The 55,215-nt window shown below is 43.8% G+C and carries 71 protein-coding genes (1 of these 71 only partly in view); 24 read left to right on the top strand and 47 right to left on the bottom strand.

The window, feature by feature from the left end:
* Positions 1–32, bottom strand: the beginning of a protein-coding gene (locus tag IX95_RS08445; protein ID WP_038158701.1) for an HD-GYP domain-containing protein. The gene continues 1,171 nt to the left of window position 1, outside the view; 32 of the gene's 1,203 nt are visible here — the first part of the coding sequence; it begins with the start codon at positions 30–32; its stop codon lies off the left edge, out of view.
* A 338-nt stretch (positions 33–370) separates the two neighbouring features.
* Here IX95_RS08445 and purT point away from each other — a divergent pair, with 338 nt between their 5' ends.
* Positions 371–1,546, top strand: coding sequence for a formate-dependent phosphoribosylglycinamide formyltransferase (purT, locus tag IX95_RS08440; RefSeq protein WP_038158698.1), 1,176 nt, complete (start codon positions 371–373; stop codon positions 1,544–1,546).
* Positions 1,547–1,583: 37 nt separating this feature from the next.
* On the opposite strand, the gene IX95_RS08435 is transcribed toward purT, so the two are convergent.
* Positions 1,584–2,231, bottom strand: a complete 648-nt coding sequence (locus tag IX95_RS08435; RefSeq protein WP_006962023.1) for a thiopurine S-methyltransferase — start codon at positions 2,229–2,231, stop codon at positions 1,584–1,586.
* 316 nt (positions 2,232–2,547) lie between these two features.
* Here IX95_RS08435 and IX95_RS08430 point away from each other — a divergent pair, with 316 nt between their 5' ends.
* The 3 genes from IX95_RS08430 to IX95_RS08420 all read left to right on the top strand — a co-directional run bounded on the left by IX95_RS08430 (position 2,548) and on the right by IX95_RS08420 (position 4,957).
* Positions 2,548–3,321, top strand: coding sequence for a phosphoribosylglycinamide formyltransferase (locus tag IX95_RS08430; RefSeq protein WP_038158695.1), 774 nt, complete (start codon positions 2,548–2,550; stop codon positions 3,319–3,321).
* 57 nt (positions 3,322–3,378) lie between these two features.
* Positions 3,379–3,846 (top strand): ASCH domain-containing protein, encoded by a 468-nt coding sequence (locus IX95_RS08425; RefSeq protein WP_038158692.1) that lies wholly within the window; start codon positions 3,379–3,381, stop codon positions 3,844–3,846.
* Positions 3,847–3,973: 127 nt separating this feature from the next.
* Positions 3,974–4,957 carry a DUF3187 family protein gene (locus tag IX95_RS08420; protein ID WP_038158689.1) on the top strand — a complete coding sequence of 328 codons (984 nt, stop codon included), beginning with the start codon at positions 3,974–3,976 and terminating at the stop codon, positions 4,955–4,957.
* On the opposite strand, the gene IX95_RS08415 is transcribed toward IX95_RS08420, so the two are convergent.
* Positions 4,954–5,697 carry a sporulation protein gene (locus tag IX95_RS08415; protein ID WP_019275635.1) on the bottom strand — a complete coding sequence of 248 codons (744 nt, stop codon included), beginning with the start codon at positions 5,695–5,697 and terminating at the stop codon, positions 4,954–4,956. The two genes, IX95_RS08420 and IX95_RS08415, sit on opposite strands and share 4 nt — an antisense overlap.
* A gap of 186 nt (positions 5,698–5,883) precedes the next feature.
* On the opposite strand from IX95_RS08415, the gene hutC reads away from it, so the two are divergent.
* From hutC to IX95_RS08385, 6 genes are all read left to right on the top strand, one after another.
* Positions 5,884–6,597 carry a histidine utilization repressor gene (gene hutC, locus IX95_RS08410; protein ID WP_029236085.1) on the top strand — a complete coding sequence of 238 codons (714 nt, stop codon included), beginning with the start codon at positions 5,884–5,886 and terminating at the stop codon, positions 6,595–6,597.
* 107 nt (positions 6,598–6,704) lie between these two features.
* Positions 6,705–7,943, top strand: coding sequence for an imidazolonepropionase (gene hutI, locus IX95_RS08405; protein ID WP_038158684.1), 1,239 nt, complete (start codon positions 6,705–6,707; stop codon positions 7,941–7,943).
* Entirely contained in the window at positions 7,936–8,934 is a 999-nt protein-coding gene (gene hutG / locus IX95_RS08400) for a formimidoylglutamase (protein WP_038158682.1), read from the top strand. The genes hutI and hutG overlap by 8 nt, the downstream gene beginning before the upstream one ends.
* 95 nt (positions 8,935–9,029) lie before the next feature.
* Positions 9,030–10,727 (top strand): urocanate hydratase, encoded by a 1,698-nt coding sequence (gene hutU / locus IX95_RS08395; protein WP_038158679.1) that lies wholly within the window; start codon positions 9,030–9,032, stop codon positions 10,725–10,727.
* 27 nt (positions 10,728–10,754) lie between these two features.
* Positions 10,755–12,287 (top strand): histidine ammonia-lyase, encoded by a 1,533-nt coding sequence (hutH, locus tag IX95_RS08390; protein ID WP_038158676.1) that lies wholly within the window; start codon positions 10,755–10,757, stop codon positions 12,285–12,287.
* A 137-nt stretch (positions 12,288–12,424) separates the two neighbouring features.
* Positions 12,425–13,150: a DUF3581 domain-containing protein gene (locus IX95_RS08385; protein WP_038158675.1), complete on the top strand. Its 726-nt coding sequence runs from the start codon at positions 12,425–12,427 to the stop codon at positions 13,148–13,150.
* 49 nt (positions 13,151–13,199) lie between these two features.
* On the opposite strand, the gene IX95_RS08380 is transcribed toward IX95_RS08385, so the two are convergent.
* Both IX95_RS08380 and ydiJ read right to left on the bottom strand, forming a co-directional pair.
* Positions 13,200–13,661: a methyltransferase family protein gene (locus IX95_RS08380; RefSeq protein WP_038158672.1), complete on the bottom strand. Its 462-nt coding sequence runs from the start codon at positions 13,659–13,661 to the stop codon at positions 13,200–13,202.
* A 66-nt stretch (positions 13,662–13,727) separates the two neighbouring features.
* A complete protein-coding gene (gene ydiJ / locus IX95_RS08375; protein WP_038158670.1) occupies positions 13,728–16,760 on the bottom strand; it encodes a D-2-hydroxyglutarate dehydrogenase YdiJ in 3,033 nt (1,010 codons plus the stop codon).
* A 205-nt stretch (positions 16,761–16,965) separates the two neighbouring features.
* Here ydiJ and IX95_RS08370 point away from each other — a divergent pair, with 205 nt between their 5' ends.
* From IX95_RS08370 to IX95_RS08350, 5 genes are all read left to right on the top strand, one after another.
* Entirely contained in the window at positions 16,966–17,649 is a 684-nt protein-coding gene (locus IX95_RS08370; RefSeq protein ID WP_019275643.1) for a DUF3334 family protein, read from the top strand.
* 169 nt (positions 17,650–17,818) lie between these two features.
* Complete coding sequence (locus tag IX95_RS08365; RefSeq protein WP_006962010.1) at positions 17,819–18,502, top strand: DUF2786 domain-containing protein; 684 nt, start codon at positions 17,819–17,821, stop codon at positions 18,500–18,502.
* 194 nt (positions 18,503–18,696) lie between these two features.
* Positions 18,697–19,365, top strand: a complete 669-nt coding sequence (locus IX95_RS08360; protein ID WP_038158668.1) for an OmpA family protein — start codon at positions 18,697–18,699, stop codon at positions 19,363–19,365.
* A gap of 114 nt (positions 19,366–19,479) precedes the next feature.
* Positions 19,480–20,514, top strand: a complete 1,035-nt coding sequence (locus IX95_RS08355; protein WP_038158664.1) for a tetratricopeptide repeat protein — start codon at positions 19,480–19,482, stop codon at positions 20,512–20,514.
* A gap of 170 nt (positions 20,515–20,684) precedes the next feature.
* Positions 20,685–20,864 (top strand): hypothetical protein, encoded by a 180-nt coding sequence (locus tag IX95_RS08350; protein ID WP_038158662.1) that lies wholly within the window; start codon positions 20,685–20,687, stop codon positions 20,862–20,864.
* A 77-nt stretch (positions 20,865–20,941) separates the two neighbouring features.
* On the opposite strand, the gene maiA is transcribed toward IX95_RS08350, so the two are convergent.
* The 4 genes from maiA to hppD are packed head-to-tail and all read right to left on the bottom strand — an operon-like array spanning position 20,942 to position 24,823.
* Positions 20,942–21,595 carry a maleylacetoacetate isomerase gene (gene maiA, locus IX95_RS08345; RefSeq protein WP_038158659.1) on the bottom strand — a complete coding sequence of 218 codons (654 nt, stop codon included), beginning with the start codon at positions 21,593–21,595 and terminating at the stop codon, positions 20,942–20,944.
* Positions 21,595–22,605 carry a fumarylacetoacetate hydrolase family protein gene (locus IX95_RS08340; RefSeq protein ID WP_038158656.1) on the bottom strand — a complete coding sequence of 337 codons (1,011 nt, stop codon included), beginning with the start codon at positions 22,603–22,605 and terminating at the stop codon, positions 21,595–21,597. Before IX95_RS08340 ends, maiA begins: the two co-directional genes overlap by 1 nt.
* A gap of 12 nt (positions 22,606–22,617) precedes the next feature.
* Entirely contained in the window at positions 22,618–23,757 is a 1,140-nt protein-coding gene (locus IX95_RS08335; RefSeq protein WP_038158654.1) for a homogentisate 1,2-dioxygenase, read from the bottom strand.
* On the bottom strand, positions 23,750–24,823 hold the full coding sequence (gene hppD / locus IX95_RS08330; protein ID WP_038158651.1) for a 4-hydroxyphenylpyruvate dioxygenase: 1,074 nt from the start codon (positions 24,821–24,823) through the stop codon (positions 23,750–23,752). Before hppD ends, IX95_RS08335 begins: the two co-directional genes overlap by 8 nt.
* Before the next feature lie 481 nt (positions 24,824–25,304).
* Here hppD and IX95_RS08325 point away from each other — a divergent pair, with 481 nt between their 5' ends.
* Together IX95_RS08325 and IX95_RS08320 are read left to right on the top strand one after the other, a co-directional pair.
* Positions 25,305–26,411 carry a M20/M25/M40 family metallo-hydrolase gene (locus tag IX95_RS08325; protein WP_038158650.1) on the top strand — a complete coding sequence of 369 codons (1,107 nt, stop codon included), beginning with the start codon at positions 25,305–25,307 and terminating at the stop codon, positions 26,409–26,411.
* 205 nt (positions 26,412–26,616) lie between these two features.
* Complete coding sequence (locus tag IX95_RS08320) at positions 26,617–27,138, top strand: hypothetical protein (RefSeq protein WP_038158647.1); 522 nt, start codon at positions 26,617–26,619, stop codon at positions 27,136–27,138.
* Positions 27,139–27,477: 339 nt separating this feature from the next.
* Here IX95_RS08320 and IX95_RS08315 read toward each other — a convergent pair whose 3' ends face one another.
* The 21 genes from IX95_RS08315 to IX95_RS08215 all read right to left on the bottom strand — a co-directional run bounded on the left by IX95_RS08315 (position 27,478) and on the right by IX95_RS08215 (position 38,588).
* Entirely contained in the window at positions 27,478–28,332 is an 855-nt protein-coding gene (locus IX95_RS08315; RefSeq protein ID WP_038158645.1) for a DMT family transporter, read from the bottom strand.
* A gap of 127 nt (positions 28,333–28,459) precedes the next feature.
* Entirely contained in the window at positions 28,460–29,089 is a 630-nt protein-coding gene (locus IX95_RS08310) for an HAD family hydrolase (RefSeq protein WP_019275654.1), read from the bottom strand.
* Between the two features lie 20 nt (positions 29,090–29,109).
* Positions 29,110–29,574, bottom strand: a complete 465-nt coding sequence (locus IX95_RS08305; protein ID WP_171354708.1) for an acyltransferase — start codon at positions 29,572–29,574, stop codon at positions 29,110–29,112.
* A 101-nt stretch (positions 29,575–29,675) separates the two neighbouring features.
* Positions 29,676–30,050: a nuclear transport factor 2 family protein gene (locus IX95_RS08300; RefSeq protein WP_038158641.1), complete on the bottom strand. Its 375-nt coding sequence runs from the start codon at positions 30,048–30,050 to the stop codon at positions 29,676–29,678.
* A 44-nt stretch (positions 30,051–30,094) separates the two neighbouring features.
* Positions 30,095–30,544, bottom strand: a complete 450-nt coding sequence (locus IX95_RS08295; protein WP_038158638.1) for a GNAT family N-acetyltransferase — start codon at positions 30,542–30,544, stop codon at positions 30,095–30,097.
* Positions 30,545–30,561: 17 nt separating this feature from the next.
* Positions 30,562–31,077, bottom strand: coding sequence for a GNAT family N-acetyltransferase (locus IX95_RS08290; RefSeq protein ID WP_038158636.1), 516 nt, complete (start codon positions 31,075–31,077; stop codon positions 30,562–30,564).
* A 5-nt stretch (positions 31,078–31,082) separates the two neighbouring features.
* Complete coding sequence (locus IX95_RS08285) at positions 31,083–31,592, bottom strand: GNAT family N-acetyltransferase (RefSeq protein WP_021456437.1); 510 nt, start codon at positions 31,590–31,592, stop codon at positions 31,083–31,085.
* Positions 31,593–31,615: 23 nt separating this feature from the next.
* Positions 31,616–31,840 (bottom strand): hypothetical protein, encoded by a 225-nt coding sequence (locus IX95_RS08280; protein WP_021456438.1) that lies wholly within the window; start codon positions 31,838–31,840, stop codon positions 31,616–31,618.
* A 1-nt stretch (position 31,841) separates the two neighbouring features.
* A complete protein-coding gene (locus IX95_RS08275) occupies positions 31,842–32,612 on the bottom strand; it encodes a nucleotidyltransferase domain-containing protein (protein ID WP_051912508.1) in 771 nt (256 codons plus the stop codon).
* Positions 32,605–33,159, bottom strand: a complete 555-nt coding sequence (locus IX95_RS08270) for a GNAT family N-acetyltransferase (RefSeq protein ID WP_038158628.1) — start codon at positions 33,157–33,159, stop codon at positions 32,605–32,607. Before IX95_RS08270 ends, IX95_RS08275 begins: the two co-directional genes overlap by 8 nt.
* 9 nt (positions 33,160–33,168) lie before the next feature.
* Positions 33,169–33,633: a GNAT family N-acetyltransferase gene (locus tag IX95_RS08265; protein WP_038158856.1), complete on the bottom strand. Its 465-nt coding sequence runs from the start codon at positions 33,631–33,633 to the stop codon at positions 33,169–33,171.
* A gap of 72 nt (positions 33,634–33,705) precedes the next feature.
* A complete protein-coding gene (locus IX95_RS08260; protein WP_038158624.1) occupies positions 33,706–34,128 on the bottom strand; it encodes a DUF6232 family protein in 423 nt (140 codons plus the stop codon).
* Positions 34,129–34,285: 157 nt separating this feature from the next.
* Positions 34,286–34,804: a flavodoxin family protein gene (locus IX95_RS08255; RefSeq protein WP_038158622.1), complete on the bottom strand. Its 519-nt coding sequence runs from the start codon at positions 34,802–34,804 to the stop codon at positions 34,286–34,288.
* 24 nt (positions 34,805–34,828) lie between these two features.
* Positions 34,829–35,230 carry a putative signal transducing protein gene (locus IX95_RS08250; RefSeq protein WP_038158619.1) on the bottom strand — a complete coding sequence of 134 codons (402 nt, stop codon included), beginning with the start codon at positions 35,228–35,230 and terminating at the stop codon, positions 34,829–34,831.
* Between the two features lie 23 nt (positions 35,231–35,253).
* Positions 35,254–35,817 carry a DUF6817 domain-containing protein gene (locus IX95_RS08245; RefSeq protein ID WP_038158616.1) on the bottom strand — a complete coding sequence of 188 codons (564 nt, stop codon included), beginning with the start codon at positions 35,815–35,817 and terminating at the stop codon, positions 35,254–35,256.
* Between the two features lie 18 nt (positions 35,818–35,835).
* Positions 35,836–36,312: a GNAT family N-acetyltransferase gene (locus IX95_RS08240; protein ID WP_038158612.1), complete on the bottom strand. Its 477-nt coding sequence runs from the start codon at positions 36,310–36,312 to the stop codon at positions 35,836–35,838.
* Positions 36,313–36,321: 9 nt separating this feature from the next.
* Positions 36,322–36,804 (bottom strand): GNAT family N-acetyltransferase, encoded by a 483-nt coding sequence (locus IX95_RS08235; protein ID WP_038158605.1) that lies wholly within the window; start codon positions 36,802–36,804, stop codon positions 36,322–36,324.
* Between the two features lie 2 nt (positions 36,805–36,806).
* The gene (locus IX95_RS08230; RefSeq protein ID WP_038158602.1) at positions 36,807–37,301 is read right to left on the bottom strand and encodes a GNAT family N-acetyltransferase; all 495 of its coding nucleotides are present in this window, start codon (positions 37,299–37,301) and stop codon (positions 36,807–36,809) included.
* Positions 37,301–37,822, bottom strand: a complete 522-nt coding sequence (locus tag IX95_RS08225; protein WP_038158599.1) for a GNAT family N-acetyltransferase — start codon at positions 37,820–37,822, stop codon at positions 37,301–37,303. Before IX95_RS08225 ends, IX95_RS08230 begins: the two co-directional genes overlap by 1 nt.
* A gap of 43 nt (positions 37,823–37,865) precedes the next feature.
* Positions 37,866–38,189 (bottom strand): ion tolerance protein CutA, encoded by a 324-nt coding sequence (locus IX95_RS08220; RefSeq protein ID WP_021456449.1) that lies wholly within the window; start codon positions 38,187–38,189, stop codon positions 37,866–37,868.
* Positions 38,190–38,201: 12 nt separating this feature from the next.
* On the bottom strand, positions 38,202–38,588 hold the full coding sequence (locus IX95_RS08215; protein ID WP_038158597.1) for a nuclear transport factor 2 family protein: 387 nt from the start codon (positions 38,586–38,588) through the stop codon (positions 38,202–38,204).
* Between the two features lie 172 nt (positions 38,589–38,760).
* Here IX95_RS08215 and IX95_RS08210 point away from each other — a divergent pair, with 172 nt between their 5' ends.
* Entirely contained in the window at positions 38,761–39,282 is a 522-nt protein-coding gene (locus IX95_RS08210; RefSeq protein WP_006961977.1) for a DUF2058 domain-containing protein, read from the top strand.
* A 54-nt stretch (positions 39,283–39,336) separates the two neighbouring features.
* Here IX95_RS08210 and IX95_RS08205 read toward each other — a convergent pair whose 3' ends face one another.
* The 8 genes from IX95_RS08205 to IX95_RS08170 form a co-directional block, all read right to left on the bottom strand.
* On the bottom strand, positions 39,337–40,365 hold the full coding sequence (locus tag IX95_RS08205; protein WP_038158595.1) for a S66 family peptidase: 1,029 nt from the start codon (positions 40,363–40,365) through the stop codon (positions 39,337–39,339).
* Between the two features lie 60 nt (positions 40,366–40,425).
* Positions 40,426–41,004: a pyridoxamine 5'-phosphate oxidase family protein gene (locus IX95_RS08200; RefSeq protein ID WP_038158593.1), complete on the bottom strand. Its 579-nt coding sequence runs from the start codon at positions 41,002–41,004 to the stop codon at positions 40,426–40,428.
* 231 nt (positions 41,005–41,235) lie between these two features.
* A complete protein-coding gene (locus IX95_RS08195) occupies positions 41,236–41,748 on the bottom strand; it encodes a lipocalin family protein (protein ID WP_038158591.1) in 513 nt (170 codons plus the stop codon).
* A gap of 636 nt (positions 41,749–42,384) precedes the next feature.
* Positions 42,385–42,594 (bottom strand): hypothetical protein, encoded by a 210-nt coding sequence (locus IX95_RS08185; RefSeq protein WP_038158588.1) that lies wholly within the window; start codon positions 42,592–42,594, stop codon positions 42,385–42,387.
* 22 nt (positions 42,595–42,616) lie between these two features.
* Positions 42,617–42,958, bottom strand: a complete 342-nt coding sequence (locus tag IX95_RS25825; protein WP_081885417.1) for a GFA family protein — start codon at positions 42,956–42,958, stop codon at positions 42,617–42,619.
* A 28-nt stretch (positions 42,959–42,986) separates the two neighbouring features.
* Positions 42,987–43,754, bottom strand: coding sequence for a hypothetical protein (locus tag IX95_RS08180; RefSeq protein WP_038158585.1), 768 nt, complete (start codon positions 43,752–43,754; stop codon positions 42,987–42,989).
* 244 nt (positions 43,755–43,998) lie between these two features.
* Positions 43,999–44,424 (bottom strand): GNAT family N-acetyltransferase, encoded by a 426-nt coding sequence (locus IX95_RS08175; RefSeq protein WP_081885416.1) that lies wholly within the window; start codon positions 44,422–44,424, stop codon positions 43,999–44,001.
* A 77-nt stretch (positions 44,425–44,501) separates the two neighbouring features.
* Entirely contained in the window at positions 44,502–44,927 is a 426-nt protein-coding gene (locus tag IX95_RS08170) for a hypothetical protein (RefSeq protein WP_038158583.1), read from the bottom strand.
* A gap of 187 nt (positions 44,928–45,114) precedes the next feature.
* Here IX95_RS08170 and IX95_RS08165 point away from each other — a divergent pair, with 187 nt between their 5' ends.
* Positions 45,115–45,561, top strand: a complete 447-nt coding sequence (locus tag IX95_RS08165) for a YkgB family protein (protein WP_038158581.1) — start codon at positions 45,115–45,117, stop codon at positions 45,559–45,561.
* Positions 45,562–45,631: 70 nt separating this feature from the next.
* Here IX95_RS08165 and IX95_RS08160 read toward each other — a convergent pair whose 3' ends face one another.
* The 5 genes from IX95_RS08160 to IX95_RS08140 all read right to left on the bottom strand — a co-directional run bounded on the left by IX95_RS08160 (position 45,632) and on the right by IX95_RS08140 (position 48,707).
* A complete protein-coding gene (locus IX95_RS08160) occupies positions 45,632–45,967 on the bottom strand; it encodes a zinc ribbon domain-containing protein YjdM (protein WP_006961967.1) in 336 nt (111 codons plus the stop codon).
* A gap of 102 nt (positions 45,968–46,069) precedes the next feature.
* Positions 46,070–46,474, bottom strand: a complete 405-nt coding sequence (locus IX95_RS08155) for a DUF1801 domain-containing protein (protein WP_038158579.1) — start codon at positions 46,472–46,474, stop codon at positions 46,070–46,072.
* Between the two features lie 70 nt (positions 46,475–46,544).
* Positions 46,545–47,285: an SDR family NAD(P)-dependent oxidoreductase gene (locus IX95_RS08150; protein WP_038158576.1), complete on the bottom strand. Its 741-nt coding sequence runs from the start codon at positions 47,283–47,285 to the stop codon at positions 46,545–46,547.
* Between the two features lie 110 nt (positions 47,286–47,395).
* The gene (locus IX95_RS08145) at positions 47,396–47,806 is read right to left on the bottom strand and encodes a GNAT family N-acetyltransferase (RefSeq protein ID WP_038158574.1); all 411 of its coding nucleotides are present in this window, start codon (positions 47,804–47,806) and stop codon (positions 47,396–47,398) included.
* A 91-nt stretch (positions 47,807–47,897) separates the two neighbouring features.
* Positions 47,898–48,707 carry a sulfite exporter TauE/SafE family protein gene (locus tag IX95_RS08140; RefSeq protein WP_038158573.1) on the bottom strand — a complete coding sequence of 270 codons (810 nt, stop codon included), beginning with the start codon at positions 48,705–48,707 and terminating at the stop codon, positions 47,898–47,900.
* 325 nt (positions 48,708–49,032) lie between these two features.
* On the opposite strand from IX95_RS08140, the gene IX95_RS08135 reads away from it, so the two are divergent.
* Together IX95_RS08135 and IX95_RS08130 are read left to right on the top strand one after the other, a co-directional pair.
* Positions 49,033–50,007: a DUF1852 domain-containing protein gene (locus IX95_RS08135; RefSeq protein ID WP_038158571.1), complete on the top strand. Its 975-nt coding sequence runs from the start codon at positions 49,033–49,035 to the stop codon at positions 50,005–50,007.
* Positions 50,008–50,035: 28 nt separating this feature from the next.
* On the top strand, positions 50,036–51,070 hold the full coding sequence (locus IX95_RS08130; protein WP_019276153.1) for a methionine synthase: 1,035 nt from the start codon (positions 50,036–50,038) through the stop codon (positions 51,068–51,070).
* Positions 51,071–51,206: 136 nt separating this feature from the next.
* Here IX95_RS08130 and IX95_RS08125 read toward each other — a convergent pair whose 3' ends face one another.
* The 4 genes from IX95_RS08125 to IX95_RS08110 form a co-directional block, all read right to left on the bottom strand.
* Positions 51,207–51,671, bottom strand: a complete 465-nt coding sequence (locus tag IX95_RS08125; protein WP_038158570.1) for a GNAT family N-acetyltransferase — start codon at positions 51,669–51,671, stop codon at positions 51,207–51,209.
* Positions 51,672–51,774: 103 nt separating this feature from the next.
* Positions 51,775–52,104, bottom strand: a complete 330-nt coding sequence (locus IX95_RS08120) for a hypothetical protein (RefSeq protein ID WP_038158568.1) — start codon at positions 52,102–52,104, stop codon at positions 51,775–51,777.
* Between the two features lie 133 nt (positions 52,105–52,237).
* Complete coding sequence (locus tag IX95_RS08115; protein WP_038158566.1) at positions 52,238–52,447, bottom strand: VF530 family DNA-binding protein; 210 nt, start codon at positions 52,445–52,447, stop codon at positions 52,238–52,240.
* Positions 52,448–52,776: 329 nt separating this feature from the next.
* Positions 52,777–53,274: a GNAT family N-acetyltransferase gene (locus IX95_RS08110; RefSeq protein ID WP_038158563.1), complete on the bottom strand. Its 498-nt coding sequence runs from the start codon at positions 53,272–53,274 to the stop codon at positions 52,777–52,779.
* Between the two features lie 180 nt (positions 53,275–53,454).
* On the opposite strand from IX95_RS08110, the gene IX95_RS08105 reads away from it, so the two are divergent.
* From IX95_RS08105 to IX95_RS08095, 3 genes are all read left to right on the top strand, one after another.
* Positions 53,455–54,375 (top strand): hypothetical protein, encoded by a 921-nt coding sequence (locus tag IX95_RS08105; RefSeq protein WP_152562018.1) that lies wholly within the window; start codon positions 53,455–53,457, stop codon positions 54,373–54,375.
* A 217-nt stretch (positions 54,376–54,592) separates the two neighbouring features.
* On the top strand, positions 54,593–54,835 hold the full coding sequence (locus IX95_RS08100) for a type II toxin-antitoxin system Phd/YefM family antitoxin (protein WP_005442033.1): 243 nt from the start codon (positions 54,593–54,595) through the stop codon (positions 54,833–54,835).
* 7 nt (positions 54,836–54,842) lie between these two features.
* Positions 54,843–55,142, top strand: coding sequence for a type II toxin-antitoxin system RelE/ParE family toxin (locus tag IX95_RS08095; protein WP_038158556.1), 300 nt, complete (start codon positions 54,843–54,845; stop codon positions 55,140–55,142).
* Positions 55,143–55,215 lie beyond the last annotated feature (73 nt).

The following is a 55,215-nucleotide window of genomic DNA, read 5'->3' as shown; positions in this document are numbered from 1 at the left end:
ACCTTTATTGAGTTGCTTGGATCGTACTTCATCTATTGACTATGGCTGCTATTGTTATTTCTATAGTTTTAATGAATTATAAGCTCAAACTCATCACTTTACTTAAGCATTTGCTCTATTGATACGTCACATATTTAAGAATTTTTATGATACGTGACAAGCAGGCTGTCTTAGATGCCCTTATTCCCTCAGTACACTCTTTAACAAAGACGAAATCATCGCTCCCAAAACTAATTGTCCAGATTGTGTACTAGAGCAAATTTTGAGTTGCTAGACCAAAAACACCCACCCAACGCAAACGTTTGCTTTTTGCATTTATATCCGTATGATTCGTGTCAATTTCATATCCGCTTATTTAAAAAGGTTATCTATGTTTGGTACTGCAACTTGTAAGAACGCGACCCGTGTTTTACTGCTCGGCTCAGGAGAACTAGGGAAAGAAGTCGCTATAGAATGTCAACGCCTAGGCTTGGAAGTCATCGCTTGCGACCGATATGAAAACGCACCAGCCATGCAGGTTGCACACCGAAGCTACACATTGGATATGCTTGATGGTGAAGCACTAGAGCAGATCATCGCCAAAGAACAACCTGATTACGTAGTGCCTGAAATCGAAGCCATCGCCACAGACAAGCTTGTTGAGCTTGAAGCTAATGGGCTCAATGTTGTGCCAACAGCCAATGCAACTCGCCTAACAATGAATCGCGAAGGCATTCGCCGGTTGGCTGCAGAAGAGCTTGACCTCACCACTTCACCCTACCATTTTGCAAGCACCTATCAAGAGTTCACTCAAGCCATTGAATCCGTTGGCATCCCGTGCGTATGTAAACCAATTATGAGCTCTTCTGGGAAAGGTCAAAGTGTTATTAAATCGGCAGAAGATGTAGAAACAGCGTGGCAGTACGCCCAAGAAGGTGGCCGCACTGGTGCTGGACGCGTCATTGTTGAAGGTTTCATCGATTTTGATTACGAAATTACCTTACTGACAGTCAAAGCTGTGGATGGTATCAACTTCTGCGCTCCGATTGGACATCGCCAAGAAGACGGTGATTATCGCGAGTCATGGCAACCTCAAGCGATGTCCGATGCGGCGCTATCTGCCGCCCAAGACGCCGCCGGCAAGGTTGTAAACGCATTGGGAGGCCGTGGTATCTTCGGCGTAGAACTATTCGTTAAGGGCGACACAGTTATTTTCAATGAAGTCTCCCCTCGCCCGCATGATACCGGATTGGTCACTCTTATGTCTCAAGACAGTTCTGAATTCGCACTTCATGTACGCGCATTCACTGGCCTACCTATTTCAAGTATCACCCAATATGGACCTACCGCTTCAGCTGTGATTTTAGGGCAAGGCCAATCCGATAACCTTCAGTTTGAAGGAATGGCAGATGCTCTCGCAGCACCACAAACTCAACTCCGATTGTTTGGAAAACCTGATATCAATGGACGCAGGCGCCTAGGAGTCAGCATTGCTCGTAGAGAGACCATTGAGCAAGCAATAGAAAGTGCCGTTACCAGCGCAGATAAGATAAAAATCGTTTATTAAAACAAAAGCCCCTGAGCTTATTCAGGGGCTTTCATCATTAACTTTCAATCAAATACACTTCTTCGGCGAAGCTGGATAAACCTTTCTTCGCTATCTTAGGATGATTTTCATCTGCGTCATCACGATACAGTTTTGAAATTTTATATTCTGAGAACAGCTGGCGAACTTCACTTTCGGTGACTGAGAACGGTGGGCCCGCCATTTCAGCTTGCGGATAATCTAGCGTAACTAACAGAATTCTTCCGCCCGGTTTCAACAGCGATTTAACGCGTTGGACGTAATCTGCGCGCATTTCTTCCGGTAAAGCGACCAGAGCGGCACGATCATACACAATCTCTACTGGCTGAACGGGCGCGGTAAAGATGTCGCCAGTGTAAATAGACAGCTCATCAAACTGATACAATTCATGCTGACCGTTTACAGGGATCACCGTAGGCGTATAAAAATGTTCAGAGAAAAATGAGCGCACCGCGATTTTGCTTAGCTCAACACCCTGAACGTCCTCGTGTTTGGTCGCTAGCCAAACAAGATCTTCTGTTTTGCCACATAGTGGGACAAACACTTTATCTTCTCTGCTTGGCTTGGTTTCGGACCAATACTCAACTAGCAGCGGGTTTACGTCTTCTAAGTGAAAACCAATTTGGTTTGATGCCCATTTACTGTGCCAAAATTCTGGATCTTTCATTTCAATTCCCTACCTGACGTGACTGCTTCATAGCCTATACGAAAGCGTTTCTTAGTGGTATCCCTCAAGCTGTATAAACCGTTCAGATTAGGTTCAGGTAAGGTGTTTATACTTATTTACAACTTGAGAATGAACCATAAGGAAATCGGGCACTCAAACAAATTGAGAGTTAGTTCAAACAATTACACCATAGGGTAATTCCTACATTGTAATTCGCCAGCTAGCCCCCATATAGATATTAGAGATTGGTACGTTTTGGTTGTTGAGCCTTTTCTTACACCGTTTACACAAGACGCTACGAATCTAAGGAGAGTGAATGAGCCTATTTTTGCGAACTACGGCCCTGATGCTTTTAATGCTCAGCCGCGCGCCAGCTTTCGCCGCTATTCCAACAGCACCCGGTAGTGAGGAAAATCGTTCGACTAACCAGAACGAAGTCTGTTCCAAAGCATTCAAACACAACCTGAGTGGCCTGTATGGCATCCAATCCACACCAACAACTCCACTTCAACCCTACTCTGACTTCGACATTCTATACAGCAAAGCACACCAAGCTCAGGCTGAGTTAGAAATGATCTGTAAAAGCACTGCAATGCTAACTTCAACAAATTCGCACTTTGCTGGTGTGAAATCTGCAGAACGAGCAAAGCAAAAAATCGCCTATGAACTTGATGGTGACGCTGAGCGTATTACTGACCTTGCCCGTGCGACGATTGTTGCCGATGACATCGAAGGCTTGATGTCAGCTTACGAAGTGTTGAATCGTGAAACCACTGTGGTAAAAGTAAAAAACCGCTTTAAGAAACCTGGTGCTTCAGGCTATCGTGACCTAAATCTATTGGTCCAGCTTCCAAAGACCAACTTGATTGCTGAAGTCCAGCTACACCTTAAAGCCATTGCTGATGTAAAAAGTGGTCCAGAGCATGACTTGTACGAACGAATTCAGAAAATCGAACGTCAAGCGGCTTCAGAAAGCCGAGATATCAGTGAGTTTGAATTCGCCCAGATTAAGTCAATGCGAGCTCAGTCGAAAGCGCTTTACCAAGAAGCATGGCAGCCTTATATTACTACCCATCTAAGTGCCGCCTAGGCCTAACTAAATGCTAACAGCCCCTTCTCATGAAGGGGTTGTTTTTCAAGGAAGATGATGACCCCACAGCAGCAAGCGTATCTAAACGAATACCTCACCACACTCACACCTCAACAGCGGGAATCAATACCAGACACCATCGCTGAATATTTTTGTGCTGACGAGTTTAATGCCAACGAATGTGCAAGGTTGATTAATCAAGGTACAAAGAGAGCGTCTTGCAGCCTTAAACAAGGCTACGACATTGAGCAAGAGCCTCTTCCTCAGGTAGGTCGCATTACAGTAGTGCTTAACTGGCAGCAAGAGCCGGTTTGTATCATTCGCCTAACAGAAGTTTCTATCTGCCCTTTCGATCAAGTAACTGAAGAGTTTGCCCGCTCAGAAGGAGAAGGTGACCTAAGCTATGAATGGTGGCGTGACGCGCACATTAAATTCTTTACTCAGTACGCTGGTGAGATTGGCGCCAAATTCGATTTACAGTCCGAATTGGTACTAGAACGATTCGAAAAAGTGTATCCACTGTAAAGCTTACCCAGCCCGACTGCTGAGGGTTAGCCAGACGTCCCTCAGCACATATCCGATCATAAATTCGGCACGCGATAAAATCATAAACTATCATTTTATCAGTGACATAAGAATAAGAAATGAATCTATGATCCTTTGCCGGCAGTTTTTCCTCTCTCTCATTCCTCTGATAATCGTTAACGCTGCGTGGGCACAAATCGACTACGGACCTGTACAAAGCTATACACAATCGCCTTTCCATACCAACAGTTTGTCACCTCAGCTCCGCTCTGGATTCTCAATGGATGAAGACGATATCGAGGTCTATGGTACGGGTACCATTTCAAGTATTTGGGCCGTCACTCCAGACTACGAGTTAGACTACTACCAAAATCAAATCGCCGTTGGTGGGAAATGGCAATTCTCTTCAGAATGGCAACTAGAGCTTAGCTATCGCTGGAATTACGCTGGTAATAACCACCTAGATCGATTAACCATTGCGTTTCACGATTGGGTTGGCATTGACCAAAATGGCCGAGAGGATGTGGACAACGACCGCTTTGTGATCAATATGCCTGACTACGGCATAGAGTTGGAAGACTTCCGCGGCGAAAGCCTAAGCCACGCGATCACCAGTTACATGCAATACCAATTTATCAATAAAGAGCATCACGGGCTTTCAGTAGGGGCATCTCTTTACTACAACGACACCAAACATGGCATTTTCAGTTCTTCAGAATTCGAACAAGGTATTCAGCTAAACTACGGCTATCGCCGCGATAAACACTCTCTAGACACCCTACTTGCTATCACTTTTCGCAATACACCAACAGTATTCAAAGATATGCCCTATCGCTCTAGCACCTGGACAGTTGGAGCTAGTTATCGCTACCAACTATTGGAAAGGCACCATCTTATTGGGCAAATCGCTTTTCATGAGGGCGTATCAGATGGGGAGGATGAATTTTCCAAGCCATCGACCGAATTCACCTTTGGCTATCGCTATCAAATGGAGAATTCAGCCATTGAATTGACCGCAGTGGAAAATATGTTTAACGCAGACAACAGCACCGATATCGCCTTTGGAATAGGATATCGGTACCGCTTTGGAGGTTCAGATAACCAAGCTTAAACTGAAAGCACTCGGCTAACCGCAGAGCTGATTTCAGCATCGCTGGCGTTAAGGCTCAGAGAGAAAGAAACGTACTGGTCACCTCGCATGCTAAGCGAACGGTCAACTTCTGCTAAACAATGCATAACACTGCCATCAAGTATGAATGACAACTCTATTTCTTTCTTGTTAATGAAACCATTGTTGCGAAATTCTATCTCCTGATAGCAACCAGATTTAGATGAGAAGTTGCTGCCTCGCAAATGCCCTTTTTCCACATCTGCTTTGACCATTCCAAAGCCCGCTTGCTCTATAGCTGAAATTACTTTGGAAGCGACAGGCAATGCTTTCACTTCAACGAAATCACGATCTTTAGGGTCAATCGCGAAATCGATGTCTAGCGTGGTTTCTACCCATACGTGGCACTGATTCTTCATTGCATTCAGTGCCGTAATTGGGGTCTCATCATCTAACTTTAATTCAAACGGAACCTGTTTATGTTCCTGAGGCTGAATGGTGAAAGGCTGAACCGCTTGAAGACTACCAATGGTGAAATTCTGATAGCTGGCACCGTTATCACTCTCCACTTTAACTTCAGTGCAAAGCTTGAGATTAATGGCATCGATTTGCTGCTCAACATCGCCACCCTGAATGTGAACCACGCCCTTCAGAGTTTCTCCCTGATACACAGACATACTCTCTAGAACCGTATCCACTTTTGCAGCTCCAATTCCCAGTGACGCCTTTAACTTACCAAACATAAGGTTTCCTTTTACTTTCTATGTCGTTATTGTTTCTGATTAACATGCGGCGTTATCGAGTCGCAAGACATTTATCTGAATAATGTGTAAACCATCGTTTAGACTGCTTAATCCGCAACCAGAGTTGCAATTTCATGACAAATGAACCACCATTTGTATAGTCAAATAAATAATTATTAAATCATCATGAGCCAATCGCCATTATATCTCCAAATAAAACAATATATTACTGACAAAATTGATTCTGGACATTGGCCTGTGGGCCATCGTATATCGACTGAACTGGAGCTAACAGAACAATTCAAGGTTAGCCGAATGACTGTCAATAAGGCGATTCGTGATTTGGTCGCCGAAGGAAAGCTTCAAAGACGACCTAGAGTAGGCACTTTTGTCTGCGCTCCCGATGATAAAGCGGAATCTCCATTACTGGATATCCAAAACATTGCTGAAGAAGTGAAATTACGGGGTAAAACATACTCTAGTAAGGTAATTAAACAAGCCTCGATGCTCGCCGATGAAACTGTAGCAATAAAGTTAGGGGTGATGTTGAACAGCCCGATTTTCTATAGTGAGATCATTCACTTTGAAGATAATTCTCCTATTCAATATGAACTTCGCTGGGTCAACAGTGCCTACGCGCCTGACTATCTTGAACAAGACTTTACCCAAATCACCCCAAATCAATATCTGTCTGAGAACTGCCCACTGAGTGCTATCGAACATACCGTTGAAGCCATCGTTGCAGATGATGAGGTGCGTACCGCCTTGAGACTCGGGGCTAACGAACCTTGCCTGCTACTGAACAGAAGGACATGGAGCCAAGATAAGCTCGTGAGTTCTGCATTGCTTTATCACCCGGGCACTCGCTACAAATTAAGCTCCAAAATATTACTCGGTTAAAGCATTTCATACTTTTTACTGATCACATTTTTGCAACAAGCCACTTGATCAATTGTTATACCTGAACAATTATTTGTATATACATTTAAACTTATGGACTCAATTACATGCTTGGAAGCGCTTCTTCATCCTTAAACATCGACAGCCAAGAATTGCTGCTAACCAATGCACGACTGGTCTCTATGGTCGCTGGATCGCAAGGGTATTCCGTTTCTAAGCCGAGTAGCCTTCTGATTAAGGGTGGAAAGATTGCACAAATCGGTGGCTCCGAGCTTTCTTGCACAAACTCTTATGATTGTAAAAACCAGCTGGTCACACCTGGATTTGTTGATTGCCACACTCACCTAGTATATGCAGGCAATCGCGCCAATGAGTTTGAAATGCGTCTTAATGGTGTCCCATACCCAGAGATTGCCAAGCAAGGCGGCGGAATTCTATCAACCGTTCGTGCAACGCGAGAAGCAACTGAAGAAGCTTTAATTAACCTCGCCCTGCCACGATTGGACGGTTTAATTCGAACTGGTGTCACATCGGTAGAAGTAAAGTCGGGTTACGGTCTGACTGTAAAAGACGAGATCAAAATGCTACGTGCAGCAAAAGCACTAGAAGATCACCGTAAGATTCGAATCTCCACAACGTTACTCGCCGCACATGCCCTTCCTCCAGAGTATGCGGGTAAAGCGGATGACTACATTAAACTGGTATGCGAAGAGATGATTCCTCTTGTCGCTGAGGAGAAGCTAGCCACCAGCGTCGATGTGTTCTGTGAATCGATTGGCTTCAACTTGGAACAAACCGAAAAAGTCTTCGCCGCAGCCAAGCAATACGGTCTGCATGTAAAAGGTCACACTGAGCAGCTTTCTAACTTAGGTGGCACAGCCCTAACCGCTCGCTACCAAGGGCTGTCAGCGGATCATATCGAATATCTCGATGAAGAAGGCGTAAAAGCACTAGCCCAATCTGGAACGGTTGCCACGCTGCTGCCTGGGGCGTTTTACTTCTTACGAGAAACCCAATTACCGCCTATTGAGCTACTTCGTCAACACAATATTCCAATGGCAATTGCAACGGATCTTAACCCAGGCACCTCGCCTTTCTCAGATTTGACTATGATGATGAATATGGGCTGTACACTTCTTGGCCTAACACCTGAGGAAACATTGCGTGGCGTGACTTGCAATGCTGCTCAAGCGCTAGGCTTCGGTGACAGCCGAGGGCAAATTCAGCCGGAATATGATGCTGATCTTGCTATTTGGGACGTGAGCCACCCTGCCGATTTCAGTTATCAGCAGGGTTTGTCACGCTTATCTGCTCGCGTGGTAAACGGAGAACTGGAATATGTCTAACCTACCAACGACTAACCAGGATTTTCACTGGCAAGGACGCCATGACGCTGAAGATGGTGCGATGGGCAAACGCGTCCATCACGTTATCAAACAGTTGCAAGTGCAGGGTCTTGAACCTTATCGAAATGCCGTGAGCATCTTGGGTTTTGCGTGCGATGCTGGTGTTGCGCGAAACAAAGGTCGCGTTGGCGCCAAAAAAGCGCCTGATTTGATTAGACGCGCACTTGCCAACATGGCTTGGCACAAAGAAAGCGCGCTTATCGATTTGGGTAATGTCGTCTGTGAAGATGATTTGCTGGAACAGTACCAATCAGAGTGTGCTGATGTCATCGCTGCAGCGCTTCGCTCTACTCCGGTTATCACGCTCGGCGGCGGTCATGAAGTGGCGTGGGCTTCCTTTCAAGGACTTGCGCGCTATTTCGAGTACTTAAACCCAGTAACGCCTCCTAAGATTGGTATCATCAATTTTGATGCTCACTTTGATTTACGTGCGTTTGAAAGCAGTAACGCTGATGTAAAACCCAGCTCTGGTACACCATTCAACCAAATTTATGATTACTGCCAAAAGCACGACTGGCCATTCCATTACGCCTGCCTAGGTGTCAGCAGAGCCAGTAACACGCAAGCCTTGTTTGAGCGAGCCAAAGAGCTCAACGTGTGGTTCGTTGAAGACAAAGATCTCGCACATCTAAACCACATCTATCATCTGACCCAGTTGCAGCATTTCATCGATAATTGCGATTACATCTACCTCACCATCGATCTTGATGTTTTCCCAGCTGCGACAGCTCCGGGCGTCAGCGCTCCTGCCGCCAGAGGCGTCAGTATGGATACGCTGGCACTCTTTTTGGACCGAATTTTACACTACAAACAGAAGTTGGTTATTGCCGACATCGCTGAGTACAACCCTACCTATGACGTTGACAGTCAGACGGCGCGGTTAGCTGCAAGGCTTTGTTGGGATATTGCTAACGCCTTTTCCGAAAAATAGAAAAAACAGAAAGGAAAGCGACTAGATTGCGTGAGAGCTTCGCTCTTGCGCAGACCGCTTTCAACCTGAAAACGTGAAATACAAGGAGTCTTACCATGACGGAACGCCAAGTAGAAGATATGCGTCTCGATACAACCCGCACTATTCGTGCCCCACATGGCACGGATCTGAGAGCAAAATCTTGGCTGACTGAAGCACCGCTTCGCATGTTAATGAACAATCTGGATCCTGACGTCGCAGAACACCCTCATTCGCTGGTTGTGTACGGTGGTATTGGCCGTGCAGCGCGCAATTGGGAATGTTTTGACAAGATTGTTGAAGTTTTAGAGCGTTTGGAAGACGACCAAACCTTGCTGGTTCAGTCTGGTAAACCTGTTGGTGTATTCCCAACACACAAAAATGCGCCACGTGTTCTTATCGCAAACTCAAACCTTGTGCCGCATTGGGCAAACTGGGAACACTTCAATGAGCTGGATAAAGAAGGGCTGATGATGTACGGCCAGATGACCGCCGGCAGCTGGATTTACATCGGTTCACAGGGCATTGTTCAAGGCACTTATGAAACGTTTGTTTCTGTTGCGAAGAAGCACTTTGATGGTAAAGCAAACGGACGTTGGATTCTAACCGGTGGCCTTGGCGGCATGGGCGGCGCTCAGCCTCTGGCTGGCACCATGGCGGGCTTCTCTATGATCGCGGTTGAGTGTGACGAGTCTCGTATCGATTACCGTCTACGTACAGGCTACGTTGACAAGAAAGCCACCAGCTTAGATGAAGCACTAGCAATCATTTATGAATCTGAAGAGCCTGTTTCTGTCGGCCTACTAGCAAACGCCGCAGATGTTTTCCCTCAGCTGGTTGAGCGCAACATCACTCCAGATGTAGTGACAGACCAAACGTCAGCACACGACCCACTCAACGGTTACCTTCCAATTGGTTGGTCGATGGAACACGCAGCCGACATGCGTAAGCAAGATGAAGCAGCTGTTGTCAAAGCAGCCAAAGAATCGATGGCGATTCAAGTTAAAGCGATGCTTGAGCTTCAAGAACGCGGTGCAGCGACACTGGATTACGGCAATAACATCCGCCAGATGGCCCTAGAAGAAGGCGTAGATAACGCGTTTGACTTTCCGGGTTTCGTTCCAGCTTATATTCGCCCACTCTTCTGTGAAGGTATTGGTCCATTCCGCTGGGCTGCACTATCCGGTGACCCAGAAGATATCTACAAAACCGATCAGAAAGTCAAAGAGTTAATCCCTGACAACCCACACTTGCACAACTGGCTAGACATGGCTCGCGAGCGTATTCAGTTCCAAGGCTTACCTGCTCGCATTTGTTGGGTTGGATTGAAAGATCGTGAGCGTCTAGGTCAAGCATTCAATGAAATGGTCAAAAATGGCGAACTTAAAGCGCCGGTTGTCATTGGCCGTGACCACCTAGATTCAGGTTCAGTAGCCAGCCCTAACCGTGAAACAGAAGGCATGATGGACGGTTCTGATGCCGTATCGGATTGGCCTCTGCTGAATGCTCTGCTAAACACAGCAGGCGGTGCTACTTGGGTTTCACTCCACCACGGTGGCGGTGTAGGAATGGGCTTCTCTCAGCACTCTGGTATGGTTATTTGTTGTGATGGCAGTGATGATGCGTCTGAGCGAATTGCTCGCGTTCTTCATAATGACCCAGGTACAGGCGTGATGCGTCACGCAGACGCTGGCTATGACATTGCCAAGCAGTGCGCAGCAGAACAAGGGCTCGACCTACCTCTGCTCAACGAAGAGCTGAAGAAGCTTAAGTAAGCACACCTGAAGAAAGGAAAGACAAAGATGTTAAATTTAACGCTAAAGCCGGGAAATATTAGCTTAAAAGAACTCCGTCAGGTGAGCCGCTCTCCTGCAAGATTGACTCTGGATCAGGAAGCCATTCCTGCTATCGATGAAAGCACTAAAGTGGTTGAACAAGTGATTGCCGAAGACCGCACTGTCTACGGCATCAACACAGGCTTTGGTCTGCTTGCTAACACTCGTATTGCCCCAGAAGATCTCGAAACGCTGCAAAAGAGTATCGTACTGTCGCACGCGGCCGGTATCGGCGAGTTCATGTCAGATGAAACGGTTCGTCTGATGATGGTACTCAAGATCAACAGCCTTGCTCGCGGTTTTTCCGGTATTCGCCTTAAAGTCATTCAAGCGCTGATCGACCTAGTGAACTCTCAGGTCTATCCATGTGTGCCACAAAAAGGCTCTGTCGGTGCTTCTGGCGACCTGGCGCCACTGGCGCACATGAGTACCGTATTACTCGGTGAAGGTCAGGCACGCCACAACGGTAAGATCATCTCAGGTCTGGAAGCGATGAAAATCGCTGGCCTTGAACCAATCACACTTGCCCCTAAAGAAGGCCTTGCACTGCTTAACGGCACTCAGGCATCGACTGCCTTTGCGCTTGAAGGCTTGTTTGCGGCTGAAGATCTGTTTGCTTCTGCGACCACCTGTGGCGCAATGTCTGTAGAAGCGGCACTGGGAAGCCGTCGCCCATTCGACCCTCGTATTCACCGCGTGCGTGGTCATCGAGGCCAGATGGACGCAGCACTGGCTTATCGCCACGTATTGGATGCCAATAGTGAAATCGGCGACTCACACACAGGTTGTGAGAAAGTTCAGGATCCATACTCTCTGCGTTGCCAACCTCAAGTTATGGGCGCGTGTTTACAACAAATCCGTAACGCCGCTGACATCCTAGAAGTGGAAGCCAACTCTGTCTCTGACAACCCACTGGTTTTTGCTGAAGATGGTGACATCATCTCTGGTGGTAACTTCCATGCTGAGCCTGTCGCCATGGCAGCGGATAACCTCGCCTTAGCTATTGCTGAGATCGGCAGTCTTTCTGAGCGTCGTATGGCACTGTTGATCGACAGCGCATTGAGTAAGCTACCACCTTTCTTAGTCGACAACGGCGGTGTTAACTCAGGCTTTATGATTGCTCAGGTCACTTCCGCTGCATTAGCAAGTGAAAATAAAACGCTGGCTCACCCTGCGTCTGTTGATAGCTTGCCAACATCGGCAAACCAAGAAGATCACGTCTCTATGGCAACGTTTGCTGGGCGCCGCCTTCGTGACATGGCGGAGAATACTCGTGGCATTTTGGCGGTTGAGTATCTTGCGGCCGCTCAGGGGATAGACTTCCGTGCTCCAAACAAGTCGTCTGTGAGAGTCGAAGAAGCAAAACAGATTCTGCGCGAGAAAGTACCGTTCTACGATAAAGACCGCTACTTTGCGCCGGACATCGAGCAAGCAAACAGTTTGCTTAAGCTTGCAGTGCACAATCATCTGATGCCAGACTCGATTCTACCTAGTATCTAAACACCAATATAAGGGCTCCGATTCGGAGCCCTTTCTTCTTCTCAATGTCATAATTCAGTAATAACTCCACTGGATGGACCATTCAAAAAGAATCGTCATATATAATCCATCTCAGTTTTGGCTATTTACCGTAAATTATGTTTTTAAAACCATATTTTTCTAACAACGACAAGCAGTTCCAGTTCACTCGTCAGCAAGCAAGCCATTTTGCAAAGATGGTTGCGGGCGACTTCAACCCAATTCACGATGAGGACAACAAGCGCTTCTGCGTTCCGGGCGACCTGCTTTTCGCTGTATTGCTACAGAAAGAAGGCGTTAGCCAGAAAATGCGTTTTGATTTCTCAGGTATGGTCAGTGACGGTGTTGCTCTGCACATTGAAAACAAGTGTGACAAAGAAGCAGCTGTTGTTGACGAAAGCGGTAAAGAATACCTACACATGAACCGCGAAGGCCAAGTGAATCGTGATGCCGCATTCATCGAGCATGTCGTAACAAATTACGTTCAGTTCTCAGGCATGAACTTTCCACACATCATGGTTCCACTAATGGAAGAGCAGCAGATGATGATCAACTGCCAGCGACCGTTAGTCATTTACGAGAGCATGGAAGTGGAATTCACTCGCTTAAACCTATCTCATCCAGAAGTCGAGTTTGCAGGCGCAACGTTTGATGTTGAAGGCAAACGTGGTGTTGTCACATTGAATTTCGACTTTAAAGAAGGTGACGAGGTTGTCGGTAAAGGCGTTAAGCGCATGGTTGCAAGTGGTTTGAAGCCATACAACCAAGAAGACATTGACGGCTTAGTAACTCGCTTTAACGAGCGCAAAGAGGAATTCTTAGCGCATTTCAACAAAGCGGCGTAACCTTACTCAGATTTCTAAAAAGAACCCCGCTCAAATGAGCGGGGTTCTTTTATATCCAGCGTCTGACACGTTGCTTGTAGTCTAAATAAGCGGCCCCAAAAAGTTCTTCAAGAGCGCGTTCTTCAGGACTAATTTGAAAACGATTCATGTACAGTACAAACACGAAAGCCAACGCAATGCACAACAAGTTCTGCTGCCAGTACGCAAACCCAAGCAACAGCAAAAACATCCCCAGATACATTGGGTTTCGCGAGTAGGCAAACACTCCACTATCCACCACTTGAGACGCATCCTTCACCTTAACTGGATTCACGGTTGTGTTCGCTTTGCGAAACTCGTAGACCCCAGCTACGCCAACAAAAACAGAAATCGCGAAGCACGCCAATAAAACTATCCAAGGTATCGGTAAACTAACCGAGAAAGTATGGAACTCGTGCCCCACATGGTTCATCACCACACCGAGAACAATAAACAGGGCAACAGGAGGAATTTTTCTTTCTAATTTTTCCATAGTGTTCAATAGCTTTGCTGACGTTACTAAAAAATAGCCCAGCTTTGAAAGCTGGGCTAGGTTTAATCACACAATTTGCAGTAGCGCCTGTAAAGGGTGTTTCACTTTGATGTCCTCAAAGCGCTTCACCTGACTTCGACAGGAATAGCCAGTGATCAAGCATCGCTCCTTCGGCAACTGCTCTAGTTGAGGTTTCCAGCTCAGCCCGTAAATGTCTCTCGACATCTGCAACTTATCGACTTCGTGACCGAACGTTCCTGCCATACCACAACAGCCCACAGGCACCGTATTCAGGCGGGAACCAAAGTGCGAGAATATTGCTCCCCACTCTTTCTCTGCGTTTGGCATTTTGGTTTTCTCTGTACAGTGAGCCAGAAGATACCAAGGTTCTTCTGCACTCGTACCAGAGGCCTCGAACTCACCCAACCTAGGTTGCAGCCATTCATGAACCGTCAGCACTTCGAAATCACCACGCTTGTCGCCAAGTACTTCGTTATACTCATCGCGATAACAGAGCACCAACGCCGGGTCGACGCCAACCATAGACACTTCTAGATCTGCCACTTGTTGTAAGAACATCGCTGTGCTCTTAGCACTTTTTGCAAAACGCTGTAAGAAACCTTTAACGTGCTGAGCCTTACCATTAGGTTTGAAAGGCAGCAAAACAGGCGTTTTACCAAGTTTAGTCAGCAGCTTAGCAAAGTCTTCCACCACTTCAGCATCGTAGTAGCTGGTAAATGGGTCTTGCACAATCACCACATGGTTCGCTTTATCTTCTTTAGACAAAGCCGCCAAGTATTGCAGATCGAAAGGTTGGTGATTCTGTAATCGCGACTTGAGTGTTGGCACTGACATGAATGGCGCATCGGTATAACCTACCGCAGAAGCCGTGAGATTTTGGACCCATTTTTGGTTGAGGACACCATTCACTAACTTAGGTGCTTTCGCCATGATCGGTAATACTGATTCTATATTCGCAACCAGATAGTCTTTTGCAGGACGCTGATAACGCGAGTAATAAATATTCAGGAACCTTGAACGGAAGCTTGGTACGTCTACCTTAATCGGGCATTGGCTAGCACAAGCTTTACAGGCTAGACAGCCATTCATCGCTTCGTAAACTTCATGAGAAAAGTCATACTCATGGCGCTTGTTTAAAGAATTACGCACTCTGTCAAGCATCGACTTGATGGATGACGTTTCTTCTAAAGCCTGCTTCTCCAAATCGAGAATATCCACACCCTGCTCTGTCAGCTGACGCAACCACTCACGAACTAAGCCAGCTCTACCTTTAGGAGAATGACGACGATCTGCCGTCACTTTCATCGAAGGACACATTGGTGAAGATGTATCGTAGTTAAAGCAAAGGCCGTTACCATTACATTCCATCGCCTGCTTAAAACTGTCTCGCACTTCAACGTCGATCTGGCGATCAAAGTAGCCGCGCTTTGTATCTGTGACTTTGACTAGTTCTTCTTGGCTTTCTAGTGGTGTGCAGATCTTACCTGGGTTCATCTTGTTATGAGGGTCAAACGCCGCTTTTACTCGTCTCAACTCAGTAAAAAGCTCTTCACCAAAGAACTCTGGTCCATATTCTGAACGGTAGCCTTTGCCATGCTCTCCCCACATCAAACCACCGTATTTGGCGACTAGCTTAACGACTTCGTCAGACACTTCATGCATCAAGGCCTCTTGCTTAGGATCGCACAAATCTAACGCGGGTCGAACATGAAGAACGCCTGCATCAACGTGACCAAACATACCGTAGCTGAGAGATTTGGAATCCAGTAGTTCTCGGAACTCAACAATAAAGTCAGCAAGGTTTTCAGGCGGGACACAAGTGTCTTCTGCGAATGCAACAGGCTTAGCTCTTCCTTTAGCTGCGCCAAGCAAACCAACCGCTTTCTTACGCATATTGTAGATTCGGCCAATGCTAGCCACATCACTGCACACCTGATAACCGATAATGCCCGCTTGCTCGGCTTCCATCATTTGATCCAAACGTTTGGTCAGCGCATCGACCTGCTGCTCGACTTCCTCAACATCTTGGCCTGCATACTCCACCATGTTGATGCCTTGCATATCTTTACCTGGAACGTCAGTCAGCAAATCACTGACGGTATGCCAGACAATATCCTGCTTAGCCAAATTGAGTACTTTTGAGTCGATGGTTTCTACTGAAAGCGCATTGGCTTCAACCATAAATGGGGCGTTACGCAGTGCGGAATCAAAGCTGTTGTATTTCACGTTCACTAACGTGCGAGCTTTAGGGATTGGAGTAAGGTTAAGCTTAGCCTCTGTAATAAATGCCAAAGAGCCTTCCGCGCCACATAAGACTCGAGTTAAATCGAAGCTCTGTGTCTCTTCATCAATTGCATTCTTTAAGTCATAACCCGTTAGAAAGCGATTGAGAGGGGGAAATTTCGCGTTGATTTGCTCACGCTTGCTACGACAAACTTGCTCTGTAACCTGTAATGCTTGGTATGCGTACTCGCCATCCTTGGGTTCCCCTTGAGACATATCCGACTCAAGCACCGAGCCATCAGCGAAAACCGTTTGCAAAGACAATACGTGATCAGACGTTTTTCCGTATTTCAGAGAGCCTTGTCCGGAAGCATCGGTATTGATCATACCGCCCAGAGTCGCACGGTTGCTGGTCGAAAGATCAGGCGAGAAGAAATAGCCATAAGGCCTGATAGCATCGTTTAACTGGTCCTTCACCACACCAGTCTGAACACGAACCCAGCCTTCATCTTCGTTGATTTCCAGCACCTTGTTCATATGGCGTGACAAATCAACCACGATACCCTTAGTCAGCGACTGACCGTTGGTCCCTGTACCACCTCCGCGCGGGGAAAAAGTGATACGTTCATATTGAGGTTGGATACTGAGTTTGCCGATTAAAGCAACGTCTTGAGTGGATTTAGGGTGGACAACCGACTGGGGTAATTGCTGATAAACACTGTTGTCAGTGGCAACAGCCAGACGGCTTGAGTATTGGCTTTCGATGTCTCCGGAAAATCCCGATTGTCGGAGTTCTTCCAGAAAACTGAGCACGACGTGATCCACATCAGATTGAGAGTGTAATCTTGGTAACATTTGCTTCCTGCCCCTACTACGCTGATCCTATTCAGCATTGGGTTCAATACAATAAGTAATATTTTTTTGATTTTCGTCACTTTACAACATTTGAAAGGGTGAATAAAACAGAATTGCAATGTCAGAATGGCACTAATCGCAATTCTTACCCACACTTAGTAATTATACCTAGATTAGTAAGTGCCTTTTTATGAGCGAATCATCAATGAAAAAAAATAAAATTATCACCACAGAAGATATTCTATTAAAGCTTTGCCAATCTGTGTCTGGCGTTCTGACTTCAGCAACAAGCTCTGATATTAGCTATTCAGCGATGGTGCAAAAAATCACTAAGACCAGCCTGAAACCGGACTTTGGCTGCTTTGTATTGTTTGACGGTGGCTTTTCAGGATTGGTTGTTATCAACTTCACATCAAAAGCAGCTTTAGAGATTTATACGAACTACATGCGTAATATGGGCATGCCAGAAGAGGAATTAGCTGTCCTACACACTTCAGATGAGGTGGGTGATGTTCTTGGTGAGCTAATGAACCAGCTAGTTGGTGACTTTACCAACCAAGTGAGAAAAGATCTTCAAACGCACATCACTCAGAATCAGCCGAAGATGTTAACGCTGAACAAACAAGTGATCTTGTCGGTAGACACCAACTTAGATCGCCCACAGGCGCGTCGAGTTACCTTCTCAACAGAAAATGGCAATATTTTCTACCTTGAGCTAGCAATGGACAAAACTGAGTTTATTCAGTTAGAGGAATTCGAATCACACGAAGATGAGAGCCCAGATTCAATTCTTGAACAAGCTCAGAAAAAGCTGACGTCAAAGAAAGAAGCACCTAAAGAAGAAGCGGATCCAAATGGCAGCGATCTACTCGATGAACTAGGTATCTAAGCCAGTTCTCTTCCTTCAATAAGCCGCTGAAAAACAGCGGCTTTTTTACTTTTATTAATGGTTTGTTTCGAAACAAATCTTCCAAGCGAGCCAGTCAAGAGTTTCGTTTTAATGTCAGAAGCGTTAAAATGGTCGACTTCGTAAAAATCAGTGAGATTTTCTGTTGTCGATGGATAAACAAAAAGCCCTCAAAAAAATTGCTAAGTGTCTAGAACTTGGTAACTCAGCCAACGTTAATGAAGCGGCGAATGCGATCAAAATGGCGCACCGCCTCATGCTTAAGTACGGCTTAGACAAAGATGATATTGAATTCATCAAAATGGGCAAAACTAAATCGACACACTTACTACCATCTAACGTCAGCTCGACCTTGCTTCGCATCATTCGGGGTATAAACACTAAGTTTGGTGTTGAGGCTGTGCTGACCAACCACAAAGGCTTGAAACGCGCCGAGTTCATCGGTGAGGCAGATCGTGCAATTTTCGCGGCGTTCGCATTCGATATCATTTATCGTGAACTGAATGAGCAAACAGGTAAATTCCGCAATAGCTTTGCGGGGACGGGAACTTCGACGGGTGAAGTTTCTCGACGGGTCAATTCGTTTGTTTCTGGTTGGGTTGAGGGTGCATTGGAAAAACTGCCTATCATTAGCCCAGATGACGATTCAAACAAGAAAATCGACGACTACATCGATAAAGAGTTTAAGAATATTGACCGTGAAACGTTCAAGAAGCAACTGAGAGAAGCGATGAAAAACCTGACTGAAGATTACGAAGTCGGTCTTAAAAAAGGCCGCTCAGTATCAGTAAGCCGCCCTATTGATGGCGCACAAGCCCCTAAAATGCTCCGCTAATTTCTTATCCAATTTCCCATAACCTGGCTGAATTTCCATCACTTACGTTCAGCCAGCGTTAATATTCAGTCAATTAATATCTCCTCAATTGACATAAGTAACAACAAATAGTTAATTCTGTTCCCGCAAAAGTTCGCTTCTTTGCTTCATTCCTCGCGAACAAACGAATACTAAGAATACATGGAGATGTTTTCGTGAAAAAAATGACTTTAGCGCTAGCCGTCGCTATTGCCCTGTCCGGCTGTCAGGCAACTCAGCGCCAAAATGCAACCACTGGTGAATCAGAAACAAACTCAGCGACCAAAGGTGCCTTACTCGGTGCTCTAGCAGGTGCAGCGGTGGGATTAGCAACAGGCGATGATGCAACTGAGCGTCGTCAACACGCTTTAATAGGTGCAGCTGGCGGTGCAGCTGTTGGAGGCGGCGTAGGTTACTACTTCGATCAACAAGAGGCTGCGCTAAGAAAAGAATTGTTAGACTCTGGCGTGCAAGTGGAGCGTGTTGGTGAAAATCAGCTAATGCTTCGTATGGAAAATGGCATTGGCTTTCAAACCAGCTCATACAACTTAGACCCAAGCATTCATAACACCTTGCGTGGCGTGGCGAAAATTCTGGTCGAATACCCTGATACCAGCTTGGTCATTGAGGGACATACAGACAGCACTGGCAGTGATACCACTAACCAAGTGTTATCTGAACGTAGAGCCAAATCCGTGCGCTCCTATCTTATCTCTCAGGGTGTTGCTTCCGGACGTGCCATCGCACGTGGTAATGGCGAACGTTTCCCTCTATGTACGAACAGCACCTCAGAAGGTCGTGCTTGCAACCGAAGAGTCGAGATCAAGATACTACCTCTCAAATAATACCCGTGATTTTCTCGATGAAAATGGCTTCTCAGGAAGCCATTTTTTTATTTATCAGATAAATACATTACACTATAGTGCAGGTAAGCCAGTTTTAATGGACTAAAGAATATCTTGAAATTTATCAGCCTTTTATTGTTGTTATTGTCCCCTCTCAGTTTGGCAGAGTCGATTGAAGCTTTAACCGCTAAAGCTCAGAATGACGACATAGAAGCACAGGTTCAGCTGGCCAACCAATACCTCAATGGTGAAGAAACACCACCTTCACGAGGTGATGCCATTTACTGGTTTGAGCAAGCCGCTAACAATGGTAGTGCTGAAGCCATCGCCCAATTAGCCTCTCTTCATCTTCAGGGTGACAATAAGAACACTAAAGAAGCGATTTACTGGCTGACGCAACTCGCGGTAGCAGGTAACGTAAAGGCTCAGTTAAATCTTGGCAAAGTGTATGAAAACATGCCTCACTCACCAGAAACACTGGATTTGGCAGAAATCTGGTATCGCACAGCTTCACCACAAAGTGAAGAAGCAGAGCAAGCTTATGCAAGAGTGTTGGAGAAGAAGTTCAACGCTCAGAGAGCGAAGCAAGTGTCCTCAATTGGTCAGTTAGAAGTCGCTTTTGACGATTCCAGTATTCAACTAAGTCCAATCGCTAAGAGCAAATCCAGCTCCAATAAGCGCAGTAACGACATCATTTATTCTTTGATTGGGGTTTCGACAGTACTTTTTATTTTAGCGATCTGGCTAGTCCGAAAAGTGAGTAAGCTGAAAGCACATTCAACACTCTCACATAAAGATTTATCCTCCGAAAAACGTCAATTGGAGTCTCAGCTAAAAGACAAAAATAACTTATTGAAACAACAGAAAAAGCAACTTGAAACATTGTACAAACAGTTTAAGAAAATTCAGTCTGCTCAAAGTCCTAACCCCCAAAGACGCCATGCTGAACCTTCAGCATCAGAACAAAAGCTTTCTCTGGCCTGTGCTCTATTTGGATTCAAAGTCGGCGCAATTCCTGCTGAAAAAGAAATCAAAGTGAGATATAAGCAGTTGTGTAAGATTTACCATCCAGATTTAAAAGGCAGTGACGAAGAAATGAAACGCCTGAATAGTGCGTTAAAGATCATCCTTACCAGTGTTAATAGATAGTTACAAATTAAAACACATTGAGTTTAAAACGCTCAAAGGGCTTATTTTTACTCACTTGCGCAATCGATCTCTCTCCCAGTTCACGTAACAAATAGTTAACTTACATTCCGCATGTATGTCATAATCTGCGCCGAAAATAACACCTGGTAAAACAAGGTGAGGAGAAATCTATGTTTACTATCGAAGGTATTTGCGACTGGTGCAAAAAACCTAGCCTGGTTACCAAACATGAGTATATTGATGGCCTCTGCCACCACTCTTGCAAAGAGTGTAACGATCTAGCAAAACTGGACGTTCGCCAATTCAATATCGCAGAGAGCCAACAACGTGAGCGCCACTCTCAGTCATAGCAGCCGCAATTTGCTTTCTCGTGAGAAGAAACAGCCACCGTTTGACGGTGGCTTTGTTGTTTTAAGAGGCGCTGATATTAGTTGATCACAGCGTCGGGTTGATTCTCAGGGGAAGCTGCCTGAAAAGCAGGGTGTTGCCTTAGTGACACTGTCACTTTATGAATAATTGGATAACGGCTCAGATCTACATTGAATCGCTCTGCGTTGTACACTTGCGGAACCAAACAAACGTCAACCAAACTAATTTCATCCCCCACACAATAGGCACCATGAGTCTCAGCCAGCTTCTTCTCTAAGCTATGAAATCCGACTTCAATCCAATGGCGATACCATTGTGATTTTTCTGCCTCTTCCACCGATAGCTCGTTGGTTAAATATTGCAGTACGCGCAAATTGTTGATGGGATGAATATCAACTGCAATATCCTGCGCCAAAGCTTTAACTACATACCGCTTTTGTTTATCCAAAGGCGTGAGCAAAAGACTAGGATATAGCTCATCAAGATAATCAATAATGGCAAGTGACTGATTGAGGCGTACGTTACCATCCACAAGGACTGGAACGAGTTCGCTGGCGTTGAGAGACTGGAATTGGGCGGAGTGTTGCTCTCCGCCATTTTTGACCAAATGGATAGACTTCTGCGCATAAGACAGCTGTTTCAAGTTGAGCGCAATTCTAACTCTATAAGCTGCAGACGAGCGCCAGTATCCATACAACGTCATTTCCGACATCAGTATTTCACCACTTTCTGGTCAATCGAGCCAAAAATAGAATCACCAGTTGCGTCTTTCATTTCCATTTTGATTCGGTCGCCAAACTTCATAAAGCTGGTTAAAGGCTTACCATCTCGAATCGTTTCAATCATGCGCACTTCTGCAATACACGAATAACCCACGCCGCCTTCAGCAATAGATGTGCCGTATTCCGTGCCTTGCTTATTTGAGACCGTACCCGATCCCACGATAGCGCCAGCAGACAATGGGCGGGTTTTCGCAGCATGCGCCACCAGTTCAGGAAACTCGAACGTCATATCCACACCGGCATTGGGGCAACCGAATTCTTCACCGTTATAGAAAGACAGCAGAGGCAGAGTGACTTTACCACCATCCCATGCGTCACCTAATTCGTCTGGCGTTACCGCGACCGGAGAGAATACAGAAGAAGGTTTAGATTGGAAGAAACCGAAGCCTTTGGCCAATTCGTTCGGAATCAAACCACGTAGTGAAACATCATTCACTAACATCAATAGGCGAATCGAGTTCTCTGCTTCTTCCGAAGTCGCACCCATAGGTACATCATCGGTGATCACAGCCACTTCACCTTCAAAATCTATGCCCCACTCCTCACTGCCTACAGGAATATCATCTCTAGGCCCGATAAACGCATCGGAGCCCCCTTGATACATGAGTGGGTCGGTCCAGAAACTCGGTGGCATTTCCGCACCACGAGCCTTACGCACCAGCTCAACGTGATTAACGTAAGCACTGCCATCGGCCCACTGATAAGCGCGCGGTAATGGGGATTCACACTGATTTTGTTCAAACGGTATCTCAGAAACCAGTTTACCTTCATTTAATGCTTTATAGACCTCAGCGAGTTGAGGCTCTACTTTCGACCATTGGTCAAGCGCCGACTGCAAAGTGGTGGCAATATCAGGCACAGCCGTACATTTAGTCAGATCTTTACTGACAACGACCAATTGTCCGTCTCGAGTGTCATTTTTCAGGGTCGCTAACTTCATCATTGTTCCCTTTTATTCTTCTGGATGTGATTTCCAACTGTAAACGTATTCTGGGTTCTCTACTGCATGAGCCTCATCGCTAAAGTTTAAAGCGTGTCGGGTATCGATCATCACAGCAACTTCATCAGTAAATTTCTTCTTGTATTGCTGACCCGCTTTAAATGCTTTCGGGTGTGGGCCATGAGTAAAACCTGCTGGGTGGAAAGTCACCATGCCGGCTTCAATATTGTCTCTGCTGAAAAAGTCACCCGCATGATAGAAAAGCACTTCATCGTAGTCATCGTTGTTGTGATAGAACGGTACCTTCAGCGCACCAGGGTCACTTTCAATCGGTCTTGGTACGAAGGTACAAACGACAAAACCTGCTCCTACAAACGTCGTATGTGCTGAAGGTGGTAAGTGGTATCGGTGAGACATTAACGGACGAATATCACGCCAGTTAAGCTTCACAACAGAGAGATCACCGTGCCACCCGATCGCATCAAGCGGGTTAAACGGATAAGTAATCACGCTCACTTGCTCGTGTCTTTTAACCTGCACTTGAGTCTGGTTTTCCGAATACTGCGCTTTGAAATGATCATCAATTGAAGGAATTTCCAACACGGCAGGATCAAACACCGCATGATTGCCAACCATACCTTTTTCAGGCAATGAATAAGCAGCATCGGTATTTTCGACCATAAGAATGAACATTGGCTCAGATGGCTCTAGGCGCCAGTTGGTCGAGCGAGGAATCATCACATAATCCCCTTCGCCGACCTCTAGATGACCGTAGTCGCAATACAGATCCGCTTTACCCTGATGGATAAACAGCAGTTCATCCCCATCGGCGTTTCGTACAAGAAAATCCATCTTGTCTTCCATACGCCAGATACGAATTTTACAGTCATTGTTATGCAAAAGATTCGGCACCACCCATGGTGAAACCTGTGCCGCTTTCTCAACCAGATTAAAATTGAACGCGCGAGGTCTTAACTCCCCTTCCCATTCCATCCAACCTGTTGGTGCATGTTGGTGATGGAAGTGTGCCGCTGGGCCGAAGAATCCGCTTCGGCCTGCTTCGCGCTCATAAATTGCGTCTTCCGGGAAGTCGGCGTGTGCCTGCTTGGAGCACACTCCCTCCCGGTGAGGGAATGTAATCCATTTATGCATCGCTCAATACTCCTCGACGAATCTGATCTTCTTCAATCGATTCAAACAGCGCTTTGAAGTTACCTTCACCAAAACCTTCGTTTCCTTTACGCTGAATAATCTCAAAGAAAACCGGACCAATTACCGTTTGGGTAAAGATTTGTAGCAAGATGCCATCTTTCATCGGCGCACCATCGATCAAGATCTGCAGATCTTTTAGTTTCTCAACATCTTCCGTGTGGCCTTCAACTCTCGAATCGATTTTTTCGTAGTAAGTGTCTGGCGTTGGCATAAAGTCCATACCACGGTCGCGCAATGTTTGTACGGTTTGATAGATATCATCCGTTGTCATTGCGATGTGCTGGATGCCTTCGCCATTGTATTCACGAATAAACTCTTCAATTTGTGATTTGTCGTCTGAAGACTCATTGATTGGGATGCGGATTTTGCCACATGGTGCCGTCATCGCTCGGCTGACTAGGCCAGTCAACTTACCTTCGATGTCGAAATAGCGAATTTCACGGAAATTACCAATACGCTCATAGAAGCCAGCCCATGTATCCATGTTGCCCTGCTTAACGTTATGAGTCAGGTGGTCAATTTCATACATGCCTACATCCGCTTCCTTCAAGCGAGCTTCAGCGTCTTCGTAAAAATTGAAATCAACATCATAAATGCTCTGTTTTCCGTAACGATCCACAAAATACAGTAAGCTTTCACCGATTCCGTATACCCCTGGAATACTTAATTCCATTGGGCCGACTTCAGTTTTATACTCTTCTGCCCCATTTTCTATCGCATGTGCCATTGCAACACCGGCATCTTTGACACGAAATGCCATGCCACAAACCGATGGTCCATGAATTTTGGCAAACTCTTCAGCCTGACTATGGGGCTGAGCATTGACGATGAAGCTAATATCTCCCTGGCGGTATAGCCACGCTTCTTTCGAACGGTGCTTGGCTATCTCCGCGAACCCTAGAGAAACAAACAACGCCTTCAATTGCCCGATCCCTTCATCTGTCGCAGCGGTGTACTCGACAAATTCAAATCCATCAGTTCCAAGTGGGTTATATGTTTGAGTCATTGTTCTTCCCTCAGTGATTGGTTACGTCCTTTCTTATTAACTTGAACCAACTTGATGACTAAGGGAATAAAGCTGCTCTAAATCGCTCTGGATGTACTTTTAAGTTATTTTGTAAATAAAACGTAACAGAACCAGACCAAATCGTTAAGAGACTGAATAATATAAATTTATCGCAAAAATTAGTAACATTTATTTTACATTCAACATATCAATTAGCAACTTCGTTGCCCATGCGCACCATTTACTCGGCCAGCACTGCTCCGATTTGATAGGTAAAATTAAACACATTGCCTAGCAATAAGTATCAGATTTATCTGAAGAATGAATAGATAAACCGAACACGTATAAATAATAAAAATCTCACTTTTAGGCTCCCGAGATTTCAGCAACATAACCCCTCATTTATTGATTTAACTCAGAGATCGGAATCTACGGGCAAGGATATGGTAACGGCCTCTGTTCCCAAAAAGGTCAAATAACAATGAGTGAGATAAACCGTGAACGTCTGATAGAGCATTTCTTTCAGCTTATAAAGATCGACAGTGAATCACGTAATGAAAAGCAGATAGCTGAAACACTCGCAGAGCAGCTTGGTGCAATGGGACTCACTGTGCACAAATTACCCGTACCACAGCAAGTTTCCAATGGCTTTAATGTATACGCCCGACTTGAAGGCAGCCTTGATGGTAGCGTCGTTCTCAGTAGTCATATGGACACGGTCACGCCGGGTATTGGTATTGAGCCTGTCATTGAAGACGGTATCATTCGTTCCAAAGGCGATACTATTCTTGGCGGTGACGACAAATCGGGCATCGCTGCGATCATGGAAGCCATCCGCTGTATTCAATCTGAGGCATTGGCGCATAAAACCATTGAACTTGCCTTTACGGTTCATGAAGAAGGTGGCTTGTTTGGTTCTCAGCACTTTGACATGTCATACATCACGTCAGACAAAGCGATTGTTCTTGATACAGGTGGACCAATCGGCACTATCGTCAACGCAGCACCAGGCCAACAAAAGATAATTGCGAAAATTAAAGGTAAACCAGCCCACGCAGGTCTAGCACCTGAAGAAGGGATTAGTGCCATTCAGGTCGCAGCGGATGCCATCAGTAAAATGAAGTTGCTTCGTATCGACAGTGAAACCACTGCGAACATTGGTATTGTGGAAGGCGGAAACGCAACAAATATCGTTATGCCGGAACTTAAAGTCGTCGCAGAAGCCCGCTCTCTAAATGACGACAAACTGACCCAACAAGTGTCTCATATGATCGAGACATTTGAGCACACATGCCAGCAACACGGAGCTAGCGTAGAGATTGAATCTACCCGCGCATACAATGCATTTGTTATTGCAGATGATCACCCGCACATTGAGTCCGTTAAAGCATCATTTGAAGCCATTGGCGCCAAACCTTACACCAAAGGCACAGGTGGTGGCAGCGATGCAAATAACTTTAACGCGAAGGGTCTAACAACAGTTAATGTCTCGACTGGTATGGCAAAAGTTCATACTACCGAAGAATTCATCGCCATCGATGATATGGTAAAAATTTCACAATTTGTGAAACATTACCTAACTCATTAATAATAACTAAATTAGAGCCAGCTTATATTATCTGGCTCTTTACTTCAATTAGCCATCCTGCTCAAATAGCAACCAGCTCAATGTCGGTTAATATCTAATTACTTATTTCTTCATTATTTCGCCAGTCATTTATAGTCAATAATATTGATAGCATAAATATAGATTGTTAAACTGCGCCGTCTCAATAACAATACATTGCATATTAATGTTTATAAGAACTGCATTACTCATCGTCACTTGTGCTTTTTCATCGTTGTCACTCGCCAAAGCCTCAGAAAAAGGAACTACAGAACAAATTTATCATTCTGGAAGCAACTACTTAGCAGAAAGCTATGATGTATTTTCACCGGATAACAAAACATTTGAATTGGTTTTGAAAGATCTCGATTCGGACAAATGTTTGGTGTTCCAAAAAAGTGAGAAGTCAGATCTAGTCCGTGTCTATGCGACTAACCTGAATAAGAGTCACTACGTTACGCGGCCAATATCAGGCAAGATTCAAATTCGCTTCAGCGAAGACCCGAATCTCTATGATCTTACGACAAACAGACATTACATCAGACCAACGCTTACGCGGTTGAGTAAAGAAAGAGATGCTGAGTTGTTTAAAAGTTTGAGCGTACAGGAGATTATGTTTGTAAAACTCGATGTACTAGGTAAAGAACACGTATTAAAAATCAATATCGAGGATTTAGAAGAACTATTGAAGATGGGGACCTTTATTTAAGAGTTCATATTTTCATCATTTGAGTGAGCTTATATAAAAACACCCTTTTAAATATAAGCTCTTTATATGAATAACTCTCCTCAGTGCAATCGTTTTACTTATTAAATCTCCCCAACCTTTAATTGATATAATTATATATACCCCTCCAGCTAATCTTGAAAAATTAAACGAATGCTTGCCTATAAGTAAAACTCTCCGCACTCGCAGTGTACGTTTACCTGCTCTTCTAAATCTAGGAGGCCATGATTTTGATACCAAGGAAAGTAAATAACCCTCCAGTCATACAACCCATCACCACTAATATCTTCTGATAGGCGGATTTCGTAGAACGAAGAGATGTTAAGTCTTAACCATAGATTTTTTGGGAGAGTGGAGGTTTAGTAAATTCCCGCTCAACATCAATAGAGCACCTAGTATCAGAGAAGTATCAAACGATTCCGAGTAAAGCACAATACCGACTGCAGCGATGACTGGTAGCCTCAAGAAGTCCATCGTTACGACCACGCTGGCTTCAGCATGTTGCATCGCTTTTGTAATACAGAAATGGGCGGTCAACGCGGTGATGCCTACAACAGTAATCCATACCCATTGCCAACCTGACGGAAGCTGCCACTCCGAAAGAGACATACCTAGGCCAATAGGAAGCTGAATCAAACACATCAAAAACAGTATCGTTAGCGGATGCTCAGTTGATGATAAGGACTTCGTTGTCGCATGGGCAACGGAGTAACCTATCGCCGCCCCTAAAACAATAATGGCAGCGAGATTAACGATATCGCTTCCGGGTTGAACGATCATCCATACGCCAGCGAAGCCAAACGTTATTGCACTCACTTTCCGCACATTGAGCTTTTCACCCAGAAATAAACAAGCGATCAATAAGGTCCACAGAGGAACGGTAAATTCTATGGCAAATACTTCGGCTAAAGGTAGTAAGCCGATACCAACAAACCAGCCATACTGACCGCCAAAATGGAAGACATTCCTCAGCGTATGTAGGCCCATACGCTGAGTTCGAAACAACCTAAACTGACCAGATTTAATAATCAATAAAGAGACAATAATCAAACCAATCAGGCTGCGAAAAAACAGGACTAGAAAAGTGTCAACGTGGCCACTTAATTCTCTGGCCCCAACCGCCATTAAGCTAAAAGAGACCAGAGCACCTGTCATCCAAATTGCAGCCATCATCATTTGTTGATTCCTTAATCACTCGAGCACACTACCCGACGACAGCTATATCATACTTTCAGGAAGCTCAACAGAAGGAAAAATCTGGCCTTATCAGTCACTCTAGGACATTTGGATCGTCGACTAAGCCCTACATTTCTTGATAAGACTGAATAGTTTTTAGCGCTTTTGAAAGGTTGTTTTTGCCATTGAAGTCATGCACAACCGCGATAACATCACAGCCTGATGCGGTTCCTGCCTCAACGCCTGCACAGGAATCTTCAAACACTAACGTTCTCTCTGGAGAAACATTGAGCTTGCTCAAGGCAAGTTGATAGGCTTCAGGGTCCGGCTTGTGCTTTGTTACGTGTTCTTGTGTTATCACCACATCAAACATCCCACCTAGCTGCAGGGACTGTAAAATATTATCCACCATCCAAGTGGCCGCAGAACTGACTACCGCACACTGCTTGCCTGCTGACTTTAGATTTTCCAAATACGCTTTTGCTCCCGGGTTAAGAGTCAGATTCTCATCCAGCAATCTCTCATAATGAGCTCTAAAGTACCGGTTAAACTCCTCCAACTCCGGCGCAATGTTCGCATGTGAGAAAAAATGCCCGGTCACTACTGGCCAACTTTCTCCCATCACATCTTTGTAGATATTAAAATCAACTTCGGCGCCGTAATCCTTGCACGCTAGCGCTAAAGCTTGGCCTTTAAGTGGTTCTGAGTTGACTAAGGTACCGTCCATGTCGAACAGGTAAACATCGTAATTTTTCAAACGCTACTCCATGTTTGATTTTATGGTAAATCTCGTAATTTCCTCGCCGGGTTTCCTGCGTAAATCCCTTTTTCTGTGATGTCTTTAGTCACGACACTACCCGCACCGATCACAGCTCCATCACATATGTTGACAGCAAGAATGGTCGCGTTTGACCCCACTGTCACATGGTTGCCGATGTTTGTTCGCCCCCAACTATTAGGATCGGGGTCAGGTTGACCATCTTTGAACAAGTCATTTGCGAACATCACACCATGTCCAATGAAGCAATCCTCACCAATCGTCACGTACTCGCAAATAAAACTGTGCGATTGAATCTTAGTGCGTGAACCAATAACGGTATTCTTTTGTATTTCAACAAATGGCCCGATGAACACACTGTGTTCCAATGTGCATCCATATAAATTGGAGGGTTCAACAATGGTGACGTCGTCCCCAAACGTCACATCCACAACCTTGGCTTGTAATATTCTCGGCACGCTCAAGTTCCTTACTGAAATATCGTATCTTCTATACGACACCAAAGTGATAGAAAAGGTTCGAACTGTTTGAAAGGAATAAACTTTTAGTTGGCCAAGAATGACTTCTACAACACCTCCACCCATTGAGAGCGCCACTCTGGTGCTGCATAATTATCAGGCCAAAACTCGAGTTGTTTGGCAATTAGCCCGTTTACTACAGTATGAAATGTGATGGCTCTGGCGCTCTGAGTACCATCTGTTATCGACACGTCAGTAACAACCGTCTGACCTTCGCAAACTATCGAGTGAATCTCAAAAGTCCAGATACCGTGACTTGGGTAGTTCGTGTTTAGCGCGGCGAAGTTATCTCGTCCAATAATCTTTTCTGACGATTGGGGCCATACGCCTTCAAAATCTTCGCTTAACCATTCGCTGGCCTTGTAAAAATCATTACTTTGCATCGCTTGCCAGAAAGCGTTCACGATTTCTTTTGCATTCATTTTTTTACTCCATTAAAACAAAGTGTGCTGGTGATATCAGAAGATTAGAGTTCGAGATAGAGCCTCAACATATCCTTGTGTTGGATACCATCTTCAAAAATAGGCTCTGGATAGTGGTTGAGAAAATGGTCTTTCCATACCGAATCCACGCGGAAACCGAGGCGTTGATAAAACTTAAGTTGATAGCCAAAACATCCTGTTCCTAACTCAACACGTTTTACACCTGAAGACTTAAGTTCTCTGAGAACAAACTCGAGCAAGTGGCTGCCTATTCCTCTCCCGTGGAAAGTTGGCAAAACAGAAGCATTCATTAACTCCACCAGCGATTGGCTGCGTGGCAGCATAACCATGACACCAATAAACTTTCCCTCATCATCCTCAGCAACAAAACATTGAGATTTGCTCAGATACGACTGAATGTTTTCTTCGCTTGGGTCCGCTTCGAGTAATAGTGGTAATGGCACATGTTCAGGCGCTATCTGCTTGTATTTCATGGCCGACTACTCGCTCTCTACAACTGAATCAAATATCTTGCTAAAAGGTTGGGAAACACTTTACCCATAATAATGTTTTCTAATTGACCGCCATTAGCTTCAATCACTTTTCGGGATGGCAAGTTATCATCATCTGCAGTCACAAGTGCTTTGGATATCCCCAGTTTACGAGCTTCCGCCAATGCTAACTTCAACATCATCTTACCGTTACCTTGGCCTCTGAAATTGGGAGCGATATCATACCCGATATGGCCAGCTTCAGAAGAAAGAAATTCATTTTCAATATGATGACGAATACGAATGGCTCCACGAATACTCTGATTTTCATCAATCAACCAAAAATGGCTACAAGGGACGTAACCCGGTTTTAATTCGATACCCAAGGATTCATTGGAAAGTCGACTTACATAGCGTTCAATATCATTCTCACCTTCCGCATAGTAATCTGCGTTCTCAGGATCATTGTGCTTGAAATCTTGGTAGAATCGAGCAAATGCCTCTTTGAACTGCGATGAAGGGGGGATTAATCTCATCAATTCTATTCCTCACTCTGAGAATTGTTTTTTAGACCATATTGATAGAAAACAACTCTTTGTTCGTTCATGGACTGTTTTACAAAGCCAAGCTTTTCTAAAAGTTTCAACGATGCAATGTTTGACTCATCAACACCAGCGACGAGCTCTCTCCAACCACTTTTGTTCGCAATGGAGTCAATAAACCCAGTGAGCAGCTCACTAGCCAACCCTTGCCCCCAGTACTCTTCTGCGAGTAAATAGCCGATATGAGCACTACCGCTGTCTTGATAGACAAATACGAACCCTGCTAACGCACCATCGTTAGCTCTCACTACGTAAAGCACGCTTTCATCATTCATTTTGCTTAACCAGGTCTCTGCTGATTCATTAGACCTGACTTGGTGAAAGTACGGCGGTAAATTCTCAACAACCTTTTCTGTCAAGGTTGCTTGAATTTCAGATAGAAAATGAGCATTGCGATCACCATCTTTAAACTGCCTTATGGTTAACCTGTTTGTACGATATGCTTCCACCGGAACCTCCATTACTATTAAACTCATCTGTGTTTACGGTGCTTTTTAGCTAACCTTTCGTTGCCCCGTTTGTAATTGCCAGTAACTCTCGCCATCAGTTGCTGTTGGTCATGATTTGAGAGCGCACTAACCTTCGAAACGAATTCAGATGCCTGCTTTCCACGCAATATGGTAACAATCTTACCGTTACGCAAAATCCTCAGTTCAGCCCGATTCTCTTCAAAGGAAAAACCTAGGTCAGACCCCATATTAATACTCCTCAACTTCAAACTGGTAAGCGACTCGTCTACCCCACCCGTTTGCCAATTGCTGAATATCCTCAATACCATAGGGTTGACCTTCAATCATGCGTAGCGCAAGTTCAACACTCTGTGATTCCTTTGGATAATGGTGTAATACGGCTTTTGCACACCACTTGATCTCCACGTGCCAACTGTTGTCCTTTTCTGCGATCAAGGTGTAAGCGCTACGAAGGATCTTCTTAGCCAACATTTTACCCATATACTTATGGTTAGACTCATTAAGCTCATCACATGCTTGGGTTATAAATGACGAGAGATCACCGTTGAGAGCAAAACCGATTTTCCGGTTTGGTTGTAACCGATTGAATTTCTGGGACAAGTCGTCACCTGACACACAACAGCAGCAGTGCTTTAACCAAAACTGCCAGTGATAGATTTCATTTGGAGAAAGGATTGCTTCTAGATGACCAGGATCGAAGTCTATCTTGCTGAAAATAGTTAACTCTTGCTCTAATTCTGATTTGGTGACCTCAAGTTTTCGTTCGGTTTCAAGATCTAAAGGCTTAGTGAAAACAATAGATAAGTCTAAATCTGACTCAAACTCAACCGCAGTTCCCCTAGCTACACTCCCATATAGATAAAGGCTATGAATTTTGCCTGAAAAAGTGTCACGTAAACAGCTAACCACACGGTCAACTGACTGCCTAAACGCGGGCTGAATATAGGCGACTGAACAATGATTAAGAATGTAACCTTGCTCGTCCAACCCGTTATTCATTGGTTTCATCAAGTTTGTCACGCCACTCATGTTGTAATATTGCCATAACTACCGTGTCCCACCAGCGCCCTTTAAAATACCTGTTCTCTTTGAACACCGCTTCTCTGCGCATACCCAAGTCAGAGCAAAGCTTAAGAGCCGCGCGGTTTTCCTTAATCGTTTCGGCGTATATCCGATGCATATTAAGCTCACGAAACCCATAATTTGCCAAAGCCGTCGCAGCTTCATAGATCAAACCACTTCCCTGAAATGAACGTGCTATTCCACATCCCATGGACGCATTATGCTCATCTTCCAATCTCAAGCATACCGTACCAATAAAGATGCCTTGCTGTTTATGCTCTATTGCAAGTTGGTAACTTCTTCTTGGTATTTCGGCAGCCTGTTGAATAAACAATTTGGTCAATTGACGGTATTTTTCTGCTTTGCTGTCCGCTTCGTCATAGAAACGTTGATACTTTTCGTCTTGAGATATCGCCACAAACGCGGCTTCATCTTCTAGCGACATGTCTCTAATAACAAGTCTTGGTGTTTCTAGCCTAAACAATTGCTTTCCCTAAAGGTGCTTTTCCATAACAAAATTTGTCAGTACCTGACCACGCATCTCAACCTGTTGCTCTTTCACTACTTTAAACCCCATCCGCTCATAGAAAGGACGAGCAGTAATGCTCACCTCCGAGTAGAGGCGAGTGATACCCTTGTCGTTCGCAACCTTTAGCACATGCTCCATAAGCGCCCGACCAACGCCCTTACCCTGGAAAGCGTGATGACAAAAGAAATGATCAACTAATCCGGAATCTTGCAAATCGGTATACCCCGCGACTTGACCGTTCATTTCAGCGATGTAAGGGTTAATTTGGCACATTTTGTTTTTCCACCTTTCTATGTCCCATCCTTCTGGCGCCCACGCTTCAACCTGATCCTGACTGTAATGCTGGCGATTTACATTTCGGACTGTATGGAAAAACACTTCCCAAAGCGCTTTAGCATCTTCTGGCTGATATTGACGAATAGTGATCATAACACTCCCCTTAGATTGCAGGTCTTTGTTATAACATAAAAAAAGCTCGCTAATCATTAGCGAGCTTTACCTTTAAATAGCAGCCTGTAGCTTTTCTTCAACCTGTTTTAAAACTTGGTATTCTTGTTTATCACAGCCACGAACAATCGACACCCAGTGATCACCCGTTTCATCAGTTCCTTTAAACTCCGCACGCAATTCATACTTGCGCCACGTAACAAAGGCCATAACAAGGGTTAACGCTAAAGTATACAGTCCAAACTGAGGAACAAATGCCCATGTAGCTGCAGACAACACCAATGCCAAAGATAACACTCGAACAATGTTTTCTTTGATACCTAATCGACGAACTTCAAAACGTTTGATTTTGCTCAACTTATAAGCGTCAGACTTTACCACTAACTCGTTAGAAGTAAGCATGAAGTCTTGCTCGCTTACCGTTCTGCGAAAACGAAAAAAATCCACTAGCTTGTTACTATGAGTGATTTTACTCATCACTTTTCTCCATGTTATGAAAAATGTACAAAAACTACGATATACATGGAGTCACTTATGGATACAGTGGGATTTATAAACCAAGGGAATACAAAAGGCAAGAACAATTGTGCGAACCTGATAAAGATAAGTCCTATGTTACAAAGAGTTAGCTATATCAGACCTTAGAGGGCTCTCGACAAATACTCTCACTAAACCATTCGGCAATGGCATGAGCTCGCCCAAGATCTTCTTCTTCGCTAACAGGAAGATAAGCAAAGCCTCTAAACTCAAGCTGCATGTAGCGAGCAGTAAGCTTAAAAGGTTCAATAAAACAATCTGGTAATTCATGATTGTAGCCAGTCGAGATAACAGATATTTCCTTACCTTTCAGCTGGCGTCCAAGTGGCTTTTCTATGGTCAACAGATCGGACAAGCGATCGAAGAACACTTTCAGTTGTGCCGACATGGAGTACCAATAGACAGGCGAAGCGAACACAATGTGATCATAGGTGGTAAGCATGCGAATCAAAGGAATAAAATCATCGCTGCGATTTTCGTGTAGATAGTCATAATAAGAGAGTTGGTAATCCGCTAAATCAAACACCGTAGCATTTGTCATCTCAACAAATTTATTCACTAAGTGACGCGTATTACCATCTGTTTTTGATGTACCCAAGACCACTGCTACCTTCATTAGAATTCCCTCTAGTTTAGTAAGCTAGGCCGTTTTTTCGGTGAAATGTCCGCAATCGCTACATTTATAACCGTGTTTATAGAAAAACAGCGGAAAGCCAAAAAGAATAAAGACTAAAAAAGCGGGTCGCTTACCTTTGGTAAACGGCTCTAGTTTTAGGCTACCACAGTTAGGGCAATGATCTTGTGAAGTGGAACTTTCTTCAGAGCATAAAGCATCAGAATAGTCGGTATTAAGGATAATTGTCGCTTGCTCGGCATCCTCTTCCTGAACCATTAAACGAACTCCGCCAATAGCATTTGAATAGAGCCACTGGGTGTTAACGGTATGTTCGTCAGCAATATTGCTTTCAATTCCAGCGGCTTCCAAGCTCGCTTTCGCAATATGAGCCTCATGAGGGAAAGAAAAACGAGCTACAACTACCATACAACCTCTCTTGTGCTAAACCATCACTCTTCGCATGCCATTTTTTCGGACGTGTCACAGTCAGCTAACGCCAACTTGTACTCTGCTTTGGCACTTTCACTCAAATAGACCGCCATACCTTCAAATAGGTTCCGTAGCTCTTGGCCATATTTCAGCTTAAACTCTTCGCTTGCTAACACCAACTCAAGTTCATTGGCAACGGTCAACTCACAAAACTGGTGTAACTGCTCTTCCGTCATCTCGAATACCGAGCCCGTAAATCGGTCACGAAACTGGATGAACGGTTTAGAATCAAACTGAGGAAACACATAGTCTCTGTCGCAAGAGCAATAGAGATAAACCAGAGCTTCTGCTTCTCGACCAATAACCGCGGCGATTTCGCTTCGCATTTCCAGTGAGACCATGCTCTCATCAAATCCAGCGGTTCCGTATGCTGCATGGAAGAGGCCAGCGCTCCTGACCGTATCACTCGCATGCCATTTTGCCAGCAAGGACTCTGTTCCAACCAAGTGGGATTCAAGCGAACCGTTTAAGTGCTGAAAGTCACCCGCTCCTAGAGATTTCAAGCGTTCAAAGTGTGTATTCATAATTGATTTCTTTTTAGTTTAACCAGTAATGACCTTAGACATGTTGTAACCAGTGACCACAAATCCCAACTCTTCATATAGCTTCCGAGCCCGCTCATTGTTGAAGGCAACGCGCAATTTAATCTGTTTAATATCGACATCTTTCATTTTCGCTTCCAAAAGCTCGATAGCCTTACTACCCAAACCTTGCCCTCGAAAGGCTTCCATAACGTAAAAGTCGTAGATAAATGTCGACCCTTCTTTTTGATTAACGCAATGCCACAAGTAACCTGCCAGTATTGATTCGCCATCTTTTTCAGCATCGATACACATCAGTGACTGCCCTTTCGATTCAACACCATCGGGAAAACAACGCTTCAAAGCCTGATGAGCGAGTTCAAGAGATTTTTCAGCAGCGTGGCCTTGATTCTCTGCAATATCCTGCGCATAGGCCTCGGCAGCATAGTGATAAAAATCCGCAAACTCTTCCGTTCGCATTTCTCTTAGCTTAACCATACTTATCTTTTAACCTCGACCACAAACTGATGTCATCATGATATGTTGAGGGCCAACAGGACCACCTAAATACAACTCATCCGTATCAGTGAAACCACTACTTAAATAACATCGATAGGCGGGCTCGTTTCGACAGTTTACTGTGAGATAAAGCGAGTTGACTTGTGGATAGACTTCACCAACATACTGGGGAAGCAATTTAAGTGCATCACTTGCAATACCTTGCCCCTGTAGATTACGATCAATCAACAATGCTCTGATTCCAATACCGTCTTCCGGGCAGAAACTGAATTTCTCAGCGTACCCTATATCAAGAAGAAAGAAGCCCACGGGCTGAGCGCCTTTCATAATCACGTAGGGATGTTCACTTTCTTTCAGTTCGGGGATCATTTCGCCAATGTTATCAACGGTAAACTGAGCTTGTTCAGGTGTAACGCTTAATGCATGTATAAGGTGTGCTTTTTCAGCACTGTACTTTTCTATAGAAATCATAATTATCCGAATAATTTTTCCAACCAAACGGAGCTGATATAGCTTCCGTTTTTCTTTGCATAGGAATCAAAAACACCCACTTCTTGGAACCCAAATTTCTTATGCAAAGCAATTGAGGCCTCGTTTGGTAAAGCAATACCAGATAGCGCACGATGAACACCCTGCAGCTTTAACTCCGCCATAAGTGCTTGATATAATGCAGAGCCGGCACCTTTTCCTTTTGCGTCAGATGAAAGATATATCGTCACTTCTACTGTGTCTGCGAACGCCTCAGATGATCGGTATGGTTGCGAACAGGCAAATCCAACAATGTTTCCCAGACGCTCGGCTACCAATAATTGATGCTTAGTGTTTGGTGAAAATTGTTCAAACCAATTTAAACGGTTTTCTAATGTAAAAGGTCTTTCTTCGAAGCGAGCATTGGTGTTGGCAATGTAATAGTTGAAGATATCGGTGATTGACCGAACATCACTGTGAAGTGCAGTTCTAATCTTCATTACTGAATCTCCATAGACTTTGCATCAATCGAGAAAGTCACCAAACCATCGCATTCTCCATACAGGTTGATACCAACCTCTCGCTGCATTCCAAGTTTATTCAAAATGGTGACCGAAGGTTTGTTCGCTTCCAAAGATACACCATATATTCTCTCATGCTTACCGAGTTTAAAGGTTTCGCGTATCAAAGCCTCGGATGCTTCCATTACATAACCCTTCCCCTGATACTCTGGCAGTAGCGCGTATCGGATATCGCTGAATTCTGGATTTTCACACACTTCAACGCCTGCGTACCCCATCTTTCGAGTTGGATTCTCTCGGCAACAGATAACGTAGGAACCAAAACCGTATTTCCTCCAGTGCTCGACTCTGTTGGCATGATGCTGCAGAATCTCTGTTTCTGAATAAGCCGCTCCCTTTGGCAGGAACTTGGTTAAACTATCTGAACTTAGTACTTGCCTGTAGACATCAACATCTGCCTCTTCAACAGCCTTCAATATCAAGCGTTCCGTATACAACATATTCCCTTTACCCTGACATATTTGATGCGAGCACTCGGCTCAATCAAAGATCAAATTCAGCATTGTGTAGTTTGAGCACATTCACCAGAGGTTCTTCCCACCCCAGGCAAAGCTTAAGCTGTTCGACAATAGGCTTCACCTGAGCTTTATCAACATTGATCTCTATCTTAAGCAAGTCATAATTTTCTACTCGACCTTTATCGCCGAACACTGGTTTAGCACCCTCCAATGCACGATGAGAGCCCGTCATGGCTCCAAACGCCCAACAGTGGTCGTAATCACCAATCTTATCGACACCAGATTCATGCAATGTGCTAAGCACTTGCGCCTTTTGGGCAGGTTGGCAAAAAATTTCTAATTTATACATCTTGTCATTCTTTTAAATCGTGGATTCCACTTCAATCCTAAACGGCTCACAAGGCGTGCCTTGATGGTACTTCAACTGCCATTTTCCACCCGTAAACACCCAAATTGACGAACGTTTGGTATACAAGCTTGCGCTTCCCTTAGAATCAACCCAAGCCGATTTATACAGCAGCAATTGAACAGAAGGTTCAAGCGCAATACATTCAAATGATTGTGAATGTATCTTGCCTGTTGAAGGCTCCTCGTTCTCCATCAGCTCTAATATAGACTGCAGATCAAAGCTTCTGCCTGAGCGACCCACTTCAACGAAATCAGGGTGAAGTAAACGCATAACCTCATGTTCGTTCTGGCGGGTTTCATATTGTTGAAGCAAGACTTCTTGTTCAATGAGGAATCTCATCCGTGTAGTACCTGTCATTGCATGCCTTTCAATAGCCTGAAGATATCACTCCCGACTGCCATATGAAACACGTCAATTGATAAAGAAAACTTGACGCACATTCTTCACATACCTTTATTTGCAGGCCCCGTCCCTATAAAATACGCAAAACATTTATCAACACGGATACCCCATGGCAAAACTTACTCTGCAAGAACAAATGCTGAAAGCTGGTCTAGTGAATGAAAAGAAGCTAAAGAAGGCCAAAAAAGGTTCAAAAAAATCACGCGTACAAGCTCGTGAAGTAAAAGCCGCGGTCGAAGAACAAAAACGTCAACAGCAAGAGCGTGATAAAGAGCTAAGCAACCAACAAAATGAACAGCGTCTGAACAAAGAAATTCAGTCGCAAATCAAACAGTTGATCGAGATGAACAAAATCGATCAGAAAGATGGTGATATTAAATACAACTTCACCGATGGAACGCTCGTCAAATCCCTTTACGTTGAATCGATTATCCGCGAACAACTTATCAAAGGTATTCTTGCTATCGCCCGTCATGAAGATGGCTATGCGGTAATCCCCGGGGTTGTCGCAAACAAAATTGCACAGCGTGATGACCAAGTCATCATTGAGCTCAAAGAGCCAGAATCAGACGTGCCAGCCGAAGACGACCCATATGCAGACTATGTAGTCCCAGACGATCTGATGTGGTAAAGAAAAAAGCCACTCGGTAACCGAGTGGCTTTTTACTAGTGTTATTCGAGCTATCTATCGCAGGGTTTGTATTACTTTCCCTTTACCATCCTTAAAATGAACTTCTGCATGCGCGCCGTTAAAGAGTGCCAAGTTAGGCGGTAGATGGCCTATATCCACGTCATATAGAACAGGCACCTTTAAGTCATTGGCAACAGAAAGGAAAGCTTCACTAGACGTTATTGCTTTTCCACAATTATCTAAAACCGCATTTCTTCCAAATAACAGTCCACTAATCTGTTCAAAAACACCTTGGTATTTTAACCCTTGCAAAGCGCGCTTTAACACTGTCGGTGGCATCTCTGCATTCTCTAAATACAGAATCAAACCGTCATTTGGATAGCATTGTTTAAAGCGCTCAAGATCGAGATACTCTGTCCCAATCAGGTGGACCATAGTATCAAAGCAGCCTCCTATCAGACGGCCACTAAAGCTCAACTCTTCGACATCACCCACCACTTTCCACTGAGTTCTCTCTGTTTTATTTAAGCAACAATTCGGATTAGTTTCGAAAGACTCACCAGAAACCTGATAAAGATCAGAAGAGAACTGCGTTATTTCAGCCCCAGCTTTGGCTGTCATAACATTTAAGGTGTTTGCGGTGAGCTCGTCCTTTTCAAGTGGGTTTAACTCCATCAAATTGGAGCTATGTAAAGTCGACCAACCTAATTGCGTGGTAAGCGCTGAGCTGATAGTACTCACGTCAGAAAAGCCAAATACCCACTTTGGCTTAACCTGCTTCAATTTTTCAAAATCGAGTAAAGGCAGAAGGTCCATCGCAAATTCACCACCCCAAGGCGGAGCAACCGCCGCAATGGAGTCATCACACAAGAACTTCATCAACTCTTCTGCTCTCATTGATGGAGTCGCACTCACATGCTTTTCGTTTTCTCTTAGGCAACGGCCTTCGATTACATTAAATCCAAGGCTTCGAAGGTGTTCCAAAACGAGGTCTAAACGTTGGTGACACCCTGAAGGAACACCCGAAGAAAAAGCGGTAACGGCGATCTTATCTCCTTTCTGTAAAGGCTCTGGGTATTTCATAGTATTCCTATTTTTATTATTTATTTTGTCTTGCCACTAAATATAAGAGAATTGATCAAATTAAAAAGACTCATCAGAGACTTCGCTCAAACCTGAGCGACTGGCGATCTCCGATGCAAAACCGTCGATGCTCTTTTGGTTCTTCTTCAACCAATACTTTTCAATCCCCTCAGTCCCCTGCTTTTCGGACCATTTTGCCAAATCTTCTCTGTCCCCTTCGTAAATAAAATATGGTACAGACATACCGCACGAAGATTGAACCATGTTGATATCAAGGATAAATATCTGACGGGCAGCCGCGCTTTCGGGGAACAAGCTGACGTACTTTTTCCATTCCACATCTTTGTTATGCAGCACACTCGCCTGTCCGTAGGCTCTTAAGATTAATGGGGCACCTTCAAATGCACAGAACATGAGGGTCATGCGTGGGTTATTCAGCACATGTGCGGCCGACTCATTGCCGCTACCAGTGAGGTTGAGCCAAGCGATTTGAGTTGAGCTGATGACTCTAAGTGAATCCCCACCTTTTGGCGACAAGTTCACACTACCCCTATCCGCTGCAGTACCAACAAAATAGAGTTTTTGTTGCTCAATAAACGCGATGTGTTTATCCGATAACTCTGAAAACTGTTTTCCCATCTTGCTCAACTCTCATTCCATATGCTACACGTAAAATACATTAATGCGGTTAAATATAAGAAACAAGTAGTTATGTGTTGAGGCGCGTCAAAGCGACTCAATTTAAACAGTGTGTACCTACTTTTCTTTGATTCATGAGATTGGCGAAATTTGCCACGGAGACCAAATAGATGACCAAAGAGTCTTCTAATTGGCAGATGGAAAGTCCTTTATTTCATTGTCCAACCATGTCTAATGCTCAACAAAAATAAGACGGTTCGTATCAAACCCTCTCGCTTTAGACATCGAAATAAATTTATCGATAACCTCTTGCTCTACAGAGCTTGAACGCGCTAATAGCCACAAGTAATCATTATCAGGACCAGACACAAACGCATAATCGTAGTTTTCTTTTTCAAGTTCGAAAACAACATATGAACCATAAAATGGACCGAAGAATGATACTTTCAAGTAGCCTTGATCTGAGCTTCGAACGAAATATGCATTACCTTCCGCCTCTTTCCACTCATTAAGTTCTTCGGAAAAGCCCTGGTTAATGACTTTAACACCGCCGTCGTCCTTAAGACTATATTCTGCAGTTACCTTGCTCAGGCCTTTTTCAAATGAGTGGTCGAGCCTTGCAATTTCGTACCATTTACCCGTATATCTGTCGATGTCAAAATCCTGCACGGGTTTAACCTCACTCGGCATTCCTAAGCAACCGCTGATAAAAAGTACCGTAAACAAAAAAAGAATTCCTTTCATGATGTCTCCATACTACCCGAAACGTTTGATTCAACTATTTGTTAACTCTAGTAATATACCGAGTTTACCAGCAAGAAGTTCAATCAAAATAAAATTATCCTTTTCCAATTTTTTATCCAACAATCTCTGTAGCGATTCAAATCGACTTAGATATGTGCTGAAATAAAAAATCCTTACCATACAGCGAAACTTGCACTTGAAGAGGTGGCCAATCTTTCAGCCATGTAAACTGCCTTATGTTATTGAGAATCCACTCAAGCGACACCTATTTTAGTGCCAGGATTTGGCCCCACATTTCTCACACTGAAACTGTTCTTCTTGATCGATAAAAAAACTGTTGGTGTGCTCACCATCTTTAACAACAAGGGCTATCAGGAATTCGATACAACTTCCGAACAACGATTGCTTTTGCTCAAATTTGGAATCAGATTTATTCGTTTTTTCTACTTGGATATGAGGAGTAAGTGATTGACATTTTTGGCAGAAGTGAGGGTGTTTGATGTATTGGCTACTTTCCACTGATACGACTCATTCAGTTTTAAAAGGACATTGAAGAATAACATTCCCCATACATATACAAAACACATCCGAATACAATTAGTTTCGGTCATATAACTGTTTTTAGCTGACCTTAAACTAAATCAAGTGTTCTATAACTTCAGGTTTTATTTGATTCAAAATAGCCATTCCTCCTTCGGATTCTGTATTTATCTCAACCCAACCGTCAGTACCCATAAATTCAGCTTCTGCAAAGCTTATTTCCTGGTCACTATGAGCATCAATAAGCTGACCTTTCAATCGAAAAGTCCCTAGGGATGTTTTAAGCCGTTTAATTGAAAATTCCATCTCACTTCCTTTTTACATGACTTTAATAAGAAGAGCCTTCTATTTTTCTTATAGGAATGTCCTTGAGTATAACACCTTCCGCCATACGCATATTGATAGCAGTAACCTGCTCATCACACTTTGGCGTTGTCACATAGTGGGTCATACATCCGCAAAGGTTACAACGATGAGACTCCACACATTTATCCCCCCAAATATAGTAAATAGAAGGATCTTCAGACCATGTAACGGTTACCTCAGAAGGCGAATAGTAAGCCCACAGTGCAGCATAGCGACGGCAGATTGAGCAATTACACTCTCCCACTTCCAATGGGGTGCTCTTAGCGACTAACTTCAGATTCCCACAATGACAACTTACTTCCATGGTACAGGCCCTTTCCTATCCATTACGTTTATAACCGTTGATAAATGACGGTATGCGACAAAAATAACATTGAGTAACGTTCATTGACTCTAAAACGGTATTCAAATTCTTGATCATCGAGCTTTTGCCACGTTCGGTCGAAATACGCATTAATGTCATTAATGCGTTCCGAAGGCACTTTTAGATGTTTATCACTCCATTGATAAGTACATGACAGAGCCAGCACACCGCCAATAGAGACTCGCGACATCAAATAGTCCACCACTTGTTTGGGGGATTCACATTGGTCAAGCACATTTAGGCAGACCACTAAATCACATTGAGGGATAGTTAACTCATCAGAAGCTGGGGTGTTAAAGGTTTCAACAACCAGTGGTAAATACTTATTGGATAAAGAGTTTGTATCAAGCTCCAAGTCAACTTCTTCAGTCGCAAACGCCCTAAATCGACTTATCCCTGGCGTGAGCAGGATCTCCGTAAAAGCATCAAGTAAACGACGAGAAGGCTCTACAACATAGACTCGCTTTAACTCTTCACATGATGAAACAAGCTCGTAATTTGCTCTTCCGCACGCAGGCCCAACTTCCAGTAGGCTTTCTGACTTTATATTATGCTCCGATAATTGTTTGGCGATGGCTTGTGTAGCATGAACACTGTAATTCGAATGAATGAATTGTGTAGGTAAATTTTGACTTTTAGGCCTGTTAACTTTTGTGTCTAAACACTTGTCTATCCATGAGGCTTCAATATAGGAAGCTAGCCATTGTTCTGTAAGATAAAATCGTTCATTTTTCACTTAATATCCATCGATTTTATATATTAAATATCTGACCGTATCATGCGGTTTAAACACTCAGATCTTTTTTAGCATTCGCGTGTATGCCCTTACTAAATACTTATATGCAACTAAACATTTCTCTACAAATAGTTATATTGATTTGTTGGCTTGAGTCTCAAATTATCTATCTGAGCAAATAGGTAAATTCGTATTTTAGAAGAGCTTTAGCATAATAAGAAATCATAGAGTTGTCGCGGAATTACTATAAAGTAAGTAGGTAGTATTCCCCAAGAGAATCTTCGGCTTTTGAATGACGGGTAAACCCTTGAGACTGATAAAATTGCAGCGCAGACTCATTGTGTGACATGCATTTTAGGCTGAGTGTAGAGTAACGGGCTTTAGCCAGTTGCAGTAGATGGCAGCCGACACCTTTTCGGATATGCTCTGGTGAGACGTAGAGGTGGTGAATAAAGTTTTCTGGTTCCCAGATTGAAATAAAACCTGCGATGTCTTCTCCAATGATTGCGACCCAGATTTGCTCGCCTTCAACGTCGTTGTCAAAGTCTGACAATTCATAGCCAGCTGTATCTAACCAAATAAAACTCGCTTTTCGTGATTTAAGATAAAGGTTTCGAAGTGCCGGAAGAAACGCGTCTTGATACGGTTCAATTAAGATAGGGTCAACCAAACATTCTCTCCAATACCCAGAAGCATATATACAAAGCGTAGGCACAGTGTCCTAACCGCGCCTACTCAGTTTATTTGTTACATCACACATTGTTGAGCTGTTTTCGCTTGCTCTATGCCTTTTTCAATCAAGGATACAGCATCTTCACTATTCACTGACGACAGCAACTTATCCATCAGCTCGGAGGCTGTAGACTCCGATGATGCTTCAACTAAACAGCTGTATGCATTCGCGATATGTTCTTTCGCTTCAACCAACGCTTCTGGGTTGCTGAAGTCGACCGTCAATGCTTCTTCGACAGACGCCGCCATTGCCTTTGCTGACTCTGTTGCGTCACCAAATTGATCCAGATTGAACTGCTCTAAGTCGAAAGACTCGACTTGATGCTGAATGTTGTCCACTGCTTTATTCGCAGCCTCTTGCGCCTGATCGATAGCTTTAGTTGCATCATCACATCCGGCTAAAGCACCCAGCATCATCATTACTATCAGCGTTTTCTTCATGTCTTACCTTCAAAAATCTTCAGTTACAGGGGGATCTTAAAACAGTGATACTCAACTGCAAACAACAATAAAGTAACGGATTGTTGATGAACCTAATCTGAATTAAAAACGGGTGAGTTCCACTTCGGCGAAATTTTCTCTACAGATGCTCGGTCATATCCACGCATTGTTATTTTGGAGTCCTATCATGCATGTAGAAAATAAAGAATTAAAACAAAGTCATATTGGTTACAATCTTGGCGTTATTGGCGTCGCATTAGTGTTGGCTTGGATTGGTATTTACAAGTTTACCCCGACAGAAGCTAAGTTGATTGAGCCTTTGGTGGTCAACCATCCAGCGATGAGTTGGCTTTATGACATCATCTCTGTACAAGCGGTTTCGAATCTTATCGGTGCCACCGAGATCATCGTCGCTATTGGCCTGATTGCGGGCTTCAAAAATGCAAAAATCGCGTATGTTTCCGGAATAGCAGCCGCTGTCATTTTTGTGGCGACACTCAGCTTTCTTCTAACGACGCCAAATACTTGGAAAGTGTCCGATGGTATCCTCGTGACCAATTTCTTTTTAGTGAAAGATATCCTGTTTTTGGCGATTTCAATTAGCGTCATCGAACGCAACAAGCCTTTAGTTTAAGCTTAAACGAATGAGGGCCCGCTTTTTCAGCGAGCCCTTGTAGTGAGAACACTCAAGTTAATTGGCATCATTAAGCTTTCTTAACAAATTGTGCAGTTACCATCATTTCACCTGCACCATCAACTTTACAATCCAATTGATGGTCTTTACCGTCAACAATTCTTCTGATCACAGCTTTAGTGCCTATTTTTAAGATCAGGGAGCTACCTTTAACCTTAAGATCTTTTGCCAAAGTCACTTTATCCCCTTCTGCTAGCAGCGTTCCGTTAGCGTCTTTAACGTTGGGGGTTTCGGCTTCAAGTGCTTCATCGGGATTCCACTCATACGCACACTCTGGGCAAACCAGATGACTCTGGTCTTGGTATACATATTCAGACTGACAGTTTGGACACGGTGGGAAAGACATATATTCACTACTTGTTTAGATTGATTACCATATGATACTGCGCTTAAAAGCCCTGTGCGAGCCATTAGATATAAAAAGCTAGAATGCGATTTGGGGAATAAATTATCCGCCCAGCAAAGGTAGATGTTTTATCTTGTGGTACGTCATGCTCGTAATGAGACAATGCCTGATAGCGTTTTTAGGTAACGGCTTTGATAACTCAAGGACAATCGCCCTGTTACCTTGAAAATCCAATACATCACCATAGAGTTCTCGAAAAGTGTCCACCAGCTTAGTCTGACAATGAAAGAACAAATAATACTGATCCGGAGTGTTTGATTTCCAATCGATTCGGACAGGGCTTCCCGACTTAACACTGAAGCTCGGCTCACCCCATTTTAATGATTCACTCACCACACCTAAGCTCAATTCTTCAGCCAACTGAAAAATCATCGTTCTCAGATTCAAAAGCTTAGTTCGTGCCTCATTTGGGTATTGGTTGAAATGCACTTGCATTGATGGCTCCATGACACACCTTTGAAGACTATTAGTGGCTAGCTTAGATATCACTTATTCCTCAGAGTAAACATCTGCGCGCCTAACTCTGAGACAAGCCACCATCTACCACTAAAGTATGACCAACGACATAGCTTGCTTGATCTGAGCACAACCACTCAATCGCGTTCACAATTTCCGCAGGCTCAGCGAAGCGGCCAATAGGCACTACAGACTCAACTTCAGAGCGAATATTAGGGTTAACAGACGCTTGACGCTCTTCCCATCTTGGTGTCCAAGTGACGCCAGGTGCAACAGAATTAACCCTTATTCCATCTTTAATCGCCTCCAGAGCAACCGAACGAGTCAAACCTTCCAAACCATGTTTTGTCGCACTGTACATTGAAGCATTAGGCGTCGGGCGAATACCATTGATGGAACTGATATTAACAATCGATGCGCCTTCAGACATGAGCAATAACTCGTGCTTCAGACACAAAGTATGCGACCATAAATCATTAACTAGGGTTTTATAGAGTTCATCAGAGTCAACCTCAGAAAACTGGCCATTTGATTCTAGTTTTGGAGACGCATTATTGATCGCGATATCAAGCTTTCCATACTCTGAAGTCAGGTAATCAAACAGTGCCTCAACCTGATCACGATCAGATATATCTACCACTTGAAAATCCACACTAGATAACTCTGGATTCGTCGCAATGACGTCGTCCCAAGTTTCCATAGTCCGAGCACACGTGATCACCTGCTCTCCTTTTGAAGCGTACATTTTAACCGCTTCCAAACCGATACCCTTGCTACCACCTGTGATCAAGACTGTTTTCATTGTTGATTCCTTTCATATCACCCCGACCCTTTCGCCTGACGCTAAAGCATGTTCCACTCACTTATGCCGTGCATGGCTGTCACCATTAACCCTTTCACTTTAATACGAAATTAATTGGAGGGCTTAAATTTTTTCGTCATGCCTTGACTGGCTGGAGCAACCAAACGATAGCCAAGTTTTTCATAAAAAATGGGCTCATCCGCAATCATTGATACATAAGAGCCAGCCAAGGCAACGGAAGACAGATAGCTGTCGATGTATTCCATAACCTTTCTCCCTAGCCCTTTGCATTGATAATCCGGGTCGACGGCAATATCAACAACTTCAAAATTGCACCCGCCATCACCCACGACGCGCCCCATCGCAATTAGCTTATCTCCATCCATAACTGAAACACCATAAAGAGAGTTTGGTAGTCCTATTTTGGCCGCTTCAAGAGCTTTGGCTGATAGCCCCGCTGTGACGCGCAAAGCACAATAAGCTTCAGGGCTAGGCACACTTTGTACAACGATATATTCCATTCAATTCTGCTCCTATCATCATCTATCTGACGGAGCATACACTAAACGACTGTATAAAAAAACAGTATTCATACCAATCTATTGTGCTGGCTTAATTGATCACCATATTGGCAGCCATGACCAGTAAGAGTGCGGCAAAGATCTTCTTAATCGTAGGGACAGGTAAAGAGTGTGTTGCCTTAGCACCTAGAGGCGCTGTAAACCAAGACGTACTTACAATGCCGAATAAAGCAGGTAAATACACAAAGCCAGCAAAACCATCGGATAACGCATAGTGACCGCTACCTGAACTGATGTAGCCAATAGAACCAAACAGTGCGATGACAATGCCGCAAGCAGACGCACATCCAATCGCTTTTTTCATATCAACGGAGAAAAATGTTAATAGAGGAACTAAAAGTGCACCACCACCAATGCCTATCATTGCCGACAAACCACCTGTAATCGTTGTCAGCACCGTGAGGAAAGGTTTGCTTGGCATTTTTCGATCGTTCGCTGAATCATTTTTGCTGCTGAAGATCATTTTCAGTGCAATAAGAATAACGCTGACTGCAAACACAGCCCGAACCACCTGCTCTGGAAGCAACGCCGCCATGAAACCGCTAATCAATGCACCTAGCGCAACGCCTGTCATTATCCATGGTGCGAGATTCCACGGAACATTACCGTTTTTATGATGAGCAATGGCTGAAGAAGTTGAAGTAAACAAAATGGACGCCAATGAGGTAGCAATCGCTGCAATCACTACCTGCTCACTCGGTAACACACCAAAGTGGAGCAAAATAATGCTGAGTATCGGAACAATGACTAGCCCACCGCCAATGCCCAACAACCCAGCTAAGAAACCAACACCACTACCTAATAGTGCGCAATATATGATCAACAACACCAGCTCACTCACTCATTTATCCTTTTCATTTTGTTGGAAATATTGTGTTATAAAAATTCTTCATGTTCCCATGAAGCACACTAATATATCTCTTTCATAAATAATGAAACATGAAATCTCTTCATATTGAAAGTGAAGTAAATCCATTGTTATTTATGTGTCGATCAACGCTATAAATAAATCTCTGCTCTTAACTACAGCTCATTTTATTCAGATCTCTGAGGTTAAATGGAAAAAGCAGTGGTGGCTCAGGTCTGGGATTATCAAAACAAAAAGAAATCCAGAAGAGCAAGGAATGATTCAGCTTTCATCTTAGGAAATAGGATAACAGATCACCATGAATACAGACTTCACATTTACTATCAAGAGCCTTAGCCTCGATGAGAACTATCGCCCTGCTGACAGCACACGTATTACGACCAATTTTGCCAACCTAGCCAGAGGCGAAAGTCGACAACAAAACCTACGCAATGCACTACAGATGATTGATAACAATTTCAATGCATTAGCACATTGGGACAACCCGAACGGCGATCGTTATTCTGTAGAATTGGAAATCGTATCCGTTGATATGGATATTGATGCCGGCGGTGAGAGCTTCCCTTCGATTGAAGTACTAAAAACCTACATCGTCGACCATAAAACCAATGAGCGCATTGAAGGGATCGTAGGGAATAATTTTTCGTCTTATGTACGAGATTATGATTTCAGTGTTCTTCTACTTGACCATAATAAAGACAAACCTCAATTTAGTATTCCGGAAAATTTCGGTGAACTGCACGGAAAACTATTTAAGCACTTCGTTAGCTCAGAAACATATAAGCTGAACTTTAAAAAACCACCGGTTATATGCTTGAGTGTTTCGGATAACAAAACGTATCACCGAACTGAAAATCAACACCCAGTATTAGGCTTTGAATACGAACCAAATGAATCTTCCCTAACGGAACAATATTTCCAGAAAATGGGGCTACAAGTTCGTTACTTTATGCCGCCAAACAGTGTTGCACCTTTCGCATTTTATTTCTTTGGCGATTTACTCAACGATTACACCAATTTAGAGCTGATTAGTACCATCAGCACGATGGAAACGTTCCAAAAAATCTATCGCCCGGAAATCTATAACGCGAACGCTGCAGCAGGTACCTCTTATCAGCCAAGTTTGAAAAATAGTGATCATTCATTAACGCAAATTGTTTATGACCGCGAAGAGCGTAGCCGCCTAGCTATTGAACAAGGGAAGTTTGCTGAAGAGCACTTCATCAAACCATACCAGACCGTTCTTGAACAGTGGTCCGCAAATTACGCTTAACAACTAACGAAAACAAAAAGCACTGACTATGAAAACACTATTACCAACTTCAACGGCGGGGAGCCTGCCAAAACCTTCTTGGCTGGCACAACCTGAAACACTTTGGTCACCTTGGAAACTACAAGGCGATGAACTGACGGATGGCAAGCATGATGCCCTACGTCTGTCATTACAAGAACAACAGCATGCCGGGGTGGATATCGTCAGCGATGGTGAGCAAACACGTCAGCACTTTGTAACCACCTTCATTGAACACCTGAGTGGCGTGGATTTTGAAAACCGCCAAACGGTTAAGATCCGAGATCGATACGACGCAAGCGTGCCAACTGTCGTTGGCCCTGTCAGCCGCCAAAAACCAGTATTTGTTGAAGATGCAAAATTCTTACGCCAGCAAACAGATCAACCAATCAAATGGGCGCTACCTGGCCCAATGACTATGATTGACACGCTTTACGATGATCACTACAAAAGCCGCGAAAAGCTCGCATGGGAATTTGCAAAAATACTCAACCAAGAAGCCAAGGAACTCGAAGCTGCTGGTGTGGATATTATCCAATTTGATGAGCCGGCCTTTAACGTCTTTTTCGATGACGTCAACGACTGGGGCATCGCGTGCCTAGAAAGAGCCATCGAAGGGCTAAAGTGTGAGACGGCGGTCCATATCTGTTACGGCTACGGTATTAAGGCCAATACAGACTGGAAGAAAACGCTGGGCTCTGAATGGAGACAATATGAAGAGGTTTTCCCTAAGCTTCAGCAATCCAACATCGACATTATCTCACTAGAATGTCATAACTCTCGCGTACCAATTGAGCTCCTGGAACTAATCAGAGGCAAAAAGGTGATGGTGGGCGCTATAGACGTTGCAACCAATACCGTTGAGACACCAGAAGAAGTCGCAGATACGTTACGAAAGGCGTTACAGTACGTCGATGCCGACAAACTTTACCCTTGCACCAACTGTGGTATGGCCCCTCTGCCACGTGATGTATCACGCGGCAAGCTCAATGCCTTAGCAGCTGGCGCAGAGATAATCCGCAGAGAACTCGCAGGCTCGAGCTAGAAGCGGTAAGGACCGTTCTCAAATCACAAAATAAGGTGGCAATTGATGCCACCTTACGTCGTTGCTAAGCCGCTATTTTAGAGTGTTGGGGTCAATCCCAAGATCAATTATTGCCGAGAATTCTGAAAATACATTCTTAAAGTTGCTTTTCCATTGGAATACAATCCAAGCTAATACCTCTTGGAGAATGATAAGTTGAGAGACTATCTCCAACAAACCCACACGAGCGATAAAAAGGCGCGGCATTTAAAGTTGAATCCAACTTTAACGTTTGTAAACCATGTTGCTTAGCTAGCTCTTCCAGAAAAGCCAGCATTTGTTTTGCGGCCCCTCGCCCAAAGAAATCTGGTTCGACAAAAATAGCGTCAACCACACCTGTTTCGGTACTAAGTTTACCGCTGCCGATGACTTGACCATCTATTTCTGAAACATAAAAGGTACTGACAACATCTTGGTTAAATCCTTCGGATACCTTCCCTTGAGTCCATAGAGAGAGCTGCTCTTCAGAATAAGAGCCCGAACATTTTTTAACAATAGCTCGCTTACGAAGGTCATAGATCACCTGTGTATCAGACTCAATCGCTTTTCTAATAGTTAACATCCACTTCTCCCTGCAACCTTTCGTATAATGCTGAATAATCGGAACCACAATGGATTTTGAGCAGTTGTTTTTCCTGTTGACCAAACCGCTTATATTACAAAGGCTACTTAAGGCGTTCTTGCCATTTACCATTGTTTTCATGCTTGCACTTTTCTTCAGTGTCAAAACGAACATGTCGTCGTATATCTTTGAGGTTGATATCGATTGATGCCAGCTTCTTCTTGATAAGAAAGCACATGTCGTCGAGGTCGGCTTTGGCTAGGTTTGCATCAGTATCGTAAACACAAATCACCGATAGAGATCCGGGGAAAGCGTCATAGTTCACTAGGTGTGTTAACCACATAAATCCTTCGGATTCCTCCTGTGCTACATCGCATACTTCGGTCAGGGCGATTCTGATTGTGTTCTCTCGCTTCTTATCTGTCTTTCTCATTCTTACTTCTCATAAAATGCTTGCCACTTTATTGAGCCCTGCTCAAAGCTGGTCCCATACCTAAACCGTAACCTCAGGAAGACATCGAAACAGCTAACAGCAAGAACCACTCTGAAGGGCTTTGTTATGTTAGCTACTCAATATACAGCGCTTCGACCTTATCTCTCGCCCACTGAGTGCGGCGCAAAAACTTTAAAGACGATTTAATGGAAGGATTGCTGTAGAAACAATTGATTTGGATTTCTGCATCTAACCCTTCCCATCCGTAGTGTTCTTGTAAACGTACAAGGATTTTTTCAAGGGTCAAACCGTGCAAGGGGTTATTGGGTTGTTCTTGGCTCATTTGTGGAAATTCCTGACTGCAAGTATCTAGGGCAGAGTCTACCAGATTAAGGCTAACTGTTTTTCAGTTTCCTACAATATAGGCTTCTGCCAGCTGCAATTCACTCTAAATGCTTATTCGCTGCACAATGTGCGTTAAATTCTCTCTTTGTTCATAGAGGTGTGTTCGATATCGCCTAATAGTTTGAATATCTCCATGTTTAGCTTTCCTAATATCACACCCGATTACGGAGTGGGTAATGCAACCTCGCCTAAACTCATTGCGCCGCCGGCGAAAACCCAACCTTGAACTCAAACACCTTACGTTGGGTGATCGGGCTTAAACGCTTTTTAGCTGGTTGTCTCAAAGTAGATAAAGTACATGACAAGATCCACATCATCCGCTTTTGACAGCTCGTAGTCTTCGTCTACGATATTGGAAACAGCAGACTTCCAGAAACTGAGTGCCCCTGAGTTTTCCAGGAGAATTCGAATTTGCCATTTACCCGAAAAAGCTCTAACGACTTGCGCCAAAACACACTTACCGACACCTTGACCTTTAAACTGACTAAGCACAAAAAATTGGGCAACATCATACCTTGTTAAATCACTAGGGTAACGGCGAATCAGAACAAACCCTGCGAGTTCGTTATCCACCTTGATGAAACATGGAACATGGTCGTCCCGATTCCAATACGGGTCGAACTTTGAAACATCGTATCCCCCAAACGTACCATATTCAGCTGGATTCCATTTCATATACTCTGACATGTCGTATACGTAGTAACAGAACAAATTCTCAAGTACATGCCTCTCTTCTCGTTCTATTTTTACTATCTGAACTTCCATTTTTCTCCTTGCCAGTAAACGTCCTACTAAGGGGTAAGCAACGCTCGCCATGACACTCAACCATACCAATATAAACACTGAACTCAACACTGAATGAAAATGCTAAGCGTTGGAAATCACGCTTGAGTGCTTTGTTAGGTGTGGTACGCTGCACATCTTAGTATTGTTGAGAACCTTCTTATGATAGGTAAGTACTTTGTATATTTGCTAAAAAGAAATGATGCCATATGCTGCAAACTTGGTCGAACAAGAGCCTTAGTTCCTAGGATAAAAAGACTAAATAGCAAGTTTGGTCCTTTATCAATAGAGCAATCTTTAGTATTTAGAGCAGATAATCAAAAAGAAGCGATACAGGTAGAAACCGCACTAAAGAACATCTATTTCCCTTGGAAATTCCCGTTGCCTCGAATATATAACTCAATGGACGGTGAAAGCGAATGGTACGCAGACAGCTGTTATCCAAATATGAAAGAAACTTTAAGCCAAATTGCACAAGTTCGGCATGGAGAAGCATATAGGCTAACTACATTGTATGAACACCTTAATATTGAACTAGGGACTGGCAGACACGCGAAGTGTGAACAAATTCAAAATTCACTTAAACTAAAAAACTCTCAAGTCAATAGCATAAAAGTCGCGTTACAAGAGGTAAGTAAATTTAAACTACTATTTGAGAATATAATTCCGCAATTCCAGGGGGTTGATAGGACTGTAAATAGTGACGGTAATTTTGAGTATAACGTATATTTTAAAGGTTCATTAAGTCACGATATCGCACAAAAATTTATATCTGCTTCCAGCGTTTCATTTGAAGATGATGAACAAGAATCCTTTATACATACCAATCTATGCCTAAGTGTTGGGTATAAAGGAGGCTTTAATTATCTGAACTACTTAATACCAAGTGATAACAAACATTCAGACTTAACAAAACAATCTCAAGAGATTGTTGGAAGATATAAATCTTTACTCGAAGATTTGGCTAACCACTTTCCTATTTCAAGGTCTGACTTTTATGAAAACGAATCAGATTTAGTTTTTAGTAAACACTTTAGTGAATTATACTCAGATCTATTTGATGCTTTTGACTCTGATGATTGACACCTAACATCCAGCTAAAGGGTGAATAACGCAATATCAAAGCTACCGCAAAACATCTTAATCACTAAGCGCTACTCATAGTAAAAATGCCACGCGTTGCGAATCCCTCTTGAACAGTTTGTTAGTTTGCATTTCACACAAATCGCACGATTTAATTAAATTGAACATTTCACGCGATACATTATAATCTAACTGTACACTCAATTGGAAACTGACTATGCATACATTAACAGCCAATGATGCCAAACGAAATTTCGGCGAACTACTTCTGAGCGCACAACGCGAGCCAGTAAAAATCAGCAAAAACAGTAAAGATACTGTCGTTGTCATGTCCATTCGTGACTTTGAAGAGCTAGAAGCTATGAAAGTTGAGTACCTCAAACACTGCTTTAAGTCAGCTAAAGAAGACTTGAACAATGGAAACACTGTTGATGGCGAAAGCTTTCTCAACTCGCTGTAACTAACTCATGCAAAAGAACAAATACAAGCTAAGTAACTTAGCGCAATCTCACTTGCACAAAATAAAAAACTACACTGTTGAAAACTTTTCTGAATTAAAGTGGCGTAACTACAAAGATACTCTGCTATCAGGGTTTCAGATGCTAGCTGATAATCCTGGCTTAGGAAGAAGTTGTGACGAGATATACCCAAATGGCTTTTATTTCCCGATTGGAAAACGCACAGCTTATTTCACCAAAGAAGACGGCTTTATCTTAGTCGTTGCTGTCTTAGGTCAATCACAGCTACCCCAGAATCATCTGAAATAACACGACTTTCACCCTAGGAATACTAACTGGGACGAGAGTTTATCCATGCAAACTAACGCCGCGTTAATGGGCA

The organism is Vibrio sp. B183, assembly GCF_000740665.1.
In the GTDB taxonomy this organism is placed as follows: domain Bacteria; phylum Pseudomonadota; class Gammaproteobacteria; order Enterobacterales; family Vibrionaceae; genus Vibrio; species Vibrio coralliilyticus.
Note: the sequence above shows the minus strand (reverse complement) of the source record. Positions and strands in the feature narration are given on the sequence as shown.

Excerpts from the sequence above, each read along its gene's own strand:
- purT (WP_038158698.1), top strand. The coding sequence starts at position 371 with ATGTTTGGTACTGCAACTTGTAAGAACGCGACCCGTGTTTTACTGCTC.
- IX95_RS08435 (WP_006962023.1), bottom strand. The coding sequence starts at position 2,231 with ATGAAAGATCCAGAATTTTGGCACAGTAAATGGGCATCAAACCAAATT.
- IX95_RS08430 (WP_038158695.1), top strand. The coding sequence starts at position 2,548 with ATGAGCCTATTTTTGCGAACTACGGCCCTGATGCTTTTAATGCTCAGC.
- IX95_RS08425 (WP_038158692.1), top strand. The coding sequence starts at position 3,379 with ATGACCCCACAGCAGCAAGCGTATCTAAACGAATACCTCACCACACTC.
- IX95_RS08420 (WP_038158689.1), top strand. The coding sequence starts at position 3,974 with ATGATCCTTTGCCGGCAGTTTTTCCTCTCTCTCATTCCTCTGATAATC.
- IX95_RS08415 (WP_019275635.1), bottom strand. The coding sequence starts at position 5,697 with ATGTTTGGTAAGTTAAAGGCGTCACTGGGAATTGGAGCTGCAAAAGTG.
- hutC (WP_029236085.1), top strand. The coding sequence starts at position 5,884 with ATGAGCCAATCGCCATTATATCTCCAAATAAAACAATATATTACTGAC.
- hutI (WP_038158684.1), top strand. The coding sequence starts at position 6,705 with ATGCTTGGAAGCGCTTCTTCATCCTTAAACATCGACAGCCAAGAATTG.
- hutG (WP_038158682.1), top strand. The coding sequence starts at position 7,936 with ATGTCTAACCTACCAACGACTAACCAGGATTTTCACTGGCAAGGACGC.
- hutU (WP_038158679.1), top strand. The coding sequence starts at position 9,030 with ATGACGGAACGCCAAGTAGAAGATATGCGTCTCGATACAACCCGCACT.
- hutH (WP_038158676.1), top strand. The coding sequence starts at position 10,755 with ATGTTAAATTTAACGCTAAAGCCGGGAAATATTAGCTTAAAAGAACTC.
- IX95_RS08385 (WP_038158675.1), top strand. The coding sequence starts at position 12,425 with ATGTTTTTAAAACCATATTTTTCTAACAACGACAAGCAGTTCCAGTTC.
- IX95_RS08380 (WP_038158672.1), bottom strand. The coding sequence starts at position 13,661 with ATGGAAAAATTAGAAAGAAAAATTCCTCCTGTTGCCCTGTTTATTGTT.
- ydiJ (WP_038158670.1), bottom strand. The coding sequence starts at position 16,760 with ATGTTACCAAGATTACACTCTCAATCTGATGTGGATCACGTCGTGCTC.
- IX95_RS08370 (WP_019275643.1), top strand. The coding sequence starts at position 16,966 with ATGAAAAAAAATAAAATTATCACCACAGAAGATATTCTATTAAAGCTT.
- IX95_RS08365 (WP_006962010.1), top strand. The coding sequence starts at position 17,819 with ATGGATAAACAAAAAGCCCTCAAAAAAATTGCTAAGTGTCTAGAACTT.
- IX95_RS08350 (WP_038158662.1), top strand. The coding sequence starts at position 20,685 with ATGTTTACTATCGAAGGTATTTGCGACTGGTGCAAAAAACCTAGCCTG.
- maiA (WP_038158659.1), bottom strand. The coding sequence starts at position 21,595 with ATGTCGGAAATGACGTTGTATGGATACTGGCGCTCGTCTGCAGCTTAT.
- IX95_RS08340 (WP_038158656.1), bottom strand. The coding sequence starts at position 22,605 with ATGAAGTTAGCGACCCTGAAAAATGACACTCGAGACGGACAATTGGTC.
- IX95_RS08335 (WP_038158654.1), bottom strand. The coding sequence starts at position 23,757 with ATGCATAAATGGATTACATTCCCTCACCGGGAGGGAGTGTGCTCCAAG.
- hppD (WP_038158651.1), bottom strand. The coding sequence starts at position 24,823 with ATGACTCAAACATATAACCCACTTGGAACTGATGGATTTGAATTTGTC.
- IX95_RS08325 (WP_038158650.1), top strand. The coding sequence starts at position 25,305 with ATGAGTGAGATAAACCGTGAACGTCTGATAGAGCATTTCTTTCAGCTT.
- IX95_RS08320 (WP_038158647.1), top strand. The coding sequence starts at position 26,617 with ATGTTTATAAGAACTGCATTACTCATCGTCACTTGTGCTTTTTCATCG.
- IX95_RS08315 (WP_038158645.1), bottom strand. The coding sequence starts at position 28,332 with ATGATGATGGCTGCAATTTGGATGACAGGTGCTCTGGTCTCTTTTAGC.
- IX95_RS08300 (WP_038158641.1), bottom strand. The coding sequence starts at position 30,050 with ATGAATGCAAAAGAAATCGTGAACGCTTTCTGGCAAGCGATGCAAAGT.
- IX95_RS08295 (WP_038158638.1), bottom strand. The coding sequence starts at position 30,544 with ATGAAATACAAGCAGATAGCGCCTGAACATGTGCCATTACCACTATTA.
- IX95_RS08290 (WP_038158636.1), bottom strand. The coding sequence starts at position 31,077 with ATGAGATTAATCCCCCCTTCATCGCAGTTCAAAGAGGCATTTGCTCGA.
- IX95_RS08280 (WP_021456438.1), bottom strand. The coding sequence starts at position 31,840 with ATGGGGTCTGACCTAGGTTTTTCCTTTGAAGAGAATCGGGCTGAACTG.
- IX95_RS08275 (WP_051912508.1), bottom strand. The coding sequence starts at position 32,612 with ATGAATAACGGGTTGGACGAGCAAGGTTACATTCTTAATCATTGTTCA.
- IX95_RS08265 (WP_038158856.1), bottom strand. The coding sequence starts at position 33,633 with ATGATCACTATTCGTCAATATCAGCCAGAAGATGCTAAAGCGCTTTGG.
- IX95_RS08260 (WP_038158624.1), bottom strand. The coding sequence starts at position 34,128 with ATGAGTAAAATCACTCATAGTAACAAGCTAGTGGATTTTTTTCGTTTT.
- IX95_RS08255 (WP_038158622.1), bottom strand. The coding sequence starts at position 34,804 with ATGAAGGTAGCAGTGGTCTTGGGTACATCAAAAACAGATGGTAATACG.
- IX95_RS08250 (WP_038158619.1), bottom strand. The coding sequence starts at position 35,230 with ATGGTAGTTGTAGCTCGTTTTTCTTTCCCTCATGAGGCTCATATTGCG.
- IX95_RS08245 (WP_038158616.1), bottom strand. The coding sequence starts at position 35,817 with ATGAATACACACTTTGAACGCTTGAAATCTCTAGGAGCGGGTGACTTT.
- IX95_RS08240 (WP_038158612.1), bottom strand. The coding sequence starts at position 36,312 with ATGGTTAAGCTAAGAGAAATGCGAACGGAAGAGTTTGCGGATTTTTAT.
- IX95_RS08235 (WP_038158605.1), bottom strand. The coding sequence starts at position 36,804 with ATGATTTCTATAGAAAAGTACAGTGCTGAAAAAGCACACCTTATACAT.
- IX95_RS08230 (WP_038158602.1), bottom strand. The coding sequence starts at position 37,301 with ATGAAGATTAGAACTGCACTTCACAGTGATGTTCGGTCAATCACCGAT.
- IX95_RS08225 (WP_038158599.1), bottom strand. The coding sequence starts at position 37,822 with ATGTTGTATACGGAACGCTTGATATTGAAGGCTGTTGAAGAGGCAGAT.
- IX95_RS08220 (WP_021456449.1), bottom strand. The coding sequence starts at position 38,189 with ATGTATAAATTAGAAATTTTTTGCCAACCTGCCCAAAAGGCGCAAGTG.
- IX95_RS08215 (WP_038158597.1), bottom strand. The coding sequence starts at position 38,588 with ATGAGATTCCTCATTGAACAAGAAGTCTTGCTTCAACAATATGAAACC.
- IX95_RS08210 (WP_006961977.1), top strand. The coding sequence starts at position 38,761 with ATGGCAAAACTTACTCTGCAAGAACAAATGCTGAAAGCTGGTCTAGTG.
- IX95_RS08205 (WP_038158595.1), bottom strand. The coding sequence starts at position 40,365 with ATGAAATACCCAGAGCCTTTACAGAAAGGAGATAAGATCGCCGTTACC.
- IX95_RS08200 (WP_038158593.1), bottom strand. The coding sequence starts at position 41,004 with ATGGGAAAACAGTTTTCAGAGTTATCGGATAAACACATCGCGTTTATT.
- IX95_RS08195 (WP_038158591.1), bottom strand. The coding sequence starts at position 41,748 with ATGAAAGGAATTCTTTTTTTGTTTACGGTACTTTTTATCAGCGGTTGC.
- IX95_RS08185 (WP_038158588.1), bottom strand. The coding sequence starts at position 42,594 with ATGGAATTTTCAATTAAACGGCTTAAAACATCCCTAGGGACTTTTCGA.
- IX95_RS25825 (WP_081885417.1), bottom strand. The coding sequence starts at position 42,958 with ATGGAAGTAAGTTGTCATTGTGGGAATCTGAAGTTAGTCGCTAAGAGC.
- IX95_RS08170 (WP_038158583.1), bottom strand. The coding sequence starts at position 44,927 with ATGAAGAAAACGCTGATAGTAATGATGATGCTGGGTGCTTTAGCCGGA.
- IX95_RS08165 (WP_038158581.1), top strand. The coding sequence starts at position 45,115 with ATGCATGTAGAAAATAAAGAATTAAAACAAAGTCATATTGGTTACAAT.
- IX95_RS08160 (WP_006961967.1), bottom strand. The coding sequence starts at position 45,967 with ATGTCTTTCCCACCGTGTCCAAACTGTCAGTCTGAATATGTATACCAA.
- IX95_RS08155 (WP_038158579.1), bottom strand. The coding sequence starts at position 46,474 with ATGGAGCCATCAATGCAAGTGCATTTCAACCAATACCCAAATGAGGCA.
- IX95_RS08150 (WP_038158576.1), bottom strand. The coding sequence starts at position 47,285 with ATGAAAACAGTCTTGATCACAGGTGGTAGCAAGGGTATCGGTTTGGAA.
- IX95_RS08145 (WP_038158574.1), bottom strand. The coding sequence starts at position 47,806 with ATGGAATATATCGTTGTACAAAGTGTGCCTAGCCCTGAAGCTTATTGT.
- IX95_RS08135 (WP_038158571.1), top strand. The coding sequence starts at position 49,033 with ATGAATACAGACTTCACATTTACTATCAAGAGCCTTAGCCTCGATGAG.
- IX95_RS08130 (WP_019276153.1), top strand. The coding sequence starts at position 50,036 with ATGAAAACACTATTACCAACTTCAACGGCGGGGAGCCTGCCAAAACCT.
- IX95_RS08125 (WP_038158570.1), bottom strand. The coding sequence starts at position 51,671 with ATGTTAACTATTAGAAAAGCGATTGAGTCTGATACACAGGTGATCTAT.
- IX95_RS08120 (WP_038158568.1), bottom strand. The coding sequence starts at position 52,104 with ATGAGAAAGACAGATAAGAAGCGAGAGAACACAATCAGAATCGCCCTG.
- IX95_RS08115 (WP_038158566.1), bottom strand. The coding sequence starts at position 52,447 with ATGAGCCAAGAACAACCCAATAACCCCTTGCACGGTTTGACCCTTGAA.
- IX95_RS08110 (WP_038158563.1), bottom strand. The coding sequence starts at position 53,274 with ATGGAAGTTCAGATAGTAAAAATAGAACGAGAAGAGAGGCATGTACTT.
- IX95_RS08105 (WP_152562018.1), top strand. The coding sequence starts at position 53,455 with ATGATAGGTAAGTACTTTGTATATTTGCTAAAAAGAAATGATGCCATA.
- IX95_RS08100 (WP_005442033.1), top strand. The coding sequence starts at position 54,593 with ATGCATACATTAACAGCCAATGATGCCAAACGAAATTTCGGCGAACTA.
- IX95_RS08095 (WP_038158556.1), top strand. The coding sequence starts at position 54,843 with ATGCAAAAGAACAAATACAAGCTAAGTAACTTAGCGCAATCTCACTTG.